Annotated in this window: 55 protein-coding genes and 1 pseudogene (1 of these 56 running past the window's edge); 32 read left to right on the forward strand and 24 right to left on the reverse strand. The window is 74.4% G+C overall.

Going from position 1 to position 55148, the window contains the following annotated elements; all coding sequences use genetic code 11:
- Positions 1-99: 99 nt before the first annotated feature.
- From VM95_RS22095 to VM95_RS38970, 5 genes are all read left to right on the forward strand, one after another.
- The gene (locus tag VM95_RS22095; RefSeq protein ID WP_045699607.1) at positions 100-990 is read left to right on the forward strand and encodes a DMT family protein; all 891 of its coding nucleotides are present in this window, start codon (positions 100-102) and stop codon (positions 988-990) included.
- Between the two features lie 104 nt (positions 991-1094).
- The gene (locus tag VM95_RS22100; protein WP_045699609.1) at positions 1095-1907 is read left to right on the forward strand and encodes an SDR family NAD(P)-dependent oxidoreductase; all 813 of its coding nucleotides are present in this window, start codon (positions 1095-1097) and stop codon (positions 1905-1907) included.
- 32 nt (positions 1908-1939) lie between these two features.
- On the forward strand, positions 1940-2698 hold the full coding sequence (locus VM95_RS22105; RefSeq protein WP_045699611.1) for a polysaccharide deacetylase family protein: 759 nt from the start codon (positions 1940-1942) through the stop codon (positions 2696-2698).
- Between the two features lie 11 nt (positions 2699-2709).
- On the forward strand, positions 2710-3039 hold the full coding sequence (locus VM95_RS22110) for a hypothetical protein (protein ID WP_045699613.1): 330 nt from the start codon (positions 2710-2712) through the stop codon (positions 3037-3039).
- Between the two features lie 107 nt (positions 3040-3146).
- Complete coding sequence (locus VM95_RS38970) at positions 3147-3749, forward strand: hypothetical protein (protein ID WP_052707494.1); 603 nt, start codon at positions 3147-3149, stop codon at positions 3747-3749.
- Positions 3750-3790: 41 nt separating this feature from the next.
- Here VM95_RS38970 and VM95_RS22120 read toward each other — a convergent pair whose 3' ends face one another.
- The 3 genes from VM95_RS22120 to VM95_RS22130 form a co-directional block, all read right to left on the reverse strand.
- Positions 3791-4870: a glycosyltransferase family protein gene (locus tag VM95_RS22120; protein WP_045699616.1), complete on the reverse strand. Its 1080-nt coding sequence runs from the start codon at positions 4868-4870 to the stop codon at positions 3791-3793.
- A gap of 16 nt (positions 4871-4886) precedes the next feature.
- On the reverse strand, positions 4887-5834 hold the full coding sequence (locus VM95_RS22125; RefSeq protein ID WP_045699618.1) for an NAD-dependent epimerase/dehydratase family protein: 948 nt from the start codon (positions 5832-5834) through the stop codon (positions 4887-4889).
- A gap of 79 nt (positions 5835-5913) precedes the next feature.
- Complete coding sequence (locus tag VM95_RS22130) at positions 5914-7038, reverse strand: DegT/DnrJ/EryC1/StrS family aminotransferase (protein ID WP_045699620.1); 1125 nt, start codon at positions 7036-7038, stop codon at positions 5914-5916.
- Between the two features lie 352 nt (positions 7039-7390).
- Between VM95_RS22130 and VM95_RS22135 the strand changes: the two genes are divergently transcribed.
- The 9 genes from VM95_RS22135 to VM95_RS22175 all read left to right on the forward strand — a co-directional run bounded on the left by VM95_RS22135 (position 7391) and on the right by VM95_RS22175 (position 17292).
- Positions 7391-9589: an MMPL family transporter gene (locus VM95_RS22135; RefSeq protein WP_045699623.1), complete on the forward strand. Its 2199-nt coding sequence runs from the start codon at positions 7391-7393 to the stop codon at positions 9587-9589.
- 188 nt (positions 9590-9777) lie between these two features.
- On the forward strand, positions 9778-11013 hold the full coding sequence (locus tag VM95_RS22140; protein ID WP_045699625.1) for a sensor histidine kinase: 1236 nt from the start codon (positions 9778-9780) through the stop codon (positions 11011-11013).
- On the forward strand, positions 11010-11684 hold the full coding sequence (locus VM95_RS22145) for a response regulator transcription factor (protein ID WP_045699627.1): 675 nt from the start codon (positions 11010-11012) through the stop codon (positions 11682-11684). The genes VM95_RS22140 and VM95_RS22145 overlap by 4 nt, the downstream gene beginning before the upstream one ends.
- 122 nt (positions 11685-11806) lie before the next feature.
- Positions 11807-12154, forward strand: a complete 348-nt coding sequence (locus VM95_RS22150; RefSeq protein WP_045699704.1) for a PRC-barrel domain-containing protein — start codon at positions 11807-11809, stop codon at positions 12152-12154.
- Between the two features lie 80 nt (positions 12155-12234).
- Complete coding sequence (locus tag VM95_RS22155) at positions 12235-12501, forward strand: metal-sensitive transcriptional regulator (RefSeq protein WP_045699629.1); 267 nt, start codon at positions 12235-12237, stop codon at positions 12499-12501.
- A gap of 315 nt (positions 12502-12816) precedes the next feature.
- Entirely contained in the window at positions 12817-14250 is a 1434-nt protein-coding gene (locus VM95_RS22160; RefSeq protein ID WP_045699630.1) for an endonuclease/exonuclease/phosphatase family protein, read from the forward strand.
- A gap of 14 nt (positions 14251-14264) precedes the next feature.
- Complete coding sequence (locus VM95_RS22165; protein ID WP_045699631.1) at positions 14265-16241, forward strand: phosphocholine-specific phospholipase C; 1977 nt, start codon at positions 14265-14267, stop codon at positions 16239-16241.
- A 106-nt stretch (positions 16242-16347) separates the two neighbouring features.
- Positions 16348-16836: a VOC family protein gene (locus VM95_RS22170; protein WP_045699633.1), complete on the forward strand. Its 489-nt coding sequence runs from the start codon at positions 16348-16350 to the stop codon at positions 16834-16836.
- Positions 16837-16842: 6 nt separating this feature from the next.
- A complete protein-coding gene (locus VM95_RS22175) occupies positions 16843-17292 on the forward strand; it encodes an SRPBCC family protein (RefSeq protein ID WP_045699634.1) in 450 nt (149 codons plus the stop codon).
- Between the two features lie 16 nt (positions 17293-17308).
- On the opposite strand, the gene VM95_RS22180 is transcribed toward VM95_RS22175, so the two are convergent.
- Entirely contained in the window at positions 17309-18574 is a 1266-nt protein-coding gene (locus VM95_RS22180) for an FUSC family protein (RefSeq protein WP_045699636.1), read from the reverse strand.
- A 114-nt stretch (positions 18575-18688) separates the two neighbouring features.
- Positions 18689-19432, reverse strand: coding sequence for a polyprenol monophosphomannose synthase (locus tag VM95_RS22185; protein ID WP_045699638.1), 744 nt, complete (start codon positions 19430-19432; stop codon positions 18689-18691).
- A gap of 229 nt (positions 19433-19661) precedes the next feature.
- On the opposite strand from VM95_RS22185, the gene VM95_RS22190 reads away from it, so the two are divergent.
- The gene (locus VM95_RS22190) at positions 19662-20516 is read left to right on the forward strand and encodes a hypothetical protein (protein WP_045699640.1); all 855 of its coding nucleotides are present in this window, start codon (positions 19662-19664) and stop codon (positions 20514-20516) included.
- A 15-nt stretch (positions 20517-20531) separates the two neighbouring features.
- Here the strand turns inward: VM95_RS22190 and VM95_RS41725 are convergent, their stop codons facing one another.
- A complete protein-coding gene (locus VM95_RS41725) occupies positions 20532-22040 on the reverse strand; it encodes a N,N-dimethylformamidase beta subunit family domain-containing protein (RefSeq protein WP_244178892.1) in 1509 nt (502 codons plus the stop codon).
- Between the two features lie 406 nt (positions 22041-22446).
- On the opposite strand from VM95_RS41725, the gene VM95_RS22200 reads away from it, so the two are divergent.
- Positions 22447-24387 (forward strand): APC family permease, encoded by a 1941-nt coding sequence (locus tag VM95_RS22200; protein ID WP_045699642.1) that lies wholly within the window; start codon positions 22447-22449, stop codon positions 24385-24387.
- 7 nt (positions 24388-24394) lie between these two features.
- On the opposite strand, the gene VM95_RS22205 is transcribed toward VM95_RS22200, so the two are convergent.
- Together VM95_RS22205 and VM95_RS22210 are read right to left on the reverse strand one after the other, a co-directional pair.
- Positions 24395-24718: a hypothetical protein gene (locus VM95_RS22205; RefSeq protein WP_045699643.1), complete on the reverse strand. Its 324-nt coding sequence runs from the start codon at positions 24716-24718 to the stop codon at positions 24395-24397.
- Positions 24719-24813: 95 nt separating this feature from the next.
- Complete coding sequence (locus tag VM95_RS22210; RefSeq protein ID WP_045699645.1) at positions 24814-25083, reverse strand: GlsB/YeaQ/YmgE family stress response membrane protein; 270 nt, start codon at positions 25081-25083, stop codon at positions 24814-24816.
- 222 nt (positions 25084-25305) lie between these two features.
- Between VM95_RS22210 and VM95_RS22215 the strand changes: the two genes are divergently transcribed.
- Positions 25306-25671 carry a hypothetical protein gene (locus VM95_RS22215; RefSeq protein WP_045699647.1) on the forward strand — a complete coding sequence of 122 codons (366 nt, stop codon included), beginning with the start codon at positions 25306-25308 and terminating at the stop codon, positions 25669-25671.
- Between the two features lie 37 nt (positions 25672-25708).
- Here VM95_RS22215 and VM95_RS22220 read toward each other — a convergent pair whose 3' ends face one another.
- Positions 25709-26509, reverse strand: coding sequence for a HEAT repeat domain-containing protein (locus tag VM95_RS22220; RefSeq protein ID WP_208615508.1), 801 nt, complete (start codon positions 26507-26509; stop codon positions 25709-25711).
- 92 nt (positions 26510-26601) lie between these two features.
- Positions 26602-27312: a TetR/AcrR family transcriptional regulator gene (locus VM95_RS22225; protein ID WP_045699650.1), complete on the reverse strand. Its 711-nt coding sequence runs from the start codon at positions 27310-27312 to the stop codon at positions 26602-26604.
- 138 nt (positions 27313-27450) lie between these two features.
- On the opposite strand from VM95_RS22225, the gene VM95_RS22230 reads away from it, so the two are divergent.
- On the forward strand, positions 27451-28662 hold the full coding sequence (locus tag VM95_RS22230) for an FAD-dependent monooxygenase (RefSeq protein ID WP_045699652.1): 1212 nt from the start codon (positions 27451-27453) through the stop codon (positions 28660-28662).
- On the opposite strand, the gene VM95_RS22235 is transcribed toward VM95_RS22230, so the two are convergent.
- Entirely contained in the window at positions 28646-30619 is a 1974-nt protein-coding gene (locus tag VM95_RS22235; RefSeq protein ID WP_157882164.1) for a hypothetical protein, read from the reverse strand. The genes VM95_RS22230 and VM95_RS22235 overlap by 17 nt on opposite strands.
- A 363-nt stretch (positions 30620-30982) precedes the next feature.
- Here VM95_RS22235 and VM95_RS22240 point away from each other — a divergent pair, with 363 nt between their 5' ends.
- Both VM95_RS22240 and VM95_RS22245 read left to right on the forward strand, forming a co-directional pair.
- Positions 30983-31612, forward strand: a complete 630-nt coding sequence (locus VM95_RS22240; RefSeq protein ID WP_244178888.1) for a CBS domain-containing protein — start codon at positions 30983-30985, stop codon at positions 31610-31612.
- Between the two features lie 145 nt (positions 31613-31757).
- Positions 31758-32408, forward strand: a complete 651-nt coding sequence (locus VM95_RS22245) for a LamG domain-containing protein (RefSeq protein WP_052706955.1) — start codon at positions 31758-31760, stop codon at positions 32406-32408.
- Positions 32409-32438: 30 nt separating this feature from the next.
- On the opposite strand, the gene VM95_RS22250 is transcribed toward VM95_RS22245, so the two are convergent.
- Positions 32439-32810, reverse strand: a complete 372-nt coding sequence (locus VM95_RS22250; protein WP_045699660.1) for a hypothetical protein — start codon at positions 32808-32810, stop codon at positions 32439-32441.
- Positions 32811-32959: 149 nt separating this feature from the next.
- Between VM95_RS22250 and VM95_RS45670 the strand changes: the two genes are divergently transcribed.
- Positions 32960-33415 (forward strand): SHOCT domain-containing protein, encoded by a 456-nt coding sequence (locus VM95_RS45670; RefSeq protein WP_045699662.1) that lies wholly within the window; start codon positions 32960-32962, stop codon positions 33413-33415.
- Between the two features lie 23 nt (positions 33416-33438).
- Here the strand turns inward: VM95_RS45670 and VM95_RS22260 are convergent, their stop codons facing one another.
- Entirely contained in the window at positions 33439-33849 is a 411-nt protein-coding gene (locus VM95_RS22260; RefSeq protein WP_045699665.1) for an organic hydroperoxide resistance protein, read from the reverse strand.
- Positions 33850-34026: 177 nt separating this feature from the next.
- Here VM95_RS22260 and VM95_RS22265 point away from each other — a divergent pair, with 177 nt between their 5' ends.
- The 3 genes from VM95_RS22265 (at position 34027) to VM95_RS42705 (ending at position 36101) form a co-directional block, all read left to right on the forward strand.
- Positions 34027-34500: a MarR family winged helix-turn-helix transcriptional regulator gene (locus VM95_RS22265; RefSeq protein WP_045699668.1), complete on the forward strand. Its 474-nt coding sequence runs from the start codon at positions 34027-34029 to the stop codon at positions 34498-34500.
- 246 nt (positions 34501-34746) lie between these two features.
- Positions 34747-35316 (forward strand): RNA polymerase sigma factor, encoded by a 570-nt coding sequence (locus VM95_RS38975; protein ID WP_052707495.1) that lies wholly within the window; start codon positions 34747-34749, stop codon positions 35314-35316.
- Positions 35313-36101, forward strand: coding sequence for a hypothetical protein (locus tag VM95_RS42705; protein ID WP_052707496.1), 789 nt, complete (start codon positions 35313-35315; stop codon positions 36099-36101). The genes VM95_RS38975 and VM95_RS42705 overlap by 4 nt, the downstream gene beginning before the upstream one ends.
- 158 nt (positions 36102-36259) lie before the next feature.
- Here the strand turns inward: VM95_RS42705 and argG are convergent, their stop codons facing one another.
- The 3 genes from argG to VM95_RS22290 all read right to left on the reverse strand — a co-directional run bounded on the left by argG (position 36260) and on the right by VM95_RS22290 (position 39801).
- Positions 36260-37672 (reverse strand): argininosuccinate synthase, encoded by a 1413-nt coding sequence (gene argG / locus VM95_RS22280; protein WP_045699670.1) that lies wholly within the window; start codon positions 37670-37672, stop codon positions 36260-36262.
- Positions 37673-38050: 378 nt separating this feature from the next.
- A complete protein-coding gene (locus VM95_RS22285) occupies positions 38051-38911 on the reverse strand; it encodes an SAM-dependent methyltransferase (protein WP_078860343.1) in 861 nt (286 codons plus the stop codon).
- 140 nt (positions 38912-39051) lie between these two features.
- Entirely contained in the window at positions 39052-39801 is a 750-nt protein-coding gene (locus VM95_RS22290) for a rhomboid-like protein (protein ID WP_244178889.1), read from the reverse strand.
- A gap of 283 nt (positions 39802-40084) precedes the next feature.
- Between VM95_RS22290 and VM95_RS22295 the strand changes: the two genes are divergently transcribed.
- Entirely contained in the window at positions 40085-40825 is a 741-nt protein-coding gene (locus VM95_RS22295; RefSeq protein ID WP_045699671.1) for a rhomboid-like protein, read from the forward strand.
- 138 nt (positions 40826-40963) lie between these two features.
- Here the strand turns inward: VM95_RS22295 and VM95_RS22300 are convergent, their stop codons facing one another.
- The 3 genes from VM95_RS22300 to VM95_RS43335 form a co-directional block, all read right to left on the reverse strand.
- On the reverse strand, positions 40964-41347 hold the full coding sequence (locus VM95_RS22300; RefSeq protein ID WP_045699673.1) for a VOC family protein: 384 nt from the start codon (positions 41345-41347) through the stop codon (positions 40964-40966).
- Between the two features lie 212 nt (positions 41348-41559).
- A complete protein-coding gene (locus tag VM95_RS22305) occupies positions 41560-42726 on the reverse strand; it encodes a methyltransferase (protein WP_244178890.1) in 1167 nt (388 codons plus the stop codon).
- A gap of 357 nt (positions 42727-43083) precedes the next feature.
- Positions 43084-43224, reverse strand: a complete 141-nt coding sequence (locus VM95_RS43335; protein ID WP_167352946.1) for a hypothetical protein — start codon at positions 43222-43224, stop codon at positions 43084-43086.
- A 190-nt stretch (positions 43225-43414) separates the two neighbouring features.
- Between VM95_RS43335 and VM95_RS22310 the strand changes: the two genes are divergently transcribed.
- Positions 43415-43669 (forward strand): hypothetical protein, encoded by a 255-nt coding sequence (locus VM95_RS22310; protein WP_045699675.1) that lies wholly within the window; start codon positions 43415-43417, stop codon positions 43667-43669.
- 72 nt (positions 43670-43741) lie between these two features.
- Here VM95_RS22310 and VM95_RS22315 read toward each other — a convergent pair whose 3' ends face one another.
- The gene (locus VM95_RS22315; RefSeq protein WP_045699677.1) at positions 43742-44320 is read right to left on the reverse strand and encodes a GNAT family N-acetyltransferase; all 579 of its coding nucleotides are present in this window, start codon (positions 44318-44320) and stop codon (positions 43742-43744) included.
- Positions 44321-44422: 102 nt separating this feature from the next.
- Complete coding sequence (locus tag VM95_RS22320) at positions 44423-45265, reverse strand: class I SAM-dependent methyltransferase (RefSeq protein WP_045699679.1); 843 nt, start codon at positions 45263-45265, stop codon at positions 44423-44425.
- 74 nt (positions 45266-45339) lie between these two features.
- On the opposite strand from VM95_RS22320, the gene VM95_RS45270 reads away from it, so the two are divergent.
- The 5 genes from VM95_RS45270 (at position 45340) to VM95_RS22340 (ending at position 51784) form a co-directional block, all read left to right on the forward strand.
- On the forward strand, positions 45340-45471 hold the full coding sequence (locus VM95_RS45270) for a hypothetical protein (protein WP_279616842.1): 132 nt from the start codon (positions 45340-45342) through the stop codon (positions 45469-45471).
- Between the two features lie 49 nt (positions 45472-45520).
- Positions 45521-46600: an ABC transporter ATP-binding protein gene (locus tag VM95_RS22325; RefSeq protein WP_078860345.1), complete on the forward strand. Its 1080-nt coding sequence runs from the start codon at positions 45521-45523 to the stop codon at positions 46598-46600.
- Positions 46597-47967: an ABC transporter permease gene (locus VM95_RS22330; RefSeq protein ID WP_045699681.1), complete on the forward strand. Its 1371-nt coding sequence runs from the start codon at positions 46597-46599 to the stop codon at positions 47965-47967. Before VM95_RS22325 ends, VM95_RS22330 begins: the two co-directional genes overlap by 4 nt.
- Positions 47968-48061: 94 nt before the next feature.
- Positions 48062-50827: an alkaline phosphatase family protein gene (locus VM95_RS22335; protein WP_045699683.1), complete on the forward strand. Its 2766-nt coding sequence runs from the start codon at positions 48062-48064 to the stop codon at positions 50825-50827.
- A 225-nt stretch (positions 50828-51052) separates the two neighbouring features.
- On the forward strand, positions 51053-51784 hold the full coding sequence (locus tag VM95_RS22340) for a DUF7873 family protein (RefSeq protein WP_045699686.1): 732 nt from the start codon (positions 51053-51055) through the stop codon (positions 51782-51784).
- Positions 51785-52295: 511 nt separating this feature from the next.
- On the opposite strand, the gene VM95_RS22345 is transcribed toward VM95_RS22340, so the two are convergent.
- Positions 52296-53819, reverse strand: a complete 1524-nt coding sequence (locus VM95_RS22345; RefSeq protein WP_045699690.1) for an MFS transporter — start codon at positions 53817-53819, stop codon at positions 52296-52298.
- A gap of 305 nt (positions 53820-54124) precedes the next feature.
- Here VM95_RS22345 and VM95_RS22350 point away from each other — a divergent pair, with 305 nt between their 5' ends.
- Positions 54125-54841, forward strand: a complete 717-nt coding sequence (locus tag VM95_RS22350) for a flavodoxin family protein (protein ID WP_045699692.1) — start codon at positions 54125-54127, stop codon at positions 54839-54841.
- A 34-nt stretch (positions 54842-54875) separates the two neighbouring features.
- Here the strand turns inward: VM95_RS22350 and VM95_RS44535 are convergent.
- Positions 54876-54974, reverse strand: a pseudogene (locus VM95_RS44535) (RbsD/FucU domain-containing protein); the annotation flags it as partial.
- Positions 54971-55148, reverse strand: partial view of a ribokinase gene (locus tag VM95_RS22355; RefSeq protein ID WP_045699694.1) — the 3' portion only. 728 nt of this gene lie beyond the right edge of the window; only the last 178 of its 906 coding nucleotides appear in the window; its start codon lies off the right edge, out of view; its stop codon occupies positions 54971-54973. The gene VM95_RS22355 and the pseudogene VM95_RS44535, both read right to left, overlap by 4 nt.

A 55148-nucleotide genomic window follows, 5' to 3' on the forward strand; every position in this document is an offset into this window, starting at 1 on the left:
GGTTAGGGCTCCCGGCCCGCCCGCCCCACCCGTCCGCCCCGGCCGCGGCGGGCCCAGCCTGGGGAGGGCCAGATGCTGCCCCGCGAGGCTGGGAGAGGCATGCTGCTGGGACTCACCACCGCGCTGGTCGCGACCGTCTGCTTCGGCTTCGGGGCGGTCTTCCAGGCGCGCGGGGCCCGCTCGGCGCCCCGGGCGGACCGGGTGCGGGCCGGGCTGCTGGCCGCGCTGGTCCGCTCCTGGCAGTTCGTGCTCGGCACCCTGCTGGACATCCTCGGCTTCGTGCTGAGCATCGTCGCGCTGCGCTCCCTGCCGCTGTTCCTCGTGCAGGCCGTCACCAACGCGAGCCTGGCGGTCACCGCGCTCGCCGCCGTCTGGATGCTCGGCGCCCGGCTGCGGCGCGGCGACCTCGCCGGCATCGTCGCCGTCGTGCTGGGCCTGACGCTGCTCGCGCTCGGCTCCGGCCGGGAGGGCCGGGAGTACGCCCCGCCCGCGTTCCACTGGGCGCTGCTGGGCACGACGGCCGTGATGCTGCTCGCCACCCTCGTGCTGGTCCGCCGGGACGGCACCGTGGCGGCGGCCGGGCTGGGCCTGATGGCGGGCGTGGGCTTCGGGATCACCAGCCTGGCCGTACGGGTGCTGGACGCCTCCGGCCTCGCCGCCGTGCTGACCGACCCGGCCGCGTACGCGCTGGTGGCCGGGGGCCTCGGCGGCTACCTCGCCTACGCCCTCGCCCTGCAGCGCGGCACCGTGACGGCGGCGACGGCCGCCGGGACGGTCACCGAGACCTTCGGCCCGGCGCTGGTCGGCGTGACGGCGCTCGGCGACGCCGCGCGCCCCGGCTACGCCTGGTGCGCCCTGCTGGGCTTCGCGGTGGCGGTGGGCGGCACCTTCGTGCTGTCCCGCTTCGGCGAGTTGGAGGGCGAATCGGCCGAACTCGCCGACGCCCGGCCCGGCACCGGGGCGGCCGCACCCGCCGCCCCGCCCCGGTAGCCCGGACGGCCGCGCCGTGCGAAGGTGACTTGCCGGACAAAACGGACGGCGCAGCGGACGGCAGGACGGCCCCACGAGGCCGTCCACGGAGCGGCAGGTGCGCGATGGCGGAGGAAGCCCAACCCGGATCCCCCCGGTCGGCACACGCCGACCGCCCGGCCGAGCCACCCCCCGCCCGCCCCGTCGCGCTGATCACCGGCGCCTCCTCCGGCATCGGCCTCGCCACCGCCACCCGGCTGGCCGACGCCGGCTGGCTCACCCTCCTCTCCGGCACCGACCGCACCCGCCTGGACGACCTCGCGGACCGCACCGGCGGCCGCGCCCTCCCCGAGGACCTCGGCAAACCGGACGGCCCCCGCCGCCTGGCCGAAGCCGCCCTCGCCGAGGCCGGCCGGGTCGACGCCCTGGTCGCCAGTGCCGGCCTCGGCTGGCGCGGCCCGTACGCGCAGACCCCGTCCGACACCCTGGACCGGCTGATCGAGGTCAACTTCGCCGCCCCGCTGCGCCTGGTCCGCCTGCTGCTGCCCGGCATGCTGGAACGCCGCCACGGCCGGATCGTGCTGCTCGGCTCGATCGCCGGCCAGGTCGGCGTGCGCGACGAGTCCGGCTACGCGGCGACCAAGGGCGGCCTCGCGATGTTCGCCGAGAGCCTCTGGTACGAGCTGCGCGGCACCGGCGTCGGTGTGCGGCTCGTGCTGCCCGGCGCCGTCGACACCCCCTTCTTCGACCGGCGCGGCACCCCCTACCAGCGGGACCGCCCGCGGCCGGTGTCCGCCGACCGGGTCGCGGAGGCCGTCGTCGCCGGCATCACCACCGAACGCGACCGCCTCTACGTGCCGCACTGGCTCGGCTTCCCGGCCCGCGTCCACGGCGCCGCCCCCGGCGTGTTCCGCCGCATGGCCTCCCGCTTCGGATGAGCCGCCCCGCGCCGCCCCGAGCCGCCCCGCGCATGGACGCACCCGTCAAGGCCCTCGCCCTCACCGCGGCCGCCGTCGAGTTCCTGCACCTCGCCCCGGCCGCCGTCCGCCTGCCGCCGCTGCGCCGCACCCTGGCCCGCCGCACCGCCGGCCACGGCACGGACCCGGGCCACCTCGCGCTCACCTTCGACGACGGCCCCGACCCGCGCAGCACCCCGTACATCCTCGACGCGCTCGACGAACTCGACGCCCGCGCCACCTTCTTCCTGCTCGGCGCGATGCTCGACCGCGCCCCCGGGCTCGGCCGCGAACTCGTCCGGCGCGGCCACGAAGTCGCCGTCCACGGCTGGCACCACCGGCAGCAGTGGTACCCCGCCCCGGCCCGCGACCTGCGCGAACTGCGCCGCACCCGGGACGCCGTCACCGAACTCTGCGGCGCCCGGCCGCTCTGGTACCGCCCGCCGTACGGCGTGCTGACCGCCGGCCCGGCGCTCGCCGCCCACCGCCTCGGCCTGCGCAGCGTGCTGTGGACGGCCTGGGGCCGGGACTGGACGGCCGAGGCCACCGGCGCCACCGTCTACGCCACCGCCCGCCCCGGCCTCACCGGCGGCGCCACCCTGCTCCTGCACGACTCCGACTGCACCTCAGCCCCCGGCTCCTGGCGCGCCGCCCTGGCCGCGCTCCCCGCGATCGCCGCGCACTGCCGCTCCCACGGCCTCACCCTGGGCCCGCTGCGCGACCACGCCGTCCCGCTCCGAAAGCCGCTGGCACCCGCACCGGACGGCCCGTAAGCTCCGCTCCCATGGCCCACGCGAAGACCTCCTACGTCTGCCTGCCCTGCCGGGCCTCCTACAAGCAGCCCCACGACTCGTGGCGCGAACGGCTCTGCCCGCGCTGCGCCCGTCCGCTGTTCCACGCGGGCTCGGCCTTCGCCGCGCCCCGCCGCCGCGACACCGCCGCCTGGCGGACCCTGTCCGTCCTGCTGAACGCGGGCATCGGGTTCCACAAGACCTGCTGCGGCGGCCCGGGTTGGCGCCCCCGGACGGTGCGCGAGGTACGCGAACGGCTGGCGTACGCCCGGGCCACCGGCGAGCCCGCCGACCGCGTGCTGACCCGGCCCGAACTCCCCTGATCCGACGAGCCGTTCGGGAACCGCCCGGTGCGGCCGATGCGTCGTCAGGGCGGACAGCGCACACCGGGGGCCCGGCCGGGCCCGGGGACGAATCGGGGGACATCCACGTGAACCACACCGCCGGCCGCGGCCGCGGACTCCTCGCCGTCGCGGCCGCCGGCCTCGCCGCCCTCGTCGTGGCCGGCTGCGGCAGCTCCGACTCCAAGTCCCCGGCCGCCGCCCCGACTTCCGCCGCGCCGACCCCGCCCGCCGCCGGGTCGCCCGCCGCCACCCCCACCGGCGCCGACGCGACCACGGCCCCGGCGACGCCCTCCGGGGACCCCGCGGCCGTGCCCGCCCCCGGGTCGGCGAGCGGCGACAGCTCCCTGAGCCTGACCGGATCGGGAGGCAGCGGCAGCTACGCGTACCGCCTGGTCAACTGCGTCGGCGAGGCCAAACCGACCGGCTGGCTGACGATCAGCCCGGTCCCCAAGGGGGACACCGTCGTGGTCACCGCGCTGGCGTTCAAGGACGGCCAGGCCGAACTGCTGCTGACCACCAAGGACGGCAACCGCATCACCACCTGGAAGGGCAAGGCGCCGGTCGGCGAGCACGCGAGCCGCACCGGCAACGCCGCCAAGCTCACCGGCCTGCCCGTCACGGACGACAAGGGCGCCACCGGCACCGTCAGCGGCACCCTGACCTGCGCCAACACCCTCGGCCTGCGCTGACCGACCCCGGCGACCGACCCCCGGCGCCGCCCCGGCCCCGGCTACCCCAGCCCCAACCGCCCCAGCGCCGCCCCGAACCCCGTCCGCCAGGCGTCCGGCGTGGCGCCGGGGGAGGGGGCCGGCCCGGGCCGGCCGAGGGCGGCGAGGGCGTTGCGGACCACCTCGGCCGGGCGGGCGGAGGCCACGTCCGCGTGGCCGAGCTCCAGCTCGTGCTGCAGGTTGTCCCGCCCGTGCCCCTGGACGACGTCGAGCAGCAGCAGCCGCCGCCCCAGGGCGCGGGCCTCGCTGCAGGTGTCCCCGGAGCTGGTGACCACCAGGTCGGCGGCCGCCATCAGCGCGGGCACCCGGTCGGTGTAGCCGAACGGCAGCAGCCGCGGCTCACACCGCGCGGCGGCCCGCAGCCGCCGTTCGAGCTCCCGGTTGCGCCCGGCGACGGCGAGCACGTGCGGCCCGGCGGCCGCGAGCGCGGCGGCGGTGCGGGCGAGCGGCCCGAGCCCCCAGGCGCCGGACATCAGCAGGACGCACCGGGCGTCCGCCGGCACCCCGAACTCGGCCCGGGCCGCGGCCCGTTCGGGCGGACGGTAGAACGGCGCGCGCAGCGGCGCGGGCAGGACGGCGACGGCGGCCTCCGGCCGGTAGCGGCGGACGGCGCAGGCGGCGACCTCGGAGGTGACGAGGAACAGGTCGGTGCCCTCCTGCACCCACAGCCGGTGCGGCGTCACGTCCGTGCAGAACACGACGTGCCGGAAGCCGTCCCGGGCGAGCGCGTTGACCGCCGAGGTCGCGGTGGCGAACACCGACACGACCAGCTGCGGCCGCCGCGCCGCCACCAACTCCCGCAGCGCCGGCACGAGTCGGGCCCGGGCGGCGGCGTCGGCGAGCAGCGCGATCCGGGCGCCGGGGCGCAGCGCCGAGAAGTGGAAGGCGTCGTACACGCCGGGCAGGTCGAGCAGCCGCCGGAAGACGGCCTCCCCGGCGGCGCCGGAGCGCTGCCCGAGCAGGGCCATCGCGTCGACGGTGTCGGTGGTCCAGCCGCGGTCGCGCAGGGTGTCCGCGCAGGCCTGCGCCATCACGTCGTGGCCCTGGCCGAGCGAGCCGGAGACCAGCAGGGCGTGCGGCACCGCGCGGGCCCCCGGATCAGTCGCCGAGGGCCCGGGCGGCCTGGTCGGCCCGGTACCAGTCGGCGTAACGCCGCACGCCCTCCGCGAAGTTGGTCCGCGGCGACCAGCCGAGCAGCCGCTTCGCCTGGGCGGAGGAGATCCGCCGGCTCGCGTAGTCGGCCTTGCGGCCGGGCACGTGCTCGATGGTGACGGGCCCGAGCAGGTCGTCGACGGTGTCGGCGATGCCGCGCACCGAGACGGCCGTGGAGCCCTCCAGGGCGAAGGTCTGGTCCTCGGCGGCGGGGGACAGGGCCCGTACGTGCGCGTCGGCGAGGTCCTCGACGTAGACGAAGTTGCGGCTCTGCCGGCCGTCGCCGGCGATGGTGATCGGCCGCCCGGCCAGCGCGGCCTGGACGAACCGGGCGACGACCAGCTCGTCGCGCATCCGCGGTCCGTACGGGATGCCGAAGCGCAGGATGGTGAAGTGCTGCCCGTACAGCTCGCGGTAGCTGTGCACCAGCATCTCGGCGGCGAGCTTGGTGGCCACGTACAGGTGGCCGCTGCGTTCCAGCGCGATCGGTGCGTGCTCGTCCAACTCCTGCTCTTCGCCGTCGAGTTGGGAGTCGGCCAGGGCGGCGCCGTAGACCCAGACGGTGCTGGCCAGGACGGTGCGGCTGAGGCCGCTGCGCCGGGCGGCCTCCAGGACGGCCTCGGTGCCGTCGATGTTGGCGCGCACGGCGCCCACCGGGTCGGCGGTGACCTGTTCGACGTCGGCCATCGCGGCGAGGTGGTAGACCACCTCGCTGCCGGCCAGCGCGGCGGTGAGGGCCGGCAGGTCGAGGACGTCGATCCGGGCGTGCTCGGCGTCGGGGTTGAGGTACTTGTCGGTGGTGTCCACGGCCAGCACCTCGTGCCCGGCCGCGATCAGGTGGTCCACGACGTGTGAGCCGATGAACCCGCAACCCCCGGTGACGGCTATCCGCACGGTCCTGCTCCCTTCGTTCCCCGCCGGTTCGTTCCCGCCGGTTCGTTTCCCGCCCGAGCGCCCTGCCCGGGCGCGCCGGCTAGCCGGCCGTCCGCCGGTGCACCGCCGAGACGGCCGCGATCACCTGCTCGGTCTCGTCCTCCGTCATGTCGGAGTGCACCGGCAGGCAGACCTGTCGGGCGCAGACGTCCTCGGCCACCGGCAGCGGCCCGCGCCGGTAGGGGGCGAGGACGGGCTGCAGGTGCAGCGGCAGGTCGTACACCTCGCCGGACAGCCGGACGCCGTGCTCCTCGGCGACGGCCCGCTTGAACGCGGCCCGGTCGGTGCCGGGCGGCAGCAGCGCCACGTACTTGTAGTAGTTGCTGCGGGCACCGCCCGGCTCGCGGACCGGCTCCAGGCCGTCGAGGCCGGCCAGCGCCTCGTCGTAGCGGCGGGCGACGGCCCGGCGGGTCTCGATGAACTCCTTGAGCCGGCGCAGGTGCACGGCGCCGGTGACCGCGTGCAGCTCGCTCATCCGCCAGGCGTGGCCGAGCAGCACGTGGTGGTTGGTGGTGAACGAGCCCTTGCCCTGGTCGCGGTAGATCCGGGCCTCGTCGCGCAGCTCCGGCGACTCGGTGAGGATCATGCCGCCCTCGCCGCTGGTGGTGACCTTGGTCGGGTAGAACGAGAACGCCCCGGCCAGCCCGAAGGTCCCGGCGCAGCGCCCGCCGAGGCTGCTGCCGTGGGCGTGCGCGGCGTCCTCGACCAGCGGGATGCCGTGCCGGTCGCACAGCGCGCGCAGCTCCGCGACCCGCGGGGTGATCAGCCCGCCGATGTGGACCAGGACGACGGCGGCGGTGTCCGGGGTGAGCGCCGCCTCCAGGGTCTCGGGGGAGAGCGCCAGGGTCGCCGGGTCGACGTCGGCGAACACCGGCCGCCCGCCGGCGTGCAGGACGGCGCCGGCGCTCGCGTAGAAGGTGACGGCGGGCAGGACGACGTCGCGGCCGCGGACGTCGACGGTGCGCAGGATCACCTCCAGCGCGGCCGTGCCGCTGCTGACCGCGACGGCGTGCGAGGCGCCGTGCTCGGCGGCGAAGGCCTGCTCGAACCGCTCGGTCCACGGGCCGAGGGTGAGGGCGCCGGTGGTGAGCATCTCCGTCACCGCCTCGGCGACGGCCGCGCGGTCGTTCTCGTCGAACACGATGCGGGCGGCTGGAACGCCCATGGGACACCTCCGGCGGCGGGCTGGGGTCAGCACCGATCGGGGTCAGGTCGTACCGAACCGTCCGTCGGACGGTCGGGCCACAGTCACATCACGCTACTTCGCCCGACCGGGCCCGGCCCGTCGTCTCCCCCGCACGGGTGACGCGGGCCTCCCCTCCTCCGTGGGTACCGGTCGCCTACTGCGTCCGCAGTACGGCGGCGGTACGGAAACGGCCTGCGCAGGGACGACGACGCGGGCGGGGTCGGCGGCGAAGGATGGGACATGCTGCGGGCGGACCGCGCCGGGACCGGCGCCGGGCCGCTCGCGGCGCGTTTTCGAGACCGTGCACCGAACCCGAAGGAGGCCGCACCCCGTGGCCACGTTCCTGTACCGCCTGGGCCGATGGGCCTTCGCCCGGCGCAAGCTGGTGACCCTGCTGTGGGTCGCCGTGCTGGCCGTCTGCGGAGTGCTCGCGGCCAAGGCGCCAGCCGCCCCCGACGACGGGTTCGCGATGCCCGGCACCGAGGCGCAGCAGGCCTTCGACCTGATGAACGAGCGCTTCCCGGGCGGCCACGCGGACGGCGCCTCGGCGCGCCTGGTGTTCGTCGCGCCGGACGGCCAGAAGATCACCGCCGCGCCCAACCAGCAGGCCGTGCAGCGCACCGTCGCCGAGCTCGCGCACGCCGAGCAGGTCACCGGCGCGGTCGACCCGTTCCAGGCGCACGCCGTCTCCAAGGACGGCACCACCGCGTACGCGACGGTCAGCTACTCCGTGAAGGCCGGCAAGCTGTCCGACGGCGCCACCGCCGCCCTGGAGCAGGCCGCCCAGCACGGCCGGGACGCCGGGCTGAAGGTCGAGGTCGGCGGCACCGCGCTGATGGCCAAGCCCGAGGCGGGCGGCAGCAGCGAGGCGATCGGCATGGCGCTGTCCGCCGTCGTCCTGGTGATCACCTTCGGTTCGCTGGTCGCCGCCGGCCTGCCGCTGCTCACCGCCGTGGTCGGCGTCGGCCTCGGCATGTCGCTGATCACCGCGCTCGGCAGCACCCTCGGCCTGTCCAGCACCACCGGCACGCTCGCGATGATGCTCGGCCTCGCGGTCGGCATCGACTACGCGGTGTTCATCGTGTCCCGCTACCGCGCCGAACTGGCCGAGGGCCGCGAGCCGCTGGAGGCCGCCGGCCGGGCGGTCGGCACCGCGGGCTCGGCGGTGGTGTTCGCCGGCCTCACCGTGGTGATCGCCCTCGCCGGGCTCTCCGTGGTCGGCATCCCGATGCTCGCCAAGATGGGCATGGCCGCCGCCGGCACCGTGGTGATCGCCGTCCTGGTCGCGCTGACCCTGGTGCCCGCGCTGCTCGGCTTCATCGGCCGCCGGGTGCTGCCCCGCAAGGTCCGCAAGGCCGCCGAGGGCGCCGCGCGCCCGACCGGGGACAACGGCGGCGCCCGCTGGGCCCGGTTCGTGCTGCGCCGCCCGCTCGCGGTGCTGCTCGGCGGCGTGATCGCGCTCGGCGTGCTCGCCGCCCCGGCCCTGGACCTGAACCTCGGCCTGCCCGGCGACGAGGCCAAGCCGACCTCCACCACCCAGCGCCGCGCCTACGACCTGCTGTCGGACGGCTTCGGCCCCGGATTCAACGGCCCGCTGACCGTCCTGGTCGACGCCAAGGGCGCACCCGACCCGAAGGCCGCCGCGAGCGAGGTCGCCAAGACCGTCTCCGGCCTGCCCGGCGTGGTCACGGTGACGCCGCCGATGTTCAACAAGGCGGGGGACACCGCCCTGGTCAACGCGATCCCGGCGACCGGCCCGAGCGACGCCGCGACCAAGGACCTGGTGCACACCATCCGCGGCCACGCGGCCGGCCTGAAGACCGCCACCGGCGCGACCGTCCTGGTCAGCGGCACGACGGCGATGAACATCGACGTCTCGCAGAAGCTCAGCGACGCGCTGCTGCCCTACCTCGGCGTGGTCGTCGGCCTGGCCGTCCTCCTGCTGCTGCTGGTGTTCCGCTCCGTCCTCGTCCCGCTGAAGGCGGCGCTCGGCTTCCTGCTCTCGGTGGCCGCCGCGCTCGGCGCCGTCGTGGCCGTCTTCCAGTGGGGCTGGCTGGCCGACCTGATCGGCGTGCAGCAGACCGGCCCGGTGATGAGCATGATGCCGATCTTCATGATCGGCGTGGTCTTCGGCCTGGCCATGGACTACGAGGTGTTCCTGGTCACCCGGATCCGCGAGGGCTTCGTGCACGGCGAGAGCCCGGGCGAGGCGATCGTCACCGGCTTCCGGCACAACGCCCGGGTGGTCACCGCCGCCGCCTTCATCATGATCGCCGTCTTCGCGGGCTTCATCGGCATGAGCGAGCCGATGATCAAGATGATGGGCCTGGGCCTCGCCGCGGCCGTCGCCTTCGACGCCTTCGTGGTCCGGATGACGATCGTCCCGGCGGTGCTCGCCCTGCTCGGCCGCCGCGCCTGGTGGCTGCCGCGCTGGCTCGACCGGGCGCTCCCGGACGTGGACGTCGAGGGCAGCAAGCTGCACACGGCCGCCCCCGAACCGGAACCGGTCCGGGAGCCCGTCACCGTCTGACGCACCCGGGCCCCGTCCGGCCGATCCTGCCGGACAGGGCCCGGGCCACGGCCGGCTCGGAGGGACGTTCGAGCGCGGACCGTTACCGTTGCTGGAGGGGGCCGTCCCACCCGGACGGCCCCCGACCGGTGCGCCGCCCCTCCCCGGGGGCGCCACGGCCCGGAGACCACGACCCGGAGACCCCGACCATGAGCGACACCTGGCAGCGCCTGCGCCGCGGCCACCCCCGGCTGCTCGACACCGCCGGCGGAGCGGTCCTGCTCGTGTTCACCGCGCTCGGCGCCACCGTCGACCAGACCCAGGGCCACTACACCCTGCCCGACCCGGCCACCGCGGCGATCGCCCTGCTCTCCGCCCTCGCCGTGTTCGCCCACCGCCGCCACCCGCGCGCCGTCGTCGCCGTCACCCTGCTCTGCACCATGGCCCTCGCCCTGACCAGCCCCCGGCTCACCCCGATGCTGGCCACCCCGCTGCTGCTCGCGCTCTACTCCCTCGCCGTCCGCACCGACCGCGTCACCGCCCTGCGGGCCTCCATCGCCACCGCCGTCCTGCTCACCGGGATCACGCTGCTGTTCGGCCCCGGCGGCCCGATCGGCGAACGGCTCGGCGTCCTCGCCTGGGCCCTGCTGCCCGGCGCCCTCGGCGACTCCATCCGCAACCGCCGCGCCCACCTCGCCGCCATCGAGGAACGCGCCGAGCGCGCCGAGCGCACCCGCGAGGAGGAGGCCCGCCGCCGCGTCGCCGACGAACGCATCCGGATCGCCCGCGACCTGCACGACGTCGTCGCCCACCACATCGCCCTCGCCAACGCCCAGGCCGGCATCGCCGTCCACCTCATGGACAGCCACCCCGCCCAGGCCCGCGAGGTGCTCAGCCACATCACCGACGCCACCGGCTCCGCCCTCCAGGAGCTGCGCGCCACCGTCGGCCTGCTGCGCCGCGCCGAGGAGCGCGCCCCGCTCGAACCCGCCCCCGGCCTCGACCGGCTGCCCGAACTGATCAACAGCTTCGAGCGGGCCGGCCTGCCCGTGCGGCTCACCGTCGAGGGGGAGGCCCGGCCGCTGTCCCCGGGCGTCGACCTGACCGCCTTCCGGATCGTCCAGGAGTCGCTGACCAACGTCGCCAAGCACGCCCGCGGCGCCGACGCCGAGATCACCCTCGCCTACAGCGGCAGCCGGGTCGCGCTCAGCGTCGCCAACGGCCGTCCCGGCCCCGCCCGCCGGCCCGTCCCGCTGCCCCCGCCGGCCCCGGGCGAGAGCGGCTTCGGCCTGATCGGCATGCGCGAACGGGCCGGCGCGGTCGGCGGCCGGCTCAGCGCCGACCACCGGCCGGACGGCGGCTTCCTGGTCACCGCCGAACTGCCGCTGCGCACCGGCAGCCGCGACGCCCGCACCGCCCCGCACGAGAAGGACCACGCCGCATGACCATCCGCGTACTGCTCGCCGACGACCAGGCCCTGCTGCGCGGCGCCTTCCGGGTGCTGATCGACGCCGAGGACGACATGGAGGTCGTCGGCGAGGCCGCGGACGGCCGCGAGGCGGTCGAGCTCGCCCGCGCCACCCGGCCCGACGTCGTCCTGATGGACATCCGGATGCCCGGTGCGGACGGCCTCGGCGCCACCGCCGCCATCTGCGGCGACGAGGAGCTGTCCGGCACCCGGGTGCTCATCCTCACCACCTTCGAGATCGACGAGTACGTGGCCCAGGCGCTGCGCGCGGGCGCCGGCGGCTTCCTCGGCAAGGGCGCCGACCCGAAGGAACTGCTCGCCGCCGTGCGCACCGTCGCGGCCGGGGACAAGCTGCTCTCGCCCGCCGCCACCCGCGCGGTCATCGACCAGCTCCTCGCCCGGCCCGACCCGGCCGCCGCCGAGCCCGCCGAACGGCTCGCCGTCCTCACCGCCCGCGAGCGCGAGGTGATGGCGATGGCCGCCACCGGGCTCACCAACGAGGAGATCGCGGAGCGGATGTTCGTCAGTCCGTTCACCGTGCGCACCCACGTGCACCGGGCGATGGCCAAGCTCGACGCCCGCGACCGCGCCCAACTCGTCGCCATCGCCTACCAGTCCGGCCTCGTCCCGCCCGGCCGCCCGGCGTAGCCGGGGCCGTTCCGCGCGGCCCGCCTCCTTCCCCGCCGCGCGTCCGCGCCCGGAGCGGCGCAGGATGGGAGGGCCGGCGCAGGACCGGCGGCAGGCAGGAGGTCGGGCCCGTGGCGATCGCGATGGCAGACATCCGGGAGTGGCGCGGCCAGCCGGTGGTCGACGAGAAGGACCGCCGGATCGGCACGCTGGAGTCCGTCTACGTCGAGACGGCCAGCGACGAGCCGTTCTTCGCCACCGTGACGGTCGGTGTGCTCACCCGCCGCCGCCTGGCGTTCGTCCCGCTGCTCGGCGCGGTGGCGGGCCCCGGCTACCTGCGGGTCGCCTACCCGCGCAACCTGGTCCGGCAGGCGCCGGCGATCGGCACCGACGACGTCCTGCCCGCCGGGGACGAGCCGGCCGTGTTCGCGCACTACGAGCTGCCGTACGCGACCGGCGCCGGCGGCGAGCGCCGCCTGGCCCGCCGCTGAGCCGGGCTCCGGCCCGCCGGGAACGGATACCCCGCGGGGTACACTGGTCACCGGAGAGTCGAGGCGAAAGGCGGCCCGGGATGCAGGTGGACGAGGAGTCGGTCGGCGCGGTCCTGAACCGGCTGCGCCGTGCGCAGGGCCAGTTGGCCGGCGTGATCGCGATGATCGAGGCGGGCCGTGACTGCAAGGACGTGGTGACCCAGCTCGCCGCCGTGTCGCGGGCGCTGGACCGGGCCGGGTTCAAGATCGTCGCCAGCGGGATGCGCCAGTGCCTGGCCGCCGCCGACGAGGACGCCCCGCCGATGAGCGAGGCCGAGCTGGAGAAGCTGTTCCTGGCCCTGGCCTGACGGAACCGCCCGAAGGGCCGCGACGGAGTCCTCCGTCGCGGCCCTTCGCCGTGCCCGCCCCTTCCGCCCGTTCCGCCGTCGGACGCCCCGCTCGTCGTCGTCACGTCCCGCCCCGCGCCGTGGAGTTCGCGAACCGCCCGACGCTCCGTCACGCACCGTTCACTCCCCGGTCGCTGGCCTTCGGATGAATGAGGCCCGCCCGCAGTTGTACAGCCAACTGCGGTGCTCCCTCCTCCCAGCCTCCGTGACCAGCCGCGCGCGGCCCCGGCGCCGTCCCCCCGGCGGACCGGGCCCCGGGCGGCGGACAGGACAACCGTGGCCGCAGGCAGCGCCCTGACCCTCACCAGCTCCGCCAACCCCGTCGAAGGCGACCGGCTCACCTTCCACTGGACCACCGACGCCCCCGACGCCAAGAACTGGGTCGGCATCTACGACGGCAGCCGCCAACCCGGCACCGGCTCCTCGCTGCTGTGGAAGTACACCCCCGACCCCTCCGGCGACGTCCAGCTCGACACCTCCGCGCTGACCGGCGGCCCGTACACCGCCTACCTGCTGGCCAAGGACGGCTACGGCGTCCTCGCCCGGAGCGCGCCGTTCAGCTTCCGGCCGAAGCCCGCCGTGATCCGCCCGCACGCCGCCGTGGACGCCCTCACCACCGCCCCCGTCGCCCCCGGCGCGCGCGTGACCGTCAAACTCGGCGGCCTGTGGTCCCGCCCGGCCGGCAACCCGCCCGGCTCCGCGACCTACCGCAAGCTCGGCGGCGCGGCCTGGGCCGCCGTCAGCCCGGACGGCACCCTCACCGGCACCGCCCCCGCCGCCGGCGCGAACCCGGAACTCGTCGTCGTCGGCGTCAAGGACGGCGCGGGCGCCACCGACACCGTCACCGTCCTCGTCCCGGTCGCCGACCCGGCCGCCCCGCCGCGCCTCAAGGTCGCGAGCTGGAACCTGCACGAGGCCGGCGCCGGCTTCACCGACGCCCTGGAGAAGCAGCTGCGCGTCGTCCTCGCCCAGGGCCTGGACGCGCTCGCCCTCCAGGAGAGCGCCGGCGAGCGCGCGAAGACCCTGGCCGACGCGCTCGGCTGGTACGCCTACCAGAGCCCCGGCAGCGTCGGCATCCTCAGCCGCCACCCGCTCGCCGACGTCACCCCGGCGACCGCCGAACTGCCCGCCGCCGCGGCCACTCTGCAGCTGCCGGGCGGCCGCGCCATCCGGTTCTGGGCCGCCCACCTCGACGAGGCCGGCTACGGCCCGTACGCCGTCCAGGACGGGCAGGGCGCCGCGCAGGTGGAGGCCGCCGAGCGGGCCTCGCTGCGCTTCCGGCAGGCCACCGCCCTGGCCGCCGCCGTCCGCGCGGACCTCGCCCGGCACCTGCCGGTGGTCCTGGCCGGAGCCCTCTCCTCGCCCTCCCACCTGGACTGGACGGCCGCCACCGCCGCCGCGCACCAGGGCGTCGGCCCGCTGAACTGGCCGGTCACCAGGGCGCTCCAGGACGCCGGGCTGACCGACGCCTTCCGCGAGGAGCACCCCGACCCGGCCAAGGCGCCCGGGAACACCTGGTCGCCGACCCGCAAGCGGCGCGGCGACCGCCCGGAGCCGCAGGACCGCATCGACGCCGTTCAGTACGCCGGCCCGCTGAAGCTCGTCGAGGCGCACACGCTCGTCGCCGACTGGCCGCAGCCCGAGCCGAACACGGCCGCCAACCAGTGGCCCTCCGACACCGCCGCCGCCGTCGCCACCTTCCAGCTCTGAAAGGCCGGTCCGAGATGCCCGAGCTCTCCCGCCGCACCTTCGTCGGCGCCACCGCGGCCGCCGGCGCCACCGCCCTGACCGGCCTCGCCGCCACCCCCGCCGCGGCCGCCCGCCCCGAGGCCGAGCCCACCGGCACCATCAAGGACGTCAAGCACGTCGTCGTCCTGATGCAGGAGAACCGTTCCTTCGACCACTACTTCGGCACGCTGAACGGCGTGCGCGGCTTCGGCGACAAGCAGGCCCTCCAATTCCCGGACGGCACCGACGTGTTCCGCCAGCCCGACAGCCGGCGCAGCGACGGCGGCGTGATGCTGCCCTACCGGATGGACACCTCGAAGTACAACGCGCAGAACGCCGGCGGCCTCGCCCACGACTGGGCGACCGGCCACCAGGCCATCAACGACGGCGCGATGAACAAGTGGGTCGCCGCCAAGGGCGAGCGCACCATGGGCTACTTCACCCGCGAGGACATCCCCTACCAGTACGCCCTCGCCGACGCCTTCACCCTCTGCGACGCCTACTTCACCTCGCTCGCCGGGCCCACCGACCCCAACCGCCTCTACCTGTGGACCGGCACCGCCGGCCCCGGCCGCGACGGCACCACCGGCCCGTGGATCGACAACACGCCGGTCACCGACAACCCGGTCGCCGACTGGACCACCTACGCCGAGCGCCTGCAGGCGGCCGGCGTCTCGTGGCGCGTCTACCACAACCCCAGCAAGGACGACCGCACCGGCGACTACGACGACAACGCGCTCTCCTACTTCAAGCAGTTCCACGCCTTCCCGCACGACGACCCGCGCTACGTCAACGCGATGACGAAGTTCGACCCCGCCGACTTCGACCGCCACTGCAAGGACGGCACCCTGCCGACGATCTCCTGGCTGGTCGCGCCCTACCTGTTCTCCGAGCACCCGGAGGCCGGCCCCGCCTACGGCGCGCACTGGGTCAACCAGGCGCTGCAGTCGCTGATGTCCAACCCGGAGGTCTGGCAGCACACCGTCTTCCTGGTCATGTACGACGAGAACGACGGCTACTTCGACCACATGGTCCCGCCCACCCCCGAGCCCGGCACCCCCGAGGAGTTCACCCACGGCCGCGCCATCGGCCTCGGCAACCGCGTCCCGCTCTGGGTGGCCTCGCCCTGGTCGCGCGGCGGCTGGGTCAACTCCCAGGTCTTCGACCACACGTCGGTGCTGCGCTTCATGGAGCTGGTCACCGGGGTCGCCGAGCCGAACATCTCCGCCTGGCGCCGGGCGGTCTGCGGCGACCTCACCAGCTGCTTCGACTTCGCCGCCCCGGACCACTCGATCCCGTCCCTGCCCGACACCAACGCCCTGATGGCCAGGGCCGACGCGGGCACCAAGCTGCCCGGCGTCGCCCTGCCGGCCGCCGGCGCCCAGTCGATGCCCGTCCAGGAGCGCGGCGAGCGCCCGCACCGCCCCCTGCCGTACCAGCCCTGGGCCGACGTCGAGGTGGACCGCAGGACCGGCAAGGTCACCTGCACGATGAGCAACGACGGCTCGGTCGCCTTCCCGTACACCGTCTACCCCAACATCGCGCTGCCCTTCGCCGGCACCCCGTACACCGTCGCCCCCGGCGCGACCGCCCGCTACGTCTGGAACGCCGCCGACACCTCCGGCCGCTACGACTTCAGCGTGCACGGCCCGGACGGCTTCGTCCGCCGCTTCGCCGGCACCGTCGTGCGCGACGGGCAGGACGGCCAGAACGACGTCGGCGTGCCCATCGTCACCGCCGACCTGCGGGGCAACCTGCGGCTCACCCTCCAGGTCGCCAACGACGGCCTGACCGACGTCGCCTTCACCGCCGCGCCCAATGACTTCGCGGGCACCGCGCGGACGGTCTGGGTCAAGCCCGGCAAGCAGACCGAACTGTCCTGGCCGCTGGACAAGCAGGGCCGCTACGACGTCACCGTCACCGCGCACACCGGCCTGCGCTTCGCCCAGCGCTACGCGGGCTGGGTGCACTGAGCCCTCCGGCTCGACCGACGCCGCGTCAACCGGCCGGGGGCGCCGATCCGGTGACCCCCGGCCGTGGCGGGGCCGCACTGTCGGACCCCGGCGCTACGGTCTGCCCATGCAGAAGATCGCCACCTTCCTCTGGTTCGACGGACAGGCCGAAGAGGCCGCCACCTTCTACACCTCGCTGTTCCCCGACTCCCGGATCACCCAGGTCGCCCGCTACCCCGACACCGGCGCGGGCGAGAGCGGCCCGGGCGAGCCCGGCTCGGTCATGACCGTCTCGTTCGAGCTCCTCGGCCGCGAGTACGTCGCCCTCAACGGCGGCCCGGTGTTCCACTTCAACGAGGCCGTCTCGCTCCTGGTGGAGTGCGACGACCAGCAGCAGGTCGACGACCTGTGGGTCAAGCTCACCGCGGACGGCGGCAAGGAGAGCCAGTGCGGCTGGCTCAAGGACCGCTACGGCCTCTCCTGGCAGATCACCCCGCGGATCCTGCTCGACCTGGTCGGCGGCGAGGACCGGGAGAAGGCCGCACGCGTGTTCGCCGCGATGATGCGGATGCGGAAGATCGAGATCCAGCCGCTGCTCGACGCGGCCGAGGGCTGAGCCCCCGTGGCCGCACTCACCCACCGCAGCATCGTCTACCTGCGCGCCACCCCCGAGCGGGTCTGGCACGCCCTCACCAACGCCGACGAGTCCGGCCTGTACTGGGGCCACCGCAACGTCTCCACCTGGCTGCCCGGCACCCCCTGGGAGCACCAGCGGACCGACGACTCCGGCATCGCCGACGTGATCGGCCTGGTCGAGGCCGCCGACCGCCCGCACCGGCTGGTCACCACCTGGGCCGGCCCCGAGGAGGAGCGGGCCGGCGGCCCGTCCCGGGTCACCTTCGAGCTGCGGCACTGGCAGGACCTCACCCGGCTCACCGTCACCCACCAGAACCTGCCCGACGAGGCCGCGCGGCTGGACGCGGAGCAGGGCTGGTCGGCGGTGCTGTCCAACCTGAAGACCTACCTGGAGACCGGCCACCCGCTCCCGCAGCAGCCCTGGCTGATGCCCTGAGTCTTCCCCCGCGGACTCAGCGCCCGGCGTCCGACGCCGGGCGCTCTCCGTCGCCGCCACCCCGCTCGCCGCGGAGCAGTCCGCGCAGCCGGGCGAAACGGGAGAACCGCTCCCGGCTCGCCACCGACGCCCGGTCCAGCTCCTCCATCAGCCGCCGGCTGCGGTGGTCGAGGTCCAGCTCGTCCAGGATCCGGTCCACCTCGGCCAGTATCGACCCGTGCAACTGCCACGCCTCCGGATGCTCCTGCACCTTCCGCAGCAGCACCTGGGCGACGTTCTCCCGGCACGCCCAGGCCGCCGCCAGCTCGGCGGCCAGCCGCTGCTCCGCCTCCTCCGCGTCCCGGCTGACCTGGGTGGTGACCAGCACCGCGAAGCTCACCATCGCCCCGCCCACGTGCGCGAACAGTTCCTCCAGGACCACCGCGACGTCCGGCGGGAACAGCCGCTCGCCCGGCCCGCGCCGCTTCGCCAGGTCGGTCAGCGACCGGGCCAGCACCCGGATCACCACCACGCAGATCTCCAGGGTGTCCAGCCCGGTGCGCAGCACCAGCCGGGACAGCAGCCCCTCGCTGATCCGCGGATTGAACCGCAGGCTGTCCTCGGCCTGGCGCATCGCCGCGTCCACCTCCGCGATCGCCTGGTCCAGCCGGCGCGCCTCGTGCAGCCGCTCGGCGGCCCGGGCCACCGGGATGGGCCGGCCCAGCTCCTCGGCGAGGTCCAGCAGCAGCTGCCGGGCCCGCCGGGCCAGCCCCTCGACGGCCTCCCCGGCGGTGTCCACCCACACCGGCGGGGCGAACACCAGGTTGAACACCAGCCCGGCCGCGGCGCCGATCAGCGTCTCCAGCACCCGGTCCCAGGCCTGCGAGGCGAGCTTGGTGACGCCCAGGATCAGCATCGCGCTGATCGCGACCTCCTGGACGAACTCCTCGACCCGGACGAACCGGCCGATCACCAGCGAGGCCAGGATGACCAGCCCGAGGCTCCACCAGGAAAGCCCCACCACGGCGCTGAAGCCGATCGCGATCAGTACCCCGACCACCACCGAGTTGACCCGGCGGATGCTGGTCTTGAGCGTCGAGTAGACGGTGACCTGGACGACCAGCAGCGCCGTCAGCGGCGCCGTGAGCGGGGCGGGCTCGCTGCTGAGCCGGGTCGCGACGGCGTAGGCGAGGGTGGCGGCCACCGTCGCCCGCACGGTCTGGACGACGAAGGGCTCGCGGGCGCCCCGGCGGACCAGGGCCGTGACGGACTCCGGGACGATCGACTCCGGGACGAGGGCCATGAGGCCCTTCTTTCCCCGCGGGCGCCGTTCACACCGCCGGTCGGCCCGCGCACTACCCGGACGAGCGGCGTCCGGACGGCTGCGGGGGGCCGGGTCGCCCGGCCCCCGGCCCGGTCAGCCGCGCCGGTCGCCGCGGTCGAAGCGCAGCTTCCACGGCGCCAGCGCCGACTCGACCTGTACGGCGAGGCTCATCTTCGAGGCGCCCTCGATCCGCTCCTCGAAGCGGATCGGCACCTCGCGGATCGTCATGCCGCGCCGGACGGCGCGGTAGTTCATCTCGACCTGGAACGAGTAGCCGTTGCTCCGCACGCTCGGCAGGTCGATGGCCCGCAGCGTGTCCGCCCGCCAGGCCTTGAACCCGGCGGTCGCGTCCCGCACGCCCAGCCCGAGGATCGCGTTGACGTAGAAGTTGGCCCAGGCGGAGAGCGCCTTGCGGTGCCACGGCCACTCGGCGGCCGTGGAGCCGCCCGGGACGTAGCGGGAGCCGAGCACCACGGCGGTGTCGCCGGTCAGCAGGGCGTCCACCATCGCCGGTATCGCCGAGGCCGGGTGCGAGAGGTCGGCGTCCATCTGGACGACGACGTCGGCGCCCTCGTCCAGGGCCCGGGCCATGCCGGCCAGGTAGGCGCGGCCGAGGCCGTCCTTCTCGGTGCGGTGCAGCACGCCGATCGTGCCGCCGGCCTCCGCGGCCAGCTTCTCGGCGACCTCGCCGGTGCCGTCCGGGGAGCTGTCGTCCACCACCAGCAGGTGCAGGTTGGGCACCGGGAGGTCCGCGAGGAGCCCCGCCAGGACCGGAAGGTTCTCCCGTTCGTTGTACGTGGGGACGACGACAACGACCTTGGGGGAGGCCTCGACCATGTTCTGTTTCCCTCGTGCCCTCTCCGGCCGGCTGCCCGGCCAGGCCGGTCGGTAGTCCGCGACGACCTGCGCTCCAGTAGACCGTGTGAGTGTATCCGCGCGCTTCACCCCCGCCCGCCACGGGTACCGCCAGGCCCCCCACGGGGGCGGCCGTCGCAGGGCGGTTCGACTGCGAGGTGTGGGTGTGGCAACCTTCCCCGGTTCGGATCGACACCCCCGGGGAGCCTCCTTGACCATCCGCCGCACCACCGCCGTACCGGTCCTCGCCGCCACGGCGCTCGCGCTGACCGCCCTCACCGGCTGCGGCTCCGGCGGCTCCGGCGGCTCCGCCCCGGCGGCCGCCGTTGGGACGGCCTCGGCATCGGCCTCGGCCTCGGTGTCCGCGGCCGCGACCGCGTCGGCGACCGCCGCGGCGGTCGGCGCGCCCGCCGGTGCCGACGGCGCGTTCGACCCGGCGGTCGCGATAGCCCACCGCTCCCGCGAGCCGTACGCCGCGAACGTCGTCCTGGTCTCCGAGACCGGGGAGGGCGACCAGCAGGTGCGGATCACCGTCACCGGCCGGATGAACTACTACACCCCGGCCCGCGGCGCCCGCACCGAGGGCAAGACCGTCATGGGCGGAGCGCTGGTGCTGAACTGGATGGAGACGCTGACCGCGGACGGCGTCGGCTACCACCGGGACAAGGCCAAGGGCGAGACCAAGTGGACGAAGGACCTGCAGAGCGGGGAGGGCGCCGACGCGAACGGCGAGCAGGTCGCCGGCTACGCCAAGGCCCTGCTGGAGACCGGTCCCGCCGCCCGCAAGGGCATGGAGACCGAGTCGGGCCTGCCGGTCTTCCACCTCGCCGGCCGGCTGACGATGGACCAGGTGCGCGAGGCGGACCCGTCGAACGCCGCGCGGATGGCGGCCCAGGGTGTGGACGGGGTCGACTGCGAGCTGTGGATCGACCGGCTCGGCCGGGGCGTTCGCGGCGTGCAGTCGATGGTGGTCAACGGCAAGACGGTCGTGACGAAGGACCAGTACTCGAACTTCGGCCCGGCGGACACCTTCGCCGCCCCGCTCCCGGGCGAGATCGCCCAGTGACCGGTTGAGTGCCGGTCAGGACGCGCCGTAGACCGCCGCGAGGTTGTCCCGGGCCGGGCGGGTGCGCCCGGCCGGCCCGGCGGCGAAGGCGCGCAGCACGTTCTCGGTGACCCTGCGCACCAGGTCCCCGGCGTGCGAGTCGATCCCGTGGTCCGCCCTGCCGCCGCCGGGGCCGTTCGCGTCCAGGGCCTCCACCCAGCGCATCGTCCCGCTGGCGAACACCCCGGCGCCGCTCGGCACCGTGTAGTAGGCGGTGTCGGAGTGCGAGCGGCGGCCCTCGCAGACCACGGGGGAGTGCGCGACGACCTCGATCGGGCGCGGGGTCGGGAAGCCGGTGTCGACCCGGTCGTACTCGACGCCGACCAGGTGCGGGAACGACGCCCCGACCGTCACGCCGGTGCCCTCGAAGAGCCAGTGCTCCGGCGAGGTGACCACGTACGGGGCGTCCACCGGGTAGCCGTCGTAGATGACGCCCAGCAGCGCGCTCTCCGGGTCCGCGCCCGGGCCGGCCCGGAAGTCGGTGGTCGCCGGCGCGCCGGCCTGGTGGCCCGGGTCCTGCGCCCAGGCGTCCTTGTAGCAGACCACCGCGCGGTCCGGGCCCAGCCCGGTCGGCTCGAAACGCACGCGGCGGAAGCAGCAGTTGGCACCCAGCACCGCCAGGTTCGTCCCGGCGTCGCGGGCCGCCGCCACGTTGGCGCGCTGCTCGGGCGACCAGTACTCGTCGTGGCCCAGGGACAGGACGGCGCTCGCGCCCTTGAGCAGGCCGGGTTCGCGGGCCACGTCGATCCCGGTGGTGTACGCCAGCTCCAGCCCGAGCTTCTCGGCGAGCGCGACCAGCGGCGCCTCGTACACCAGGAACAGCCCGGCGCCGTGGTCGTAGTCGTACGGCCGGTCGAAGACGACCGTCAGCGAGCGGGTCGCCAGGGTGCCGGTCGGCCCGTTGTAGAGGCTGTGGCCGCCCCACTCGTTGTAGGCCTGCCAGGTGGCCGGGGCGCTCATCACGACGGTCCGGCCGGCCGTGACGGCGGAGCGGACGGTGAGCGGGACGTAGCGGCGGCCGGAGCCGTCCTCGGCGTCCAGGCGCAGCAGGTACGCGCCCTCGGGCCAGCCGGCGGTGTCCACGGCCAGGGTGCGCTGCCAGCCGGTGAGCACGGTGCGGGTGGCCCGGTCCACCTGCGGGGCGGCCTGCCGGGTGCCGGGGACGTGCTCGCGCCGCCAGACCAGGCGGGCGCGGGCTCCGCCGTACCAGCCCATCCGGTAGGCGGAGACGGTGAAGGCGGGGGCGCCGGTGGACACGTGCAGGCCGAAGGGCTCGCCGGGCAGCACGCTGACCCGGTCGGCGAAGCCCTCGATCGCGTCCGCCGGGCCCGGGTCGGTGATCTCCCAGCCGGGCGTGCCGGGCAGGGCGCGCTCGTCGGGTTTCCCGGCGTCGCCGGCCGGGCGAGCGGTGGCCGGGTGGTCGGGGCTGGGCGCGGGCGCGTGGGCCGACGGGTGGGCGCCGCACGAGGTGGCGGCGGCCGCCATCAGACCCAGGCCCAGAATCCCCCGCCGGCTCGGCTCCGCCACCGTGTCCTCCCGCTGTCGTTGCTTGTCGCTAGGTGCGCCGGTGCGCTCACCGAGTCGACCGCGTCAACTGATCGCGTCAACTGATCGCGTCAAGGCGCCGGCACATCCTTACCCCTTTCGGGCGGTACGACCCGACCGCCGCGCCGGGTGGCCGACCCGGCCGAGCCGATCCCGCCGGCGCAGAGAGCCGTTCGGGCGGAGCACAGGCGTGTCCGCCCCGTGGCTCCCCGGCGACGGCGCCCACCCCGCCTAGCCTGACCAGGCCCGCCGTCCGGCGGCCAAGGGGGCCCGGCAGCCGCGGTGCGGCCGGCCGAGATCGTGGACAGGGGTGTACGTGGCGTCGTCGGGATCGGTCGAACCGGGGATGGCTCCTCCGACGCGGGGCACGAGGTTCCGGGCGTGGATGCTGGAAGGCCTGTCCGACATGGCCAAGCAGCACCCCGGACCGCACGCGCAGGCACCGGAGCACGAGGGCCAGTCCTGGTGGCGGGTCATGTGCCTGACCGGTGTGGACTACTTCTCGACCCTCGGCTACCAGCCGGGCATCGCGGCGTTGGCGGCCGGCCTGCTCTCGCCGGTGGCGACGATCGTCCTGGTGATCGTCACCCTGCTCGGAGCCCTCCCCGTCTACCGGCGGGTGGCCCGCGAGAGCCCGCACGGCGAGGGCTCCATCGCGATGCTGGAGCGGCTGCTCTCGTTCTGGCAGGGCAAGCTCTTCGTGCTGACCCTGCTGGGCTTCGCCGCCACCGACTTCATGATCACCATCACCCTGTCGGCCGCCGACGGCGCCGCGCACCTGGTCGAGAACCCGCACGTGCACAGCGCCCTCAGCGGAAAGCAGATGCTGGTCACGCTGGTCCTGATCGCCCTGCTCGGCGCGGTGTTCCTCCGGGGCTTCGGCGAGGCGATCGGGGTCGCCGTCGTCCTGGTCGCCGTCTACCTGGCGCTCAACGTGGTCGTGGTGGTCAACGGCCTGTGGCACGTGCTGAAGTCGCCGCACGTGGTCACCGACTGGTCGGACGCGCTGACCGCCGAGCACGGCAACGTGATCGCGATGGTCGGCGTGGCCCTGACCGTCTTCCCGAAGCTCGCACTCGGCCTCTCCGGCTTCGAGACCGGCGTCGCCGTGATGCCGCACATCAAGGGCGAGCCGGACGACACCGAGGCCGACCCGGTCGGCCGGATCCGCGACGCCCGCAAGCTGCTCACCACCGCGGCCGTCATCATGAGCGTCTTCCTGATCGCGACCAGCTTCATCACGACCGTGCTGATCCCCGCCGACGCCTTCAAGACCGGCGGCCAGGCCAACGGGCGCGCCCTGGCCTACCTCGCCCACGAGTACCTGGGCAGCAGCTTCGGAACCGTCTACGACCTGTCCACCATCGCCATCCTCTGGTTCGCCGGCGCCTCCGCGATGGCCGGCATGCTCAACCTGATGCCCCGCTACCTGCCGCGCTACGGCATGGCACCGCACTGGGCCCGCGCGGTACGGCCGCTGGTGATCGTCCTCACCCTGATCGCCTTCCTGGTCACGTGGATCTTCAACGCGAACGTCGACGCCCAGGGCGGCGCGTACGCGACCGGCGTGCTGGTACTCATCAGCTCGGCCGCGATCGCCGTCACCATCGCCGCGTACAAGGCCGAGCAGCGGCGCTGGACGGTCGGCTTCGCCGTGATCTCCGGCGTCTTCCTCTACACCACGGCCGTCAACATCGCCGAGCGGCCGGACGGCGTCAAGATCGGTGCCTGCTTCATCGGGGGGATCGTGCTGGTCTCCTTCCTGTCCCGGCTCAAGCGCTCCTTCGAACTGCGCGTCACGGGCGTGGCGCTGGACGAGACCGCGGAGCGCTTCGTCCGCGACTACACCCACCGCCCGCTGCGCCTGATCGCCAACGAGCCGAACAGCCGGGACCTCGCCGAGTACCGCGACAAGCTCCGCCAGATCCGCGCCGACAACGACATCCCGGCCGAGGACGACCTGGTCTTCGTCGAGGTCACCGTGCTCGACCCGTCCGACTTCGAGGCCGAACTGACCGTGCACGGCGAGGTGCTGCACGACCGCTACCGGGTGCTGGCGCTGCAGAGCTCCAGCGTGCCCAACGCGCTGGCCGCGCTGCTGCTCCAGGTGCGCGACCTGACCGGACAGCAGCCGCACATCTACTTCGAGTGGACCGAGGGCAACCCCTTCGCCCAGTTCCTGCGGTTCTTCCTGTTCGGCCAGGGCGAGATCGCCCCCGTCACCCGCGAGGTCCTGCGCGAGGCCGAACCCGACCGCCGCCGCCGCCCGGCCGTCCACGTCGGCTGAGCCGGGGTCAGCGCTCCTCGTCCTGGAAGGGCTCGTCCGACCATCGGAACCGAGCGCGGTCGCCGCGTATGTGCAGCAGGAACTCGGCGGCGGGCCCGGCCGGGCCGACCAGGGTGAGGGCCCCGTCGATCCGGTCGTAGGCCAGCTCGAACGCCTCGTACTCCTCGGCGTCGAGCAGTGCGGCCGATTCGTCGAACCAGGGCTTCACCTCGGCGAAGCCCGGCCGGGGCAGGAACCGGCCGTCCGTCCAGGCGAACTCGCTCTCATCCACGACGATCTCGCCGAGCAGCTCCTCGCCGCGCAGCAGCCGCCACGTCCCGCCCGTGCGCATCGGTGCACCCCCCCGTTCCGGAATCGTCCGGGCCCGTTCGGCGGGCCCGGACGGGAGTCTTGCACCCGGCACTGACAGTTCCGGTCGGCGCCGGATCAGCGGGCTGGGCGGGACTTCGTCCAGGCCGGTGCGACGAAGGCCACCAGGGCGACGGCGAAGCCGAGTTGGAGGAGGTGGCGGATCCAGTCGATGCCCGAGGTGTGGCGGACGCCGATCCAGCCGGAGACGGCGTTGCCGAGCCAGGCCCCGGCGGCGCCGAGCAGCATGGTCAGCCACCAGGGGATCGACTGCGGTCCGCGCAGGATCAGCTTGGCGAGCAGGCCCAGCACGAAGCCGATGAGCAGAATCCACAGGAGCTGGAACATCGCGGTCCACCTTCCCCGTCGACGACGCGGTTCGTCCCAGGATCGCCCGAGTCGGCCGGGCGGGCACGTCGAGGAGCCGCCCGGGTGGGCCCGTGCCCGGTGGGGAAGGGCGAGATCGGGCCGCCGGGTGGGCCGGAAAGACACTGTCCACGGAGTATGCCGCGGGCATAGAAAAGGGGGCCGTGACGCGGACATCCCGCGTGACTTCCGAGAGGACCCCCCATGACCCGACTTCGCGCCGTCGCCGTCACCCTCGGCTGTACCGCCGCCGCCCTCGCCCTGACCATGGGCTCCGCCCAGGCCGCCCCCGGCGACACCACCAACGTCTGCGCCTCCACGCTGACCCCGAGCGGCTACGTGGACGTCCAGTGGTGGAACAGCGCCGGCTGCGGCTCCGGGTTCGCCCCGAACGCCAAGCAGATCAAGCAGCTCACCGGCCTGCCGGTCGGCACGGTCGTCAACGCCTGTTCGTCCACCTACCCGCCGGCCGGCTGGACGATCGTCAGCAGCTTCTACAGCTCCAGCTGCCAGTACTCCTCGGTGCCGAGCTTCAACAACAACTCCTGGCAGCTGAAGCGCACCTCCTGACGGCTGCGCGCGGTGACGGGGCGGTTCGGGGGGCGGTTCAGACGTCCCGGACCGCCTCGACGGCCTCGCGGACGTCCGGTTCCGGGTCCTGTGCGAGGCCGTCCAGCAGCTCGGCGACGCCCGGGGTGGACCAGTTGTGCACCGTCCACACCAGTTCCCTGCGCACGGCCGGGTCCGGGTGGTCGGCCAGCCGGGCCAGGGCGTCCAGCGGGCCGCGCCGACGCAGGCCGAACCAGTGCAGGGCGGCCCGCAGTTCGTCCGGGTCGCCCGGGTCCCCGGCCGCCGCGATCCGGGCGAGCAGCACCGGGACGGGCGGCGGCGGTCCGTCCAGCGGGTGCGGGTGGCGTTCGCGCAGCCGGCGGTCGCCGTAGCCGCCGCGACCACGGCAGCCGATGCAGGTGCAGGGGCGGCGGCCGTGGGCGTCCGGCAGGTAGCGCCAGCCGGCGACCTGCGGCACCGCGCGGACGCGGTGCACCTCGCCGGCCGCCACCGCGCGCGGCAGGACCACCTCCCAGCCGCGCGGATCGGGCAGCGCGGCGATCCGCGCGACGGCCTCGGCGGCGGTGTGCCACCGCTGGGCCTCCTTGGCGCGGTCCCGGTAGTGCCCGACCAGCACCTCCTGCGCGTCGTCCAGCCGGACGTGCACCGCGACCAGCGCGCCCTTCGGGTGGAACCGGGCGAGCTCGCGCACCCACTGGTGGGTGAGGGTGTAGGAGGGCAGCACCGGGAAGCAGTACACCCCGCGCGTGTCACCCTGGGCCCAGCTGCCGGCCCGGATGCCGGAGCGGCGGATGCGCGGCGCGTTCGCGGCGTTGGTCAGATGCACGAACATGGCCATGGCGGGCGATGCTAGTGCCTCGAACGGCCCGCGCTCCAACGGTTATCGCGTGCCGACGGCCCGGTCTGCGGTGGCCCGGTCGAGGCGGCCCGTCAGCTGCCGCCGGTCCGCCGGTCGATCAGCGCGGCGAGGCCGTCCAGGATGCGTTCCAGGCCGAAGCCGAGGGCCTGGTCGCGTCCGTCCGGGTCGGCCATGGCGTCGGCCAGGGCGGGGTAGCGGTCGGCGTGCCGGAGCACCACGGAGCCGAGTGCGGCCAGCAGTTCGGCCTCCGGGGAGCCGCCCGGAGCGGACCCCCGGGCCTGGAGCGCGATGCCGCGCACGTGCCCGGCGAGCAGGACGGCGGCGTCCATCCGCTCGGGGCCGGTGAGGCCCTTGCCCTCCAGTGCCGCCACCACCCGCTCCAGCCAGGCGAGTTCCCGGGGGCCCAGCAGCCGGGGGCCGACCGTGGCGTCCAGCAGCCAGGGGTGGCGGCTGAAGCGCTCGGTCAACGCGTGGGCCCAGGCGGTGAGTTGATCCCGCCAGTCGGCGTCGGCCGCGGCCTCGGGAGGCTCGCCGCTGACCGACTCGACCATCAGCGCCACGAGTTCGGCCTTGCCGGGCACATAGCGGTAGAGCGACATCTTGGTGAAGTCGAGCAGCCCGGCCACCTTCTGCATGGAGACCGCGGCCAGCCCCTCGGCATCGGCGATCTCGACACCCGCCGCCGCGATCCGCTCCAGGCTCAGCGCCGGCTTCGGCCCCCGGGTCGGCCGGGCCGGAGGCCCCCAGAGCAGCCGAAGGCTCTCGTTCACCGTCTCGCTCACGTGCCGCTCCCGCCTGGGGGCTTGCCCCTCCGACCAAACTGCGTCTACCGTACACAACAACAAACAGTGTCCTCTGGACACAGTTTTCGGTGCGCAGTTTTCGACCGTGATCCCCGGTCGTCGGACGGAGCGGATTCCATGAACACCAAGGTCCTGATCTCGGGTGCGGGCATCGCCGGCCCCGCCCTCGCCCACTGGCTCGGCCGCTACGGCTTCGAGACCACCGTCGTCGAGCGCGCGCCCGCGCTGCGCGGCGGCGGCCAGAACGTCGACTTCCGCGGCCGCACCCACCTGACCGTCCTGGAACGGATGGGCCTGCTCGACGAACTGCGGGCACTCGACACCGGCGGCAGCCCGATCACCTTCGTCGACCCGGACGGGCGCCGACTGCTCCACCTGCCCGCCGAGTTCGCGAGTGGCGCGGTGGAGCTCCCGCGCGGCGAACTGGCCCGGCTGCTGCACCGGCACAGCAGCGCCCGCGCCGAGTACGTCTTCGGCGACTCGATCACCGCGCTGGCCGAGCACGCGAACGGCGTCCGGGTCGAGTTCCGGCACGGCGCGCCGCGCGACGTCGACCTGGTGATCGGCGCGGACGGACTGCACTCCACCGTCCGGCGCCTCGCCTTCGGCCCCGAGCAGCACTACGTCCGCCACCTCGGCTACTACGCGGCCACCTGGCACCTGCCGAACGACGGCACGCTGCCGGCCACCGGATCGGTCGGGCTCAACGTGCCGGGCCGACTCGCCTCGCTCGGTGCCGACCACCGCGACCCGGGCCGGGCCGGGGCCTTCTGCCTCTTCGCCTCGCCCGCCCGCGCGTACGACCGGAACGACCCCGAGCAGCAGAAGGCCCTGATCCGGCAGGCCTTCGCCGGGCTCGGCTGGCGGGTGCCCGAACTGCTGGCGAGCCTGGACACCGCGCCCGAGCTGTACTTCGACGCGATCAGCCGTGCCGACCTGCCCGCCTGGTCCACCGGCCGGATCGCCCTGCTCGGCGACGCCGCCTGCGGCGCCACCATCGGCGGCATGGGCACCGGCACCGGTGTGGTGGCCGCCTACGTGCTGGCCGGCGAACTCGCCCGGGCCGGCGGCGACCACCGCACCGCCTTCGCCCGGTACGAGCGGCTGCTGCGCGACTACGCCCGCGGCTGCCAGAAGGGCGGCGACCGCACCGGGCCGTTCCTGGCGCCGCGCACCGCGACCGGGCTGCGGCTGCGCAACGGGCTGCTCAACCGGCGGTGGGTGCTGCGGAGGATGCTGGCGCTGGGGGAGCAGGTGTCGAGCGTCGAACTGCCGGACTACGAGCGGGAGCCGGGGCTCAGCGCGGCGGGGTTCAGTGCGGCGGGCTGATGCGGGTGCCGCCGTCCAGCGTCGCCTCGACCTGGACGGTGGCGCGGCCGGGCCGTTCGAGGGCCAGGGCGTGGTCCGGCACGGCCCGGTCGGCCGACCAGTCCGGGCCCTTGACGGTCAGCCGTGCGACCCGCCGACTGCCCGCCGCCAGCAGGAACTCCGTCCCCTGCGGGGAGCGCCACCAGGCCCAGGCCGCCACGTCCGGCTCGAAGCGGCTGCAGGCCCGGCCCGGGCCGCCACCGGTGCGCTGCGGGGTGCGGGAGGCCGGCAGCAGGACGGCGGTGGCGGCGCTGCCCGCGCCGTCCCAGCGGTCGGCGCGCAGGCAGTACCAGGTGGCGGACCCCGCGTTCTGCGGCAGCTGCTGGTTCGCGAAGGCCCACAGGCTCAACTGCCGGACGCCCGGCGTGGCATCCGGGACGGCGCAGCCCGCGCGGGCCCAGGCCTGCAGGGCGTCCTGGCCGGTGGCCTCGGACGGGGACGGCGACGGCGGCTGGGTCTGGGACGGGGACGGCGTCTGGGCGCGGTCCGGCGGTGACCAGGTGAGGTGCGCGGGGACGAGGCCGCCCAGGTCGGCCAGCAGGACGCCGGAGCGCTCCGCGAGCTGCGGCGAGGAGTGCAGCCGGAGCACGGTGGCGCCCCGGCAGTCCGCGAACCCGCCGCCCGGCGCCGCGGCGGTCACCCCGTCCGGGTGCTCCAGCGGGTGGGCGGGGGCGTCGGGTTGGTCGATCCGGCGGGTGTCCGCGTCCTCCACCCAGGGGGCGAGCAGGTACCGGACGGCGGTGCCCTGACGGCGCAGCACCACCGCGCCCGCCGTCGCCGGATCCGGGTCGTCGGCGCGGGCGAGGTCCAGGCCGCCGCCCTGGCCGTCGCTGTACCGGGCGATCCGCTGCCCGTCGAACAGCACCACCACGCCGGTGCCGTCCACCGTGCCGGCGTACAGCAGGTGCGGCGGCGCGGTCGGCGGGCCCGGGTCGGTGCCCGGCTCGGCACGGGTCCGCGGGCCCGGTTGCGCCCAGGAGGCCAGCGCGCGGCCGAGCAGCGCGCCGTCCTCCCGGCGCTCGCCCCGGGCCGGCCAGGCCGTGAAGTCGACCCGTGTCGTGTGCTGCCACGCGTCCGGTGCCACCCGGACCAGCCGGCCCGGATCGGCCGCTCCGCCCGGCGGCGGCGCGGCGGACGGCCTGCCGGCCGGCTCGGCCGGTCCGGAGGCGCCCAGGACCGCCGCCGTGGTGGTCAGCCCCAGCACGCCCACCGCGAGCGCGGCGGCCAGCGACCGGCGGCGGCGCAGCAGGTCGGTGGGCTGCACCCGGACCGCGCAGGGGTCGAAGGCGGGCGCGTCCGGGCCCGGCCCGGCGGGCACCTCGGCGGCTGCGGCCACCGCCGCCTCCGGTCCTGCCGCCCCGGCCTGCCGCAGGACGTCGACGGCGGCCTCCGCGCTCAACCCCTCGACGGCGCGCAGCGCGAACGCGGCCCGGGCCGGGGCGTCCAGCGCGGCGAGCGCCCGGTCCAGGGCCGCGTCCTCCTCCCCGCCGTGCGGCGTGAACAGCCGCAGACCCCACACCCGGGGCGCCACCACCCGCCGCACCGGCCGCGGCCGCAGCGCGGTCCGCAGCACCCGCAGGCGCAGTGCGGCGTACACCTCGTCCTCGCCGGGCGAGGCGAGTGTCGGAGGCGCTGCGGGCGAAGCGGCGGACTGGGGTGCGGCGGACTGGGGTGCGGCGGACTGGGGTGCGGCGAGCGGCGCCTCGGTGCCGCGGGACCAGCGGGAGGGCAGGGCGCGCTGGGCGGCGGCGTGCGCGGCCAGCACCCGGCTGTGCCGGTCCCGGTCGGCGGGCAGCGCCAGGTAGGCGATCCGGACCAGCCGGCGGTAGTGGCGCACCAGCGCGGCCTCCGCCCGGACCACCGGGCGCTGCGCTGTGCCCGGGCGCGGCCGCAGCGCGCTCACCGTCCGTCCTGCCAACAGGCCCTCCCGGCGCCGTCCGTGCTGTCGTGGTGGACGGTTCAACGAGTCGATCATGTGATGGTTGCGCCGTCCGTGGAGCCCTCCCGTCCGCACCGGAGCCGGTGCGAGGGCGACGCGCCCGGTCACCCCGCCCGGAGGTGCGCGCCGGACGCTTCCGGGCCCGCGGCCTCGTGGCATACCGCGTTCGGCGCGTGTGCGCGGCTCAGGGGCCAAGGTCCCACCCGTTCGGCCCCTTGGCCCCTGGCCTTTCGGGCCGCCGGGAGCGATGCTGCCGGTACCGGCCGGGCCGATCCGCGCCCGGCCTGACCAGCGTGGTGGACGAGGTGAACCGGCGTGCGGCATGCCACCGTCGAATCTGTGATGACCAGCCCCGTGGTGCTGGTCGCGCCCGAGACCGGGTTCCGGGAGATCGTCGCGCTGCTGGCCGAGTACGACATCACCGGGATGCCGGTGGTGGACCCGGACGGGCGGCCGCTCGGCGTGGTCTCGGAGGCCGACCTGCTGCGCACGCTGGCCGCGCAGGAGGACCCGCACAGCCCGCTCCCGGCCCCCGAGCCGGCCCGGCTCGGGCGCGGCGGCGCGGTGACCGCGGCCGATCTGATGACCGCGCAGCCGGTCTGCACCACGCCCGGCACCAGCGTGGTCGCGGCCGCCCGGCTGATGAGCCGGCACGGGCTGAAGCGGCTGCCGGTGCTGGACGAGGAGGGGCGGGTCGTCGGCATGGTGAGCCGCGGGGACCTGCTGCGGGTGTTCCTGCGCGAGGACGTGGTGATCCGGCGGGAGATCGTCGAGGAGGTGCTCGGCCGGATCGAGGGGGTCAGCCCGGCACAGGTCGGGGTCGAGGTCGACCAGGGCCGGGTGGTGCTCAGCGGGACCGTGCCGGAGCCGCACCTGGTGCCGATCGTGCTCAACCTGTGCCGCTCGGTGGACGGCGTGGTCTCGGTCACCGACCGGCTGGAGGCGGGCGACGCGCCGACACCGGTGGGCTGACGGACCGTACGGACCGTGGGGGGCGGCCGGTCCGCGTTGCGGACCCGGTTGGTCCCGTTCGCATACTGCGGAGCGTATCGGGTAACTCACTCTGTGTGCCCGGCGTGTCGGACTGCCGGGGCACCGGAGCATTGGGGAGGCGGCCGTGACCGTCGTGTTCGACGCGGACTTCACTTCGACCAGGCAGTGGATCGCCGGGCGTAGCAGCGCCTACCCGAGAATGGGGCCGACCAACCGGAGCGATCACAAACTCGACTACCTGAGCCGCGAGTACTGCCCCGGCGGGGTGTTCGCCGCCCGCCGGCGGCGCGCCGGCGGCCTGTGGACCTGCAACCTGCTCACCACCGAAGGCAGTCCGGAGGGTTTCCAGTTGCGCACCGGGGACGTGCTCTCGGCGACGGTGACGCTGCCCGTCGAACTGGGCGCCTGGCCCGCGATCTGGACCTGGCGGGACGGCGGGAACGAGGTCGACGTCTTCGAGTACCACCCCGACAACCCGGACCTGCTGGAGATCTCCAACCACGTCCGGGGCGGCTTCCGCTACTGGCACGGCGGCAGCGCCGGGATCGGCCCCGGGGCCACCTTCGGTCTGCGGGTGGTGCTCGGCGCGCACTCGGTGGACTGGTACGTGGAGGAGGAGCTGGTCTACGCGGACCTGCACGGCGTCGGGCCGGCCTGGCACGCCTACCTGATCGTCAACCTGTCGGTGGCGGACGGGATCTACCACGACCGGCCGCCGCTGGACGGGCCGGACCGGCTCAGCTGGGTCTGCCACAGCCTGCGGGTCGAGCGGTGACGGGCGGCGGTGGGCCCGCGACGTCCGTAATCACGGCGGGAAGGAGGCCGTGATCGGACCGCGCGGGCCGCTGCGCTGGAACCAGACGGTGCGCCGGTACGGGCCGATGTGCGCCGGCGCGGCCACGTACAGGTCGTCGCGGGGAGCGCGTTCGTTGCCGGGGGCCAGTGCCGCGTCCACGGCCTGGTCGGCGATCGCGCGCAGCAGGGCGGTGGCGGTGGCCTCGGCCGCGTTGGGCGCGATGGCCAGGGCGGTCAGCGCGGCCCAGAGGGGCAGCGAGACGTAACTGATCGGGGAGCCGCCCAGCGCCGGGTGGGGGCTGCCGTCCCCGTGGCGGCGCAGCACCCCGGCCGCGACGAGCCGCTCGGGCGAGCGCAGGTCGGGCGGTGGGTGGTGGGTCATGGCCGCAACGTACCCCGCCGGGCCCGGTCCTCGTGCCGAAACGATTTCTCAGGCTTTCCTCATGCCGCTTCCCGCCGTGGCGGGCGCACGATGGTGATAAGGCGCTGATCGCCTCGGCGGGCCCGAAGGGGCCGGAGGAGGAGGTCCTGATGAGGCACTGGCACGGATTCGGGCCCGGGTTCGGGCACGGTCACGGTTTCGGGCGCGGCCACGGGCTGAGCGGCTGGGGCATCGGGCTGATGGCGGTCGGCTCGCTGCTGGTCCTGGCGCTGTTGGTGCTGCTGGTGGTCCTGCTGATCCGGTACCTGTCGCGCTCGCGGCAGCCGGTCCCGCACGGTGCGGCGGGCCCCGGCGCGGCCGGGTCGCCGGGCTGGGCGTCCGGTGCGTCCGGGACGGCGTGGCCCGCCGGGACCGGTGGTCCCGGCGGGTCTGCCGGGGTTGGTGGGCTGCCGGGGGCGTACGGGCCGACGCCGGAGCAGCTGCTCGCGGAGCGGTTCGCCCGCGGCGAGATCGACGAGGCCGAGTACCGGCGCAGACTCGACACGCTGCGCTCGGCCAACGGGCCGGGTGCGCCGGGTACGCCGGGTGCGCCGAGCGGGGGGTGACTGGAGGCCACCCCCCGGGGGGACTACTCGACGACCAGCTCGACCGGGATGTTGCCGCGGGTGGCGCGGGAGTACGGGCAGACCTCGTGGGCCTGCTTGACCAGCAGCTCGCCGCTGCCGTCCGCGAGCGCCTCGGGGAGCTCGACGCGCAGGACGACGGCGAGGCCGAAGCCGGCGCCGTCCTTGCCGATGGAGACCTCCGCGGTGACCGAGACCTCGCTGGTGTCCACCCGGGACTGGCGGCCCACCAGGCCGAGGGCGCTGGCGAAGCAGGCCGCGTATCCGGCCGCGAACAGCTGCTCGGGGTTGGTGCCGTTGCCGTCGCCGCCGAGTGCCTGCGGCATCGCCAGCGCGAGGTCCAGTCGGCCGTCCGAGCTGACCGCGCGGCCCTCCCGGCCGTTGGCGGTGGCTGCTGCGGTGTAGATCGCGTCCATGTCGGTTCCTTCGGTCTTCGGTGGAGTGCTGCCGTCGTTTGCTGGTGCTGCTGGTCCTGCTGGTGCCGGGCGGAGCCGGCCCGGTTGCCCGGGCCGTCCCTGCCGTGCAGTAAGTAGAGCACGCAATTCAATTGCGCACAACTCAATGGCGTGAAAGTGATCGGTACCATTGGGGGCATGACGACGCTCCCCGGCATGGCGGACGAGGACCTGCTCCGCCTCGACCAGCAGATCTGCTTCTCCCTGAACGCGGCCTCCCGCGCGTTCGGCGGCGTCTACCGCGTCCTGCTCAAGGACCTGGGGCTCACCTACCCGCAGTACCTGGTCATGCTCGTGCTCTGGGAGGACGGCGACCTGCCCGTCAAGCGGATCGGCGAGCGCCTTCGGCTCGACTCGGGCACGCTGTCGCCGCTGCTCAAGCGGTTGGAGGCGGCCGGACTGGTGCGCCGCGAGCGCAGCCCGGAGGACGAGCGGTCGGTCACCGTCCGGCTCACCGCCGAGGGCTCGGCGCTGCGCGGGCGGGCCGGCCAGGTGCCGCGCCGGCTGCTCACCGCGACCGGCCTGCCGGTCGAGGACCTGGCCGCGCTGCGCGCGCTGCTGGACCGGGTCACCGGTGCGCTGGACTCGGCGGTGGTGGACCCGGCGCCGTAGGGCCTGTCAAGTCGGCCGGCGGTGGAGTGTGATCTGGGTCACTCTGGCGCGGTTCGGTGTCGGTCGATCGAGCCGAACCGGCAGGTCAGCGGCCATGTTCGAAAGTGAACGGAAACGTTCGCCGATTGTCCGCCCGATCCGGTCAACATTCGCCCCCTCTCGGACGGTTACACCACGAGCCCTTCCACGGGCCGTCGGCGTGCCACCCGGTGGGCCGGCCAGCTGACCCACGAAAGGGGGACGGGTGTGAGCACCCCCGGGCCGGGCGAGGAGCGGGCCCTGCGGGCGGACCCGCTCGCCGACCTGCCGGCCGACTTCGAGGCCTTCTTCACCCACGAGAACCCCGGTTACCTCCGCTACGCCCAGCAGCGCCTGCGCCACCGCGAGGACGCGCAGGACGCCGTCCAGAACGCCGGTGCCGCGCTCTACAAGAACTGGCGCCGCGCCCTCGGCAGCGCCGACCCGCAGGCCTACGCCTTCAAGATCGTCAAGGACGCGGTCGTCGACGTCCTGCGCGAACGCCGCCGCACCGAGCGCAAACGGCAGCGGGTCATCGCGCAGCGCCGCCCCGACACCAGCCAGGACGAGTTGAACGAGCTCGCCGAACTGGACGCCCTGGACTGGGCGATGGACGAGCTCGCGCGCGCCGCGCCCGTCCAGGCCGATGTCGTCCGGCTGCGCCAGGCAGGGCTCTCCTACCCGGACATCGGCCGGGCGCTCGGCCTCGCGCACACCACCGCCCGCACCTACTACAGCCTCGGGCGGCGCCACCTGGAGTACCTGCTGGAGCACCCGGAAGGCGAGGCGGGCGCATGAGGATCGCCGACCTGCTCGACACGCACGCCGCCGCGCTGGAGCGCGAGTTCCGCGACCACGACCCGGTGGCCTTCACCCGGCGGCTCGCCGAACACCTCGCCGCCGCCCGCAGGCCCGCCCAGCCGACCCGCGAGCGGCCCGCCCGGCCGCCGTCCGCCGCCCGTCCGCCGCACGCCTTCGGCTCCGGGGACCCGCCGTGGGCCGGCGGCCGGGCCGACCTGCGGCGTGACCTGCGGCGTGACTTGCGGCACCTGTGCGCGGGCGTGGCCGGCGCGGCCGAGCCGGGCGAACTGGCCCTCGACCTCGAACTCGCCGAGAAGACCGCCCTCCGCACCCTCGGCTGCCTGCTCTACGGCATGGGGCGGCCCGGCGACGGCGTCTTCTGGTGGCGGATCGCCGCCCAGTACGGTGACCAACTGGCCGTGCACTGCCTCGCGGTGCACTACGTGGCCGAGGGCGAGCCGGGCGATGCGGCGCGCTGGGCCGGGCGGGCCCAGGACCTCAGCGAACCGGGCCGGCTGCCGGAGTTGGCCCCGGGCGCCCGACCGGGCGGCGCGGCCCGGCTCGCCCGGCTGCTGGCGGAGCGCTACGACGGCGAGATCCTGCTGATGCTGCGGGACGCGGTGCTGGCGCGGCCGATGGCGGGCGCCCCTTCGGGCGCTGCGGCGGGGGCCGTGGCCGGGGCGGACCTGCGTGCGGTCGGGGGCGCCGGGGTCGCGGAGGTGGCGGCCGCGCGGCTGGGGGAGCGGGCGGTGCGCGGCCGGGGCGTCGTGCGGATCCGGTGACCGGGGGCTGCTGATCTGCCGCTGGTGCGCGGCGGGTGCGGCTCGGGCGTGGCCTGGGTCTGGCCGGGGTGTGGAGCGGGACGGCCGGGGGCCGCCGCACCTGCTGTGGTGCGGCGGCCCCCGGCGGGTACGGCCCGGTCAGGGCGGGCCGTACCGGGTCAGTCGGTGCCGGACTCGATCGCGGCGTGGTCCAGTGCCGTGGACTCCGCCGCGTCGCCGGTGCCGGCGGCGATCGGCGTGGCCCCGCCCAGGGACAGCTCGCCGATCAGGCCGCTCCACGGCGCCAGCTGGCCGTGCACCGCGTACTGCTCCAGCTTGCCGCGGGAGTCGGCGATGTCCAGGTTGCGCATCGTCAGCTGGCCGATCCGGTCGTCCGGGACGAACGCGGCGTCCACGCTGCGCTCCATCGACAGCTTCTCGGGGTGGTAGCTGAAGTTGGGGCCCCGGGTGTCGATGACCGAGTAGTCCTGGCCCCGCCGCAGCCGCAGCGTGACACTGCCGGTGACGGCCTGGCCGACCCACTTCTGCAGGCTGTCGCGCAGCATCAGCGCCTGCGGGTCGAACCAGCGGCCCTCGTAGAGCAGCCGACCGAGCCGGCGGCCCTGGGTGTGGTAGGTGGCGAGGGTGTCCTCGTTGTGGATGGCGTTGAGCAGCCGCTCGTAGGCGATGTGCAGCAGCGCCATGCCCGGGCCCTCGTAGATGCCGCGGCTCTTGGCCTCGATGATGCGGTTCTCGATCTGGTCGGACATGCCCAGGCCGTGCCGCCCGCCGATGGTGTTGGCCTCGTGCACCAGCGCGACGTCGTCGGCGAACACCTGGCCGTTGATCCGGACCGGGCGGCCGAACTCGAACTCGACGGTGACGTCCTCGGTGGCGATCTCGACGGCCGGGTCCCAGAAGGCCACGCCCATGATCGGGCTGACGATCTCCATCGAGGCGTCCAGGAACTCCAGCCGCTTGGCCTCGTGGGTGGCGCCCCAGATGTTGGCGTCGGTGGAGTAGGCCTTCTCGGCGGAGTCCCGGTACGGGAGGTCACGCTCGGCGAGCCAGGCGGACATCTCCTTGCGGCCGCCGAGCTCGGTGACGAACTGCTGGTCCAGCCACGGCTTGTAGATCCGCAGGTTGGGGTTGGCGAGCAGGCCGTAGCGGTAGAACCGCTCGATGTCGTTGCCCTTGTAGGTGGAACCGTCGCCCCAGATCGAGACGCCGTCGTCCTGCATCGCCCGCACCAGCAGGGTGCCGGTCACGGCGCGGCCGAGCGGGGTGGTGTTGAAGTAGGTCTGCCCGGCCGAGCGGATGTGGAAGGCGCCGCAGGCGAGCGCGGCCAGACCCTCCTCGACCAGGGCGGCACGGCAGTCGACCAGCCGCGCCTGCTCGGCGCCGTAGGCGCGGCCACGGGCCGGCACGTCGGCGAGGTTCGGCTCGTCGTACTGGCCGATGTCGGCCGTGTAGGCGTAGGGAACGGCGCCGTGCTCGCGCATCCACGCGACGGCGACCGAGGTGTCCAAACCACCGGAGAATGCGATGCCGATCCGTTCACCGACCGGCAGCTTGCTCAAGACCTTCGACATGGGTGCACCCTTGACCCGCGTGGCGCGGGCTCCTGACTCAGCGATGTTGACTTGCGACGTGGACGTGACGACGTCGGTGTGAGCGACGCCTGGGATCTCGACGTATCCGATGCCTGAACTCTGGCATACATTTGCAGAGCAATGCAAGACAATACGATCACGTCAGTCGGAGGCGGTGCCCCGGCCCGGCGCGCGCGCCTGCTTGGGTCTGATCAACTGACGTGGTGCGGAGGCTAGTTGGCGTGCGTACGGCTCGGGCCGGGCCCCCTGTGGGGAGCCCGGCCCGGGACGACGGCCGGCCGCCGCGGTGAGGTGTCAGTGCCTGAGGTCTCAGGGCCTCGGGGTGTCAGTGCCTGGGGGTGTCAGGGCCTCGGGGTGTCAGGCCTTGCGGCCCACGGCCGCGTACATCCAGCGGGTGGAGTCGTCGGTGGGCCCGTCCGGGCGCCAGAGCGGCACGAACTCCACCCCGGGCTCCAGCAGCTCCCAGCCTTCGAGCAGTTCCTCGACCTGGGCGCGACCGCGCAGGCGGATGGGGGAGTCGGTGTTGTCCCAGGTCTTCGCGGCCTCGGCGGCGCGAACCGGGTTGCCCTCGGCGGTGCTGTGCGAGACCAGCAGGAAGCTGCCCGGTGCCAGCCGCTCGTGGACCGCCCGGACGGCCGCGGCGGCCTGCTCGTCGGTCACGAAGTGCAGGACCGCCACGAGCAGCACGGCGACCGGCTGCGAGAGGTCGATCAACTCGCGCAGGGCGGGCCGGTCGAGCAGCTCGTCGAGGTCGCGGAGGTCGCCGGTGAGGACGGTGGTGGTGCGGTTGTCCGCGAGCAGGGCCCGGCCGTGGGTCAGGACGATCGGGTCGTTGTCGATGTAGACCACCCGGCTGTCGGGGGCCACCTCCTGCGCCACCTCGTGCACGTTCCCCTGGGCCGGCAGCCCGGAGCCTATGTCGATGAACTGGCGGATGCCCGCCTCCGCGCAGTGCCGGACGGCTCGGCGCAGGAAGCCGCGGTTCTCCCGGGCGGCCTGCGGGATGTCGGGCGAGACGGAGATGGCGTGTTCGGCCGCGATGCGGTCGGGCGGAAAGTTGTCCTTGCCGCCGATCCAGTAGTCGTAGATCCGGGCCGGGTGCGGCCGGTCGGTCTGCAGTGCGACCGGGTGCGCGAGGTCCTCCGTCGCGGACCTTCCGGTCGTCTGGTGCGTGCTCCCCGTGCCGGTCGTGTCCGTGCTGTCACCGGGCTTGAGCATCCGGTCCCCCTCCAAAGGCCTGAGCGGCTGTCACCAGGCCTACGCCGACAGCCGGTTGGACGTGAACGCATGATAGCGGGCGATCTTCGGCTGTCGACCACCTCCCCCCGGGCCAGGAGGAGGGAGGGATTCCGGCGGGATCAGCGGGGTGCTCGGGCCCGGGCTCGGGCTCGCACCCAGGACGTACGGGAGGCCAGCACGCCCAGGAGGAAGGCCACCAGGTGCCCGGCGTCGGCGAGCTCCTGGTCCAGGGCCCAGGCCGAGGCCAGCGCGAGGGCGAGCACCGGCAGGCCGTACCGGCGCAGCCGGGCCGGGCCGAGGGCGAGCAGGCAGGTGGCCGTGGCGACCAGCCCGTAACTGATGCCGACGTCCCTGGCGTGGGACAGCGCGCCCGGGATGCGGGTGGCGAGCATCGCCCACATCGCGCCCTCGGTGAGCAGGGTGGCCCCCAGGTGCCCGAACAGGAAGACCGCTCCGGCGCGGGCCGGGCCCCAGCGCCACTCGGCCGCCCCCAACACGACCGCGACCGCGGTGATGCCCGCCCAGGCCGGCACGCCGTCGACCACCAGGCCGCTGGTGAACATGGTCCACCACTTGCCGACCTCCATGTGGTGCACGTTGCTGCTGTTGTGGCGGACGAAGCGGGCCCGCTCGCCGTGGCTCTGGCTGGCGAGCCACGCGGCGGTGGCGGTGAGGAGGGCGACGTAGACCGTGGTCAGCCGCAGCCGGGCGGCGGTGCGGAGCAGGGGGTTCCGGCCGGTGGTGCCGGCGGCGCCGGGGGTGTCGCCGGTACGGGCGGTGCCGGCGGCGGGGCCCGTGCCCGCGTCAGGGTCCGTGCCCGCGTCGGGGCCGTTGCCGGTGTGCCTGCGTGCGTCGAGGCGGTCCCTCATCGTGCTTGATGTCCTTGTTCTGCGGATCTCCGGCGCCGGGCCCGGGGCAGGCCCGGGAGGTCGGATCGCCAGGTTACGCCAGGAGCGGGCGGGGCCTGCGCCGAAGTGCTCCGCAGTCGGCACGTGCGGAGGCGCCTGGGAAGGGCGGCACCGGGGGTTCCGACCGTTGCCGCCCGCGGTGCGGTCGCTCACCCGAAGAGGGGAGTGCGCCGACGCATCGGCGCCGCCCCGGGGTGAGGGTGGGACTGCGGGACCAGGGAGAGGTCCGCCGAGGAGGACGTCGATGGCCGGGAGCACCAGCGAGCCGACCGGGGCGCGCCGGCGGCCCTGGTGGGCGCGGGCCGGTCGCGCGGCGTGGGACTACGCGCGGCGGGCGCCGGGCAGCTACACCTGGCTGGCGATCCTGCTCATCACCACCCAGGTGATCCGGCACGTCGACCCCGTGACCGCCGACCGCATCCTGGAGCGGCGCTCCACCAATCTGCACCACCTGCAGGTCTCGCCGGTCCGGGTCCTGCTGACCAGCGCGCTGTGGATCGCCGGTGGCGGCTGGTTGGTCTACTTCGTGCTCTACAACCTCTTCCACGTGCCGGCCGAGCGCTGGCTCGGCACCCTGCGCTGGATCTCGGTGGCGGTGATCGCGCACGTCGGCGCGACCTATCTCAGCGAGGGGCTACTGGGCTGGGCGATCCACCGTGGCCTCGCGCCGCCGAAGGCCGTCTACACCCTCGACTACGGCGTCAGCTACGCGCTCGCCGGGGTGGTGGCGGTGCTGACCTACCTGATCACCCGGCCCTGGCGGTACCTGTACCTGGCCGGGGTGCTCGCCGTCTACGGGCTGGGGGTGGTCCAGAGCCGGGACTACACCAGCGTCGGGCACTTCAGCGCGGTGCTGATCGGGCTGGCCTGCTACCCGATCACCCGGGGACGGCCCGGCGCCTTCGACCCGGTCGCCGCAGCTCGTGCCGCCTGGCAGCGAGTACGAGTGCGGGCGCGGTCGCGGGCCGGGTCGCGGACCTGGTGACCGCGGCCGCGTCGGGCCGCACGCGGTGCGGTGCGGTGGTGGCGGAACGGCGGTGGGCAGCCGCTTCCCGCTCCCGGCCGGAGCGGGCGCGGCGGCCGGGAGCGGGCTCGGCGAGCGTGGGCTTGCTCGAACGGGGCGTTACTTGGTGGGCCGCTCGGCCACGCAGAGGATGTTTCCTTCGCAGTCCTTGAACCAGGCAGCGCGCAGGCCGTCACTGCCCACGGCGACGCCGTTCTCCGTCTTCAGGCCCGGGAAGTCGTACTCCTCGAACGTGATGCCGCGCGCGCGGAGCGCCGACATCTCGCCGTCGAGGTCTGCGACCTTGAAGCTGGCCAGGGTGTGCGCGGCCTGGCCGCCGCTCGGTGTCTCGTACATGCCGAACCGGATGCCGCCGCTTTCGAAGGTGACGTCCTCGGGCGTCTCCTCGACGAGCTTCAGGCCCAGGGTGTCGGTGTAGTAGGCCTTGGCCCGCGCCAGATCGGCGGCGGGGATCATGGCCAGCACAGGTGCGTCTCCCAGCATGGTGATTCGCCTCCTCCTTCCTCCAGGCTAGGTACGTCGGGCCGGGTTGCCCACGCGGCGGGTGGGGTGGATTCGTGCTGTGCACGGGCGGTGGCCGGGTGTGGCCGCACCGGGCCACCTCGGCGGCCCGGTGCGGCGTCGGACGGTCGGCACGGGCGGCTACCCCGGGGCGCGGGACCCCGGGCCCGGGCCTCCGGGTGGGCGGGCGGACGTCAGGCCGGGGCCAGCCGCCAGAGCGAGGTGGTCTCACGGGCGCGGGCGCCGTGCAGGGGGTCGGCGGGATTGGGACGGGACGCCCGGGGATGGCGGGGCCGGGTGTCGAGCCGGCCCCGGACGCGCAGTCCGGCGGCGGCGATGGCGGTGAGCAGGTCGGCGCGGGTGCGTAGACCGAGGAGCTCGGCCAGGTCGGAGAGGACCAGCCAGCCCTCGCCGCCGGGCAGCAGACGGGCCGCGAGGCCGTCCAGGAAGCCTGTCAGCATCCGGCCGCCCGGGTCGTAGACGCCGTGCTCGAGGGCGGAGCTCGGGCGGTGCGGTAGCCAGGGCGGATTGCAGACGACGAGCGCGGCACGGTCGCCGCCCGGCGGGTAGAGCGAGGTGCCGGCCGACCGGATGCGGTCGGCGAGGCCGAGGCGCCGGGCGTTGTCCTCGGCGCAGGCGAGGGCGCGCGGATTGGTGTCGGTGACCAGGACCGGTCCGAGGCCGCGCTTGGCGAGGACGGCCGCGAGCACGCCGGTGCCGGTGCCGAGGTCGTGGGCGAGGGGGTGGTCGTGGACGGCCGGGGGCAGCGGGGCCCGGGCGACGAGGTCCACGTACTCGCCGCGCACGGGGGAGAAGACGCCGTAGTGGGGGTGGATGCGGGCGCCGAGGGCCGGGACCTCGACGCCCTTCAGGCGCCACTGGTGGGCGCCGATCACCCCGAGGAGCTCGCGCAGGGACAGGATTCTGCTGTCAAGGAACGGCCCGTAGGCGGCCAGGCACGCCGCCCGGACATCGGGAGCGCGGTCGAGCCGGATCCGGCGGTCGGCATCGAGAGGGACCAGCAGCATGCCGAGGACGCGCGCGAGGCGGGCGCGCTCCCGGCGGTGCCGATGGAAGGCCTCGGCGGGGGAGTCGTGCGTCGTGGGGGCGGACCGGGATCGGCGCCGCTCGGCGCGGCGGCGCATGGCGGACAGGAGTCGGAGCGCGTCGGGGTAGTCGCCGTGCCAGAGCAGGGCGGTGCCCTCGCAGGCGAGCCGGTAGGCGACGTCGGCGCGCAGGGTGGAATCGGCGGCGATCAGGCGGCGCGGCGGCGGCGCGCCGTTCTCGCTGTGCCACTGGGCGGAGAGGGCGGACAGGGGGATGGTGGACTGGGCGATGGCGAACCGATGGGTGTCGGACACCGGGGCTCCTCGTGGTCGAACGTGCAGGGGGCACGAAGGAGCGCTTCGACGAGGAGTTGAGCAGCGGGCACGCCGGACAGTGGCGCCGCGGAGTGGCGGGCGCTGACCTCAGGGCAGGCGCGGCTCACGCGTCGAAGCGCGAGCCGGGGTGTCACCAAGCACGAGGCCCGGTACCGCGGCGAGTCTTATACCGCCCGTCATGACGGGCCTCCTTCCTCAACGTGCTGGTCCTACGAGGTGGTTCGTACGCTTTCACATCAAGTGCGCGGCCCGCAACCGATTTTCATCGAAGCCCTGGCTGGTAGGTGACCCGGACGAGAGGAGCCGGGAGGGAACGGGTGCGGGCCCGGGGCGCCGTCAGGTCAGGGTCCGCACCTCGACCGGGTGTTCCGCCGTGAAGTCCAGGTTCGATTCGATGGAGGCGGCCGGCACGGCGGCCGACTCGCGGTGCGCGCGGACGCGCGGCCGCAGGAAGGCGCCCGCCTGCCGCACGAGCAAAGGAACACGGGTCGGCAGAAGCGTGGGTGTGCGGAATCCCCCGAACCGGTACTGATGCGGAACTTCGCCCCGCCCCGCGCGGCGGAGACGGTAGCGTGCCGAGCGCGAAATCCCGTGCCGGGGCCCGCCCGCCGACTGCCGGACGGCCCCGCACGGGAGTCACCCCGCGGGGGAGAACCGGAGGTTCCTGATGACGGACGAGACACCGGTGTGGCACCCGGTGCCGTACCACGCCTACGCCTGGGAGGACGAGAACGGGGCCCGCTGCGTGACCCTCTACCCGGGTGAAGAGGCCGACGAGGCGCGCAAGGCCGAACTGCGGGCGATGGCAGCCCGGGCCGTGCCGGTCCTGGTGATCGAACGCGACGCCGTCGAGGGGGAGGCCGAGCACCCGAAGCCGTCGCTGCGCCTCATCCGGGGCGGAGGCTCGGACGGGCGGGCCTGACCGATCGCGGCACCCCTGGCCAGGGGCACGGCGCGGCCCGGCCGTCTGGCCGGTCTGCGGGGTTCCGGCAGGCTACGCCTGCCCGGCCTCCGCCGCGAGCGCCGCCGCCTGGCCGCGGGTGATCCGCCAGACCAGCTCCTCGCCGGACTCGGCCGGGGCGATCGCCTCGGCCGGGCGGCGAAGGTGCTCGGTGAAGCCCAGACGGGCCGGGACCGCGCCGCTGGCCCGGTTGGCCGGGTCGTGGACGACGTCGACGTGGTCGACACCGGGGAGCCGGAAGGCCTGCGCGACCAGCGCGCGGGCCGCCCGGGTGGCCACGCCGCGGCCGGTCGCGGCCGGATGCAGCCAGTAGCCGATTTCGAGGCCGCCCCCCGACGACCCCTCGTGTCGGTACAGCTGGCAGGCCCCGACGATCGCCCCGCCCCGCACGATCGCGTAGGTGAACTCCTCGCCGGCGGCCCAGCGTTCCGCACGGCCGGCCAGGAACGCGGTGGTCATGCCCAGGCTGTGCTCGGCCACCCAGGGCATCCACGGCCGCAGGTGCTCCAAGGACTCCTCGATCACCCGGAACAGCTCCGGAACGTCCGCCTCGCCGTCGAACCGGCGCAGCGTCAGGTCGTCGAGCTCGATCACCGGCGAGGGGAGGTCCATGCCCGGAGCTTCGCATGCGGAGGCTTGCGGCGGCAACGGAATTTCCCCCTCCCCCTGCGGGGCGGGCCCCGCAGGGGGCGTTCGAGAACGTGGGCGCCCGGGTCAGGGGGTTCGCGCGGTGAGGAGGGGTTGGAAGAAGCCGGTGCGGGTGGGGGGTTGCCAGGCGGGGGCGGTGAAACCGGCCTGGTGGGCGAAGGCGGTGAGCTGGGCGGAGGTGAGGGCCCAGTAGGTGGAGCGGTGGACGGCGGTGTGCCAGGAGGTGGTGTCGGCGGGGGATCCGGCGGGGGAGCCAGGGGTGAGGCGGAAGAGTTCCAGGTCGTAGCGTTCGCCGTCGGCGTGCCAGTGCCAGAGCTGGAAGACGACGGACCGGCGGCCGTCGCGGTCGGTGGTCCGGGGGGTGGTGGAGGTCGGCCGGGTGCGGCGCAGGTCGTCGTACGGGCGGGTGCTGAGCAGGAGCAGGCCGCCGGGGCGGAGGACGCGGCGCAGCTCGGTGAGGGCGGTGTGGACGTCCTCGGGGGTGAGGAGGTGGGGCAGCGCGTTGTCGGCGCAGACGACGGCGTCGAACCGGCCGGCGGGGAACGGGAGCCGGCGCATGTCGGCGGCCGCGGCCGGGAGGCGGAGGCCGCGGCGGGCGGCCTCCGCGGCGGCTCGGGCGGTGGCGACCGGGCTGAGGTCGGTGCCGGTGACGTGGTGGCCGAGGGCGGCGAGGCCGATCGCCTGGGTGCCGATGCCGCAGGCGCAGTCCAGGACCTCGGCGGGGCGGTCACCGAGGTGGGCGCGGATCAGGGCGTCCAGGGCGGCACCCTGGCGGGCGACGGAGGCGTCCCAGTCGGGATAGACCAGGTGGTAGTCGGCGGCGAACTCGTCGTAGAAGCGACCGACGTCCGAGCGGGCCGAGGAGGTCCGGCGACCGGGCGGTTCGGCGGCGGGCTGGTCCTTCGTCATGGCACCATCTTCGCCTGGGTGGACCGGGGCGGGACAACGGATTCCCGCCGGAGGACCGGGTGGAGGGACAGGGCATGGGGGAAGAGCTGCCGGAGCCGGTCCAGGGGCTGATCGCGGCCGAGAGCATGGAGGTGCGGGCCGGATTCGTGCGGCGCGGCGGCGTCGGGCGTCAGCTGTTCCATGGGAGTTCAACCGAGCGCTCCTGACGGCGCCCCGTCGTGGCCCTACGGTCCTGGGGGACTGCGAGAAGGGGCCATGGGAGACTCACAACTTGCCGTACGGGCACGTGGATTGACGAAGTGCTTCGGTGACGTGGTGGCGCTCGACGGCGTCCGGCTGGACCTGGCGCCCGGGCGGATCCACGGGCTCGCCGGGCCCAACGGCGCCGGGAAGACGACGCTGCTCGGGCTGCTGCTCGGCCTGGCCGTCGCGGACGGCGGCGAGTTGGAGGTGCTGGGCAGACCGGTCGGGCGGGCCCTGGCGGCGCCGGACGGCGTGGCCGGGTTCGTGGACGGCCCGGGGCTGTACCCGGCGCTGACCGCGCGGAAGAACCTGGCCGCGCTGGCGGCGCTGCGCGGCGAGGACACCCGGGCGCGGCGGGTCGCGGAGCGGATCGACGGGGCGCTGGCCGAGGTCGGGCTGACGGACGTCGCCGACGACCGGGTGCGCGGCTTCTCGCTGGGGATGCGGCAGCGGCTCGGGCTGGCCGCCGCGCTGCTCACCGAGCCGCGGCTGCTGGTGCTCGACGAGCCGTCCAACGGCCTGGACCCGGCGGGCAAGCGGCACGTGCACGGGGCGCTGCGCCGGCTCGCGGACGAGGGCGTCACCGTCGTGCTGTCCAGCCACCGCATGGACGACCTCGAAGCGCTGTGCTCCGAGGTCACGATCCTCGCCACCGGGCAGCTCCGGTTCTCCGGCCCGCTGGGCGAACTGGTCCCCGAGAGCCAGGAGTTCGACCACCGCCTGCTCACCTCCGACCCGCCGGCCGCGCGGCGGGTGGCCGCCGGGGTGGCGGGCGTACGGGTGGTCGGGGAGGCCGGGGAGTGGCGCGGGGCCGAGTCGCTGGTCGTGCGCGCGTCGGGGTCGGCGGTCGAGCGGCTGGTGGCGGAGCTGGTGCGCGCGGACGTGCGGGTGCGCGAGGTCGCCCCCGTCGTCCCGCCGCTGGAGGCTGCCTACCTCGCCCTGACCGGATCGGCCGAGCACGTCGGACCTGCCGAGCACGTCGGACCTGTCGAGCACGTGGGACCTGTCGAGCACGTGGGACCTACCGACCAGAAGAAGCCGACGAAGCGGACCGGTCCGACCGAGCGACAGCAGCAGGAGGACGAGCGATGAGCACGACGACGGCCCGCACCACCGCGGTCGGTGCCCACCCCGCCGCCGCGGCCGCCGCCCGCCGCGTCCCGGTCGGCCGCGCCTACCGCTTCGAGCTCGTCAAGCTCGTCTCCCAGTGGCGGATCCGGCTGCTGATGCTGGCCTGCTGGACCGCGCCCGGCCTGTTCACGGCCGCGGTGGCGCAGCAGGGCACGCTGCCCTCCGACACGCTGTTCGGCCGCTGGATGCACGCCACGGGCTGGGCGGGCCCGCTGGTGGTGCTCGGTTTCGCGGGCTCGTGGGCGCTGCCGCTGCTGACCTCCGTGGTCGCGGGCGACGTGTTCGCCGCCGAGGACCGGCTGGGGACGTGGCGGCACCTGCTGGTGACGGTCCGCTCGCCGCGGCGGATCTTCGCGGCGAAGGCCATGGCGAGCGGGACCGTGATCGTGCTGCTGGTGGCCGGGTTGGTGGCGTCGAGCACGGCGGGCGGGCTGGCGGCGGTCGGGAACGAGCCGCTGGTCGGCGTCGACGGGCACCTGCTGGCGCCGTCCGACGCGGCCGGCAGCGTGCTGCTGGCGTGGGGGTGCGCGCTGGCGCCCACCCTGGCGCTGGCGGCGATCGGGCTGCTCGGCTCCGTCCTCCTCGGGCGCTCGCCGATGGGCCTGCTCGTCCCGGCGCTGACGGCGGTCGCGATGCAGCTCGCGCAGATGCTGCCGCTACCGGTGGCGCTGCGCCTGGCGCTGCCCGGCTACGCCTTCGTGTCCTGGAACGGGCTGTTCGCCGATCCGGTCCGGGTCGATGAACTGCTGATCGCCGTCGCGGTCAGCCTGGTGTGGGCCGCGGTGGCGACCGCCGTGGCGTACCGGCTGTTCGTCCGGCGGGACTTCACCAGCGGTGCCGAGGACGGCGCGGGCCGCCGCGCGCTGGCCTTCGGCGTGCTGCCGCTCGCCGGCCTGCTCGCGCTGGCCTTCGGGGCGGTCGCCCTCGCCGCGCCGTCGACGGGCTCGGGGATCTCGCAGGAGAAGGTGCAGCGCTCGGTCGCCACCGGGTTCGCCCACCTCTACCGGCTGCAGACCGAGCAACTGCACCGCCCCGCCGTCACCGAGGACCAGCTGCGGGTCACGGCGGCGTGCGAACGCGGCGACGGCCAGGTGGACCCGGAGGGGCCGGGCAACGACTGGCGCTGCGTCGTCACCTGGCACCTGCCGGGCACGGCCGCGCCGGGGACGGCGGTCTACCAGCTCGACATCGCGCCGGACGGTCGGCTGATGGCGGACGGTGACGGGCCGAAGGAGGTGAACGGCTACTTCCTGGTGCGCACCCCGACCGGGGACGCGCCGAACCCGCTGTGGCAGTTCGACGGCCAGGTCGCGCTGCTCTCCTCCTGAACCCCGCCGCCGGCCCCCGTACGGTCCCCCCCCGCACCACCACCCCTTGCGCGATCCGCACCGAACGAACCGAAACCAACGAAGGGTTGACGCCATGCAGGTCACACGTCGTCGACGTGTCCGGACGGAGCACCGCACCCTCCTCGGCCGCCCCCTGGGCCGCCGCGCCACGCTCGCCACGGCGTGCGTCACCGCGGTGGCCGTGGCCACGGGCACGGCCTTCGCGACCACCCAGCAGTTCGGCACGGCCCAGGTCGGCCAGGTCACCGCGGACGGCCAGGTCGTCTCCAGCGACCAGTACATCGCCCCGTACGGCAGCCGGGTCGTCATCGACAACGGCAAGCTGATGGCCTCCCGGGTCAGCCCGGACGGTGCCCACCTGGCCGCCTCGCTCGCGGACGGCGACGCCTCGCTGGTCATCGTCGACCTGAGGACCGGCCAGGTGCAGCAGCGCGTCGGTACCGCCAAGACGGACGACCTGCGCCTGCCCAAGGGCTCGGTCGGCCAGGAGGCCCCGGTGTACTCGCCGGACGGCAAGCAGCTGTGGCTGGGCCAGCTGGACGGTTACACCAGGTTCACCGTGACGGCGGACGGCTCCCTCGCCGACCCGGTGGCGGTGCCGATCCCGGCGGACGGCGACAAGCACGCGCTGGCCTCGGGCGCGGTGTTCTCCGCGGACGGCTCGACGGTGTACGCGGCCGTCAACGGGCAGAACCGGGTGGTCGCGATCGACGCGGCGACCGGCGCGATCGGGCGGAGCTGGACGGTGGGCAACGCGCCGCGCGGCCTCGCCCAGGTGGGCCGGAAGCTGTACGTCGGCAACGAGGGCGGCCGCCCGGCCACCGCCGACGACACCACCCTCAACTCGTACGGCACGCAGGTGCCGGCCGACCCGGACACGGGCGCCACCACCACGGGCACCGTCAGCGTGATCGACCTCGGCGACCCGGCCGCCGCGGTCGGGTCCATCGAGGTCGGCCTGCACCCGACCGCGCTGTACGCCAGGAACGGGACGCTGTTCGTCACCGACACCGGCTCCGACCAGGTGTCCGTCATCGACACCGCGCGGGACGAGGTCGTGCAGCGCATCTCCACCAAGCCCTGGCCGGAGGCCTCGGTGGGCTACGAGCCGGACGCGGTGACGCTCACCGACGACGGGCACCTGCTGGTCACCCTCGGCCGCGCCAACGCGGTGGCCGTCTACCGCTACACGAGCGCGCGGGAGCCGGTGAGCTACGTCGGCCTGCTGCCCACGGACTACTTCCCGGCGGAGATCACCACCGTCGGCTCGACGGTCCTCGTCTCCAACACCCGTGGCATCGACGCCCGGCGGCCCCGCGCCGGCGGCGCCCACAACACCCACGACACGACCTCCAGCCTGACGCGGTTCACCCTGCCCGGTGACCGGGAGATCCGCGCCCAGACCGCGAAGGTCTTCCGGCAGAACGGCTGGACCGACGGCGCGGTCCGGACGGCGGAGAAGGGCGCCGCCGAGAAGCGCCGGGCCAAGCCGGTGCCGGTGCCGGCCCGGATCGGCGACCCGTCGACGATCAAGCACGTCTTCCTGATCGTCAAGGAGAACCGGACGTACGACCAGGTCTTCGGCGACGTCGCGAAGGGCAACGGCGACCCGAAGCTGGCCCAGTTCGGCGCGAACGTGACGCCGAACCAGCACGCGCTGGCCGAGCAGTTCGGGCTCTACGACAACACCTACGACATCGGCACCAACTCCGCCGAGGGCCACAACTGGCTGATGCAGGCGGACAACCCGGAGTACACCGAGTCCTCGGCCGGCGAGTACGAGCGCAGCTACGACACCGAGGACGACGGCCTGGGCCACCAGCGCTCGGGCTTCCTGTGGTCGGGCGCGCAGGCGGTCGGCAAGGACGTGCGCGACTTCGGCGAGTTCCACCAGTTCCTGACCAAGCCCGACGGCGCGACCTGGCAGAACCTGTACTGCGACGCGAAGACCATGGACGAGACGGGGCAGGGCAGCGCCTACACCCTCAACTCCTCCTCGCCGATACCGTCGCTCAACGACGTGTCGGTGCCCGGCTTCCCCCGGTTCGACACCGACGTGCCGGACCTGTACCGGTACCAGATCTGGAAGCAGGACTTCGAGCAGAACGGCCCGGCGGACCTCAACATGCTGTGGCTGTCCAGCGACCACACCGGCGGCCCGGCCGCCCCGGCCGCGCAGGTCGCCGACAACGACCTGGCGACCGGCAGGATCATCGACGAGATCTCGCACAGCGAGTACTGGAAGGACTCCGCGATCTTCGTGGTCGAGGACGACTCCCAGGCCGGCCTCGACCACGTGGACGGCCACCGCGCCCCGATCCAGGTCATCAGCCCCTGGGCGCAGCACGGGGCGGTCGACAGCCGCTACTACTCGCAGATCACGATGGTCCGCACCATCGAGCAGATCCTCGGCATCCACCCGATGAACCAGAAGGACAGCGCGGCCAGCCCGATGTCCACGGCGTTCACCGACAAGCCGGACTTCACGCCGTTCACCTCGGTGCCCAACCGGACCTCGCTCACCGACGGCCTGAAGACGCCGCCCCCGTGCGGCGTCGACGTGCCCGCGGCGCAGGACCGCAACGCGGCCGCGGTGCCCGCCACGACCGAGCCGCCGGCGGCCGAGCGGGCCGTCGCGGACCAGTGGTCCGCCTGGAAGTCGAAGCAGCACCTCTCCGGCCCGAACGCGGCGCCCGACCGCGCGAACCCGGCGCAGATGGACCACCTGACCTGGTACCAGACGCACAACTGGACGACGCCGTACCCGGGCGAGGGCGCGATCCTCGCGCCGAACGACGTGCCCGGTGCCTACCTGCCGTCCGCCGAGAACGACGGCTGATCCCGCGCCGCACGGGGGACCGGCCCTCGAGCGGCGGAGTCGGTGCGAGCGAGGGGCGGCCGTGCGCGCGGCCGCCCCTGACCGGCCGCCCCTGACCGGCCGCCCCTGACCGGCCGCCTCTGGCCGGCCGCCCTTGACCGGCCGCCCCTGGCCGGCCGCTCGATCACCGATCTCGGTCACTAATTGGGTGTCGCCGGTCAGTTCGGGGCTGATAGCGTCCCGGACGTGGCAAAGCTGAACCAGATCATCGCCGTTGAAAAGGGCGTCAAGTCCAAGTCCTTCCAGGAGCTGACGCAGGCCCACCAGGACCTGCAGAAGCCCGCGCTGCTGGCCGGGATCTCCCGCAGCTACCAGCCCAAGGACGAGGAGGGCGAGCAGCTGCCGCCGGAGTCGACCCGGGTGCAGCTGAAGGCCGAGGACATCCTGCGGTCCACCGCGAGCACCCTCACCCGGCTCTTCGACATCACGGCCACCAAGGACTGGGCCAACGTCGGTGCCAGCGCCGACGTGGTGGTGGACGGCCAGGTGCTCCTCGCCCAGGTGCCGGTGCCGTACCTGCTGTTCCTGGAGAAGCAGCTCACCGATCTGTTCACCTTCGTGAAGAAGCTCCCGGTGCTGGACGCCTCCGAGTCGTGGAACCTCGACCCGTCCACCGACTCCTGGAAGACCGAGCCGGTGCGCACCATCCGGACCAAGAAGGTGCCGCGCAACCACGTCAAGGCCGAGGCCACCGAGAAGCACCCGGCCCAGGTCGAGGTCTACTACGAGGACATCGCGGTCGGCTACTGGACCACGGTCAAGTTCTCCGGCGCGCTGCCGGCCCGGCGGGTGAACGAGCTCGCCGAGCGGGTGGAGAAGCTGCAGCAGGCGGTCAAGTTCGCCCGCGAGGAGGCCAACTCGGTCGAGGTCACCGACCGGAGGGTGGGCGACGCCGTCTTCGGCTACCTGTTCCGGTAGCCTCATGAACGCCCGCCCGGGGAGCCGGGCGGGTGCATCGGGCGCGCAAAGAGGACTCCGTTCCGGGAAGCCGGGGCGGGTTCGCGCTGCGCGATGCGAAAAGCTGACACTGATGTTGAAGCTGACCAGGGGTCACCAGTGGAGGTTCGAATCCTCCCCCCGGCACCACGGGCCGGGGTAGCCCAAGCGGTAGAGGCAAGCCCGTGAATCTCAGACTCTCGCTCCAGTCTCAGCATTCGCCGCCGAACACCGGATCGACCGGGTGTGGACGAACATCGACGAATGCGGGTTCAAGTCCTGTCTGTGCCGCTTCGTGGCACGGTAGTTCAAAGGTAGAACGCGTCGGTTTCAATCTGATCCGCGACCCTTCAACGTGCCGGTGTGCGCAATTGGGCGGCACACAGGGGCCCGGGAGCAGGCTACGCTCCCGGGTCCTCTCGCGTTTTCGAGGGCGGTCCGGGCGCACGGGTGAGGCGGGTGAGGCGGGTGAGGCGGGTGGGGGGGACGGGCCTCAGCCCTGGATCTCCTGGCGGTCGATCTGGTCCTCCCGGACCAGCCAGAGCGCGAGGGCGGCGCCCACCAGGCTGACCACTCCGCCCAGCAGCAGCACGAGGTTGAGGCCGTCCAGGAAGCCGGCCCGGGCGGCGGTGGCGGCGGCCGCCCTGGCCGGCTCGGGAAGTGCGGCGAGGGCCTGCGGCAGACTGCCGGAGGAGGCCGCCTCGATCAGCTCACGGGGACGGGCGCCCTCCGCGATCGGCGTGCCGGCCGCCAGCTCGCGGACCTTGTGGGTGCCCCGGCCGACGAAGATCGCTCCCCAGACGGCGATGCCGACCGCGATCCCGACCTGTCGGAAGGTGTCGTTGATGCCGGCCGCCATGCCGCTCCTCTCCTTGGGCACCACGCTCACCGCGACGTCGGCGATCACCGGGTTGATCAGCCCGACGCCCGCGCCGCCGACCAGGAAGCCGACCAGCAGACCGGTCCAGCTGTCCTCGGGCTGGACGTCGCCCATCAGCAGCATGCCCGCGCCGACCGCGACCAGGCCGACGCAGAGCATCAGCCGGGCCGGCACCCGGGAGAGCAGGACCCCGGCCACCGGCGCCACGAAGAAGCTGAGCACCGTGATCGGCAGGTAGCGCACGCCCGCCGCGAACGGCGAGAGCCCGAGGTAGTTCTGCAGGTACAGCGTGAGGTAGAGGAAGAGCGCGAACAGCGAGCTGGAGACGGCGAACGCCGCCAGCTGCACGCCGGTGAACGCCTGCCGGCGGAACAGCCCGAGCGGCAGCATCGGCTCCGGAACCCGGCGTTCGATCAGCACGAAGACGGCGAGCAGCACGGCCGCACCGGCGAACAGCCCGACGATCAGGCCGCTGCCCCAGCCCTCGGCGTTGCCCCGCACCAGCGCGAGGACGAGCAGGAACAGGCCGGTGCTGAAGGCCACGACCCCGGCCCAGTCGATCCGGGTCGCGTTCGGGTCCCGGCTCTCCGCCAGCTTGAGGTAGGTGACGAGCAGGGCCGCGGCTCCGATCGGCACGTTGAGGTAGAAGATCCACTCCCAGCCGAGCGAGTCGGTGAGCGCCCCGCCGATCAGCGGTCCGACGGCGACGGCGATGCCGATGGTGGCCCCGTAGACGCCCATCGCGGAGCCGCGCTCCCGCCCGGGCGGGAACTCCTGCGCGACCAGGGCGAGCGAGACCGCGAACATCACCGCGCCGCCGACGCCCTGGACCGCGCGCGAGACGTTGAGGAAGACCGGGTTCGGGGCCAGGGCGCAGAGCAGCGAGGCGCCGGAGAAGATCACCAGTCCGGCCGCGAAGGCCCGGCGCCGCCCGAGCCGGTCGGCCAGCGAACCGGCCGTCAGCACCAGGGCGGCCAGGGAGAGGGCGTAGGCGTCGAACACCCACTGCAGGTCGGTGAAGCTCGCGCCCAGGTCCCTGCGGATCGAGGGCAGGGCGACGTTCACGACGGTGATGTCGAGCAGCAGCATGAACGTCGCCACCGACACGGCGATCAGCGTCCACCACTTGCGTTGCACGGCTGCCGGTCTCCTTCGAAGAGGGGGAGTTCGCACGGACGGCCCGCCCGCGGGCGGGCGGCGACGTGCCGCCGACCGTACGCAACACCGTCACCCGAACCGCGCATATCGGGCCGGACGCGCGCGAGGAGACCCCGTCCGGTCCAGGCCGCGGAAGGACCCCGGTCGGGCGGAACGAGGCGGCGTCCACCGTCAGGCGACCGGCCCCGCCCGGCGTGCGTCCGCGCCGCCGGACTGCTGAGCTGGGCGGGGAGCGCCCCGGGGCCCGTCCGGCCGGCCTCCCGCACCCCACGACGGAGGACCCCGTGCCGGACCCGACGACCTCGTACGCCGACCTGCGCGCCCTGGTGATCAACTGCACCCTCAAGCGCTCCCCGGAACGCAGCCACACCCAGGGCCTGATCGACGTCAGCACCGGCATCCTGGAGCGCCAGGGCGTCGCGGTCGAGGTCCTGCGCGCGGTGGACATCGACATCGCGACCGGCGTCTGGCCGGACATGACCGAGCACGGCTGGGAGACCGACGAGTGGCCGGTGATCTACTCCCAGGTCATGGCCGCCGACATCCTGACGTTAGCTGGGCCTGTATGGCTGGGGGACAACTCCTCGGTGATGAAGAAGGTGATCGAGCGGCTGTACGCGTGTTCGTCGATCCTCAACTCGGAAGGGCAGTACGCGTATTACGGGCGGGTCGGCGGGTGTCTGATCACCGGCAACGAGGACGGTGCCAAGCACTGCGCGATGAACGTGCTCTATAGCCTCCAGCACCTCGGCTACACGATCCCGCCGCAGGCCGACGCCGGCTGGGTGGGCGAGGCCGGGCCGGGGCCGTCGTACCTCGACCCGGGGTCCGGTGGGCCGGAGAACGACTTCACCAACCGCAACGCCACCTTCATGACGTGGAACCAGCTGCACCTGGCCCGGATGCTCAAGGACGCCGGCGGCATCCCGGCTCACGGCAACCAGCGCTCGGAGTGGGACGCCGGCTGCCGCTTCGACTTCGAGAACCCCGAGCACCGCTGAACCGCATCCGGGACCGTGCCGTCGCCGGCCGACCGGGCCCGACCGGCGCGTCACACACGAGCACCCGGTCGCCGTGCCCCAACTCGGCGAGGGCTCCGGCGAGATGCCGATTCAGGATCCCGCCCTTCGTCACAGCGCCTCGACCTCCGCGGCGGTGGGGAACGACTCCTGGGCCCCCCGCCGCGTCACGGCGACGGCGCCCACCCGGGCGGCGTACGCGGCGGCCTCCGCGAGCGAGGCCCCCGCACCCAGCTTCCAGGCCAGTGCGGCCGTGAAGGAATCACCGGCACCCGTCGTGTCGACGGCC

This window comes from Streptomyces rubellomurinus (assembly GCF_000961885.1).
Classification (GTDB): domain Bacteria; phylum Actinomycetota; class Actinomycetes; order Streptomycetales; family Streptomycetaceae; genus Kitasatospora; species Kitasatospora rubellomurina.

Excerpts from the sequence above, each read along its gene's own strand:
- VM95_RS22095 (WP_045699607.1), top strand. The coding sequence starts at position 100 with ATGCTGCTGGGACTCACCACCGCGCTGGTCGCGACCGTCTGCTTCGGC.
- VM95_RS22100 (WP_045699609.1), top strand. The coding sequence starts at position 1,095 with ATGGCGGAGGAAGCCCAACCCGGATCCCCCCGGTCGGCACACGCCGAC.
- VM95_RS22105 (WP_045699611.1), top strand. The coding sequence starts at position 1,940 with ATGGACGCACCCGTCAAGGCCCTCGCCCTCACCGCGGCCGCCGTCGAG.
- VM95_RS22110 (WP_045699613.1), top strand. The coding sequence starts at position 2,710 with ATGGCCCACGCGAAGACCTCCTACGTCTGCCTGCCCTGCCGGGCCTCC.
- VM95_RS22130 (WP_045699620.1), bottom strand. The coding sequence starts at position 7,038 with ATGGGCGTTCCAGCCGCCCGCATCGTGTTCGACGAGAACGACCGCGCG.
- VM95_RS22140 (WP_045699625.1), top strand. The coding sequence starts at position 9,778 with ATGAGCGACACCTGGCAGCGCCTGCGCCGCGGCCACCCCCGGCTGCTC.
- VM95_RS22145 (WP_045699627.1), top strand. The coding sequence starts at position 11,010 with ATGACCATCCGCGTACTGCTCGCCGACGACCAGGCCCTGCTGCGCGGC.
- VM95_RS22150 (WP_045699704.1), top strand. The coding sequence starts at position 11,807 with ATGGCAGACATCCGGGAGTGGCGCGGCCAGCCGGTGGTCGACGAGAAG.
- VM95_RS22155 (WP_045699629.1), top strand. The coding sequence starts at position 12,235 with ATGCAGGTGGACGAGGAGTCGGTCGGCGCGGTCCTGAACCGGCTGCGC.
- VM95_RS22165 (WP_045699631.1), top strand. The coding sequence starts at position 14,265 with ATGCCCGAGCTCTCCCGCCGCACCTTCGTCGGCGCCACCGCGGCCGCC.
- VM95_RS22170 (WP_045699633.1), top strand. The coding sequence starts at position 16,348 with ATGCAGAAGATCGCCACCTTCCTCTGGTTCGACGGACAGGCCGAAGAG.
- VM95_RS22180 (WP_045699636.1), bottom strand. The coding sequence starts at position 18,574 with ATGGCCCTCGTCCCGGAGTCGATCGTCCCGGAGTCCGTCACGGCCCTG.
- VM95_RS22185 (WP_045699638.1), bottom strand. The coding sequence starts at position 19,432 with ATGGTCGAGGCCTCCCCCAAGGTCGTTGTCGTCGTCCCCACGTACAAC.
- VM95_RS41725 (WP_244178892.1), bottom strand. The coding sequence starts at position 22,040 with ATGGCGGCCGCCGCCACCTCGTGCGGCGCCCACCCGTCGGCCCACGCG.
- VM95_RS22200 (WP_045699642.1), top strand. The coding sequence starts at position 22,447 with ATGGCTCCTCCGACGCGGGGCACGAGGTTCCGGGCGTGGATGCTGGAA.
- VM95_RS22205 (WP_045699643.1), bottom strand. The coding sequence starts at position 24,718 with ATGCGCACGGGCGGGACGTGGCGGCTGCTGCGCGGCGAGGAGCTGCTC.
- VM95_RS22210 (WP_045699645.1), bottom strand. The coding sequence starts at position 25,083 with ATGTTCCAGCTCCTGTGGATTCTGCTCATCGGCTTCGTGCTGGGCCTG.
- VM95_RS22215 (WP_045699647.1), top strand. The coding sequence starts at position 25,306 with ATGACCCGACTTCGCGCCGTCGCCGTCACCCTCGGCTGTACCGCCGCC.
- VM95_RS22220 (WP_208615508.1), bottom strand. The coding sequence starts at position 26,509 with ATGGCCATGTTCGTGCATCTGACCAACGCCGCGAACGCGCCGCGCATC.
- VM95_RS22230 (WP_045699652.1), top strand. The coding sequence starts at position 27,451 with ATGAACACCAAGGTCCTGATCTCGGGTGCGGGCATCGCCGGCCCCGCC.
- VM95_RS22240 (WP_244178888.1), top strand. The coding sequence starts at position 30,983 with ATGACCAGCCCCGTGGTGCTGGTCGCGCCCGAGACCGGGTTCCGGGAG.
- VM95_RS22250 (WP_045699660.1), bottom strand. The coding sequence starts at position 32,810 with ATGACCCACCACCCACCGCCCGACCTGCGCTCGCCCGAGCGGCTCGTC.
- VM95_RS45670 (WP_045699662.1), top strand. The coding sequence starts at position 32,960 with ATGAGGCACTGGCACGGATTCGGGCCCGGGTTCGGGCACGGTCACGGT.
- VM95_RS22260 (WP_045699665.1), bottom strand. The coding sequence starts at position 33,849 with ATGGACGCGATCTACACCGCAGCAGCCACCGCCAACGGCCGGGAGGGC.
- VM95_RS22265 (WP_045699668.1), top strand. The coding sequence starts at position 34,027 with ATGACGACGCTCCCCGGCATGGCGGACGAGGACCTGCTCCGCCTCGAC.
- VM95_RS42705 (WP_052707496.1), top strand. The coding sequence starts at position 35,313 with ATGAGGATCGCCGACCTGCTCGACACGCACGCCGCCGCGCTGGAGCGC.
- argG (WP_045699670.1), bottom strand. The coding sequence starts at position 37,672 with ATGTCGAAGGTCTTGAGCAAGCTGCCGGTCGGTGAACGGATCGGCATC.
- VM95_RS22285 (WP_078860343.1), bottom strand. The coding sequence starts at position 38,911 with ATGCTCAAGCCCGGTGACAGCACGGACACGACCGGCACGGGGAGCACG.
- VM95_RS22290 (WP_244178889.1), bottom strand. The coding sequence starts at position 39,801 with ATGAGGGACCGCCTCGACGCACGCAGGCACACCGGCAACGGCCCCGAC.
- VM95_RS22295 (WP_045699671.1), top strand. The coding sequence starts at position 40,085 with ATGGCCGGGAGCACCAGCGAGCCGACCGGGGCGCGCCGGCGGCCCTGG.
- VM95_RS22300 (WP_045699673.1), bottom strand. The coding sequence starts at position 41,347 with ATGCTGGGAGACGCACCTGTGCTGGCCATGATCCCCGCCGCCGATCTG.
- VM95_RS22310 (WP_045699675.1), top strand. The coding sequence starts at position 43,415 with ATGACGGACGAGACACCGGTGTGGCACCCGGTGCCGTACCACGCCTAC.
- VM95_RS22315 (WP_045699677.1), bottom strand. The coding sequence starts at position 44,320 with ATGGACCTCCCCTCGCCGGTGATCGAGCTCGACGACCTGACGCTGCGC.
- VM95_RS22320 (WP_045699679.1), bottom strand. The coding sequence starts at position 45,265 with ATGACGAAGGACCAGCCCGCCGCCGAACCGCCCGGTCGCCGGACCTCC.
- VM95_RS45270 (WP_279616842.1), top strand. The coding sequence starts at position 45,340 with ATGGGGGAAGAGCTGCCGGAGCCGGTCCAGGGGCTGATCGCGGCCGAG.
- VM95_RS22325 (WP_078860345.1), top strand. The coding sequence starts at position 45,521 with ATGGGAGACTCACAACTTGCCGTACGGGCACGTGGATTGACGAAGTGC.
- VM95_RS22330 (WP_045699681.1), top strand. The coding sequence starts at position 46,597 with ATGAGCACGACGACGGCCCGCACCACCGCGGTCGGTGCCCACCCCGCC.
- VM95_RS22335 (WP_045699683.1), top strand. The coding sequence starts at position 48,062 with ATGCAGGTCACACGTCGTCGACGTGTCCGGACGGAGCACCGCACCCTC.